Raw genomic sequence first — 57,671 nt, 5'->3', positions numbered from 1 at the left:
CGCATCTATAATATCGTGAGCTGCCCGCGATCTGGTTGCAGAAGTCGAACGCAGTCGGAGCATACCCGCTGTTAACCCGCGTCGGTATATTCTGATCGACATGGAGACAGCATCCCCGGTCACCGCTCGCGCACAACGTTACAACGTGTTCCTCACGGCCACGTCGGAGAGGTTTGGTGAGCAACAAGTCACGCGGCATCGCATGCGAAACCTTTCGGCTGAGGGAGCCTGCATCGACACCGCTGACATGTTTCGGCCCAATGAAACACTGCTCGTCGGCATTGGAACGCTCGCTGAAGTTATTGCTCAGGTTCGGTGGGTCAGGGCAGGTCTTGCCGGCTTGAAGTTCACTCACACGATCGACATCAACCGGGCGCTCGGTAAAGCTGCGATACCACCCAAACGTCACCTTGAGTAGCCTGATCAAGGATATCTAGTTGATGGAAGTTATCTGAAGATTGCGCGCACGTCACGTCTAGGCATGGGCGGCTTCTTTGACGATTCGGTACGGCGCAGTCAGGACATGATCAACTTGATCCGTGCCACCGCCGATCTGAGCGCATTCCAGATTGTTCAACATAACTTCATCGCCTCGCCGAAGCCGGGATCGCGCCCTCGGTTGGCAGCGTGGGCGACAGCTATGACAATGCTTTGGCCGAGACGATCAACGGCCTTTACAAAGCCGAGGTGATCCACCGGCGCGGACCGTGGCGCAGCTTCGAAGCAGTCGAGTACGCCACGCTGGAATGGATCGACTGGTTCAACCATCGCCGACTGCTGGAGCCCATCGGCAACATCCCGCCTGCCGAAGCCGAAGATCAATATCATGCTGCCGCAAACAACATCGATATGGCAGCGTGACTCACAACTCGATGCCTCCGGCAGACCCGGGGCGGTTCAGATTGCCAGGAGACGCGCGCAGCGACAATGTGGATTAGTCGGCGTTACATGATATTGGGGCGCGGTCGAAAATCGCAGCGGGCCGATTAATTGAAGGGCAAAGTATTGGGCCGGCAGATGCCTAGTCAGGCCGCGTCATCGCGACCGGTCTCATTCGGTATGCTTGCCGGGTATTTTCGCTGCATCGCGGATCAACAGGTCAGGCGACGTATCGGCGCAAGATTTCGCGTCGGAGGCCTTATTTTGGTCATGCTGCCCGGCTGCACGATCGACAAGCGATTGTTCGTTACGCAGAGCAAACTGGAGATAGCGTTTTTTTGAATGCTGGCGGTTAAGGTTGGCTCCAAGCGCGCGTTGGAGCTCGCAGATTCTCCGGTCCGCTGCCACAGCTTTCCTGTTGGCGTTGGCTACAGCCCGGAGAGCGGTTTCACGCGTGAGTTTACTCGTCGCGCTCTGCGCTTCTTCCAGCTGCTTGGTGGCTTCGGCGCGAGCCTCGGCAGCAGCGCTCCCTTCTTCAATGATGGCGGCGCGCAAGGATGCGGCATCTTCGATTAGCTGCGATATTTCGCGGCGGTACTGATCCGACATCATTGGTCCACGGTACTCTTGTAGCTGCCCTTCCTCAATCGGCGGATCGAGTCTCAGCCTGTCTACGTGTGCTAACGTTGGGCATGTCCGGCGCTGTAGCCTCATGATCTCGGTATGGAGGCGACGCCGGGCCTGTCACGGTCTCGGCGTTGATCCACGCAAAAAGCGATGCCGGCGATCTCCAGGATCGCCATTTCGGCACAAGGCTTGGTGAACGGTTCGATGAATGCCCATGGTTGCGCTGCGCGTTGGCCGTCAGATGACTTCGCTCAAGATTGCGGCGCTCGTTTGCTGACTACGCTTCACCATTGCTGCCGGTATTGATCGGATTAGCTCGAAAAAGGCGTTCAACGGCGTTTGACGCTGGCCTAATGCGCTGCGATCGCTTCGGGGGACGCTCTGAAATACCACCAATAACACTGGATCGACGGCGCAGCGAAGAACTAGACGCCTGGCCTGCTGCCGGTTTGGCGGACACCGAGATAAGCTAAATCAGGCTACACCAGCCTCCATCTCGAAGTCGATGGGGCTGAGGTAACCCAGGGTCGAGTGCCGCCGGGTCGGGTTGTAGAAGCATTCGATGTAATCGAACACGTCTGCCTTTGCCTGGGCTCTCGTTCGGTAGACCTTCTTCCCGATCCGCTCGGTTTTGAGCGAGGAGAAGAAGCTTTCCATCGCGGCGTTATCCCAGACGTTGCCGGATCTGCTCATTGAGCAGGTGACGCCATTGTCGGCCATGAGCCGCTGGAACTGCTCGCTGGTATATTGGGCGGACTCAACCGGTCGTCGCAACACGGTGTTTGTTGATCTCCGCCAGGCATTGGTCAAGCGCTTCAGCGGGCGTTTTCCAACCCAGCGTCTTGCGGGGCCGGGCATTGAGCGTGGCCGCCACGGCGGCGAGTGCATCGGAATCGTGCGCGCAGAGGTCTGTGCCTTTCGGGAAGTACTGTCTTAGCAGCCCGTTGGTGTTCTTGTTGGTGCCACGCTGCCATGGGCTTTGCGGGTCGCAGAAGTAGACCTGCACGCCGGTATCGATCTTGAGACGGGCATGCTGTGCCATCTCGGTGCCTTGATCCCAAGTAAGCGAGCGTCGCAGTTCTTCGGGCAAGGTGGTGATGGTACGCGTGATCGCGTCACGCACCGCCTCGGCGCCGTGTCCCGCCAGCGCCGGTCCGTTCTTGATGCTGGGCCCGGCGCCGTGACCTTCCATGCGCGGCAGGTGCAGCAGCATCGTGAAGCGCGTCGCGCGCTCAACTAGCGTGCCGATCGCCGAGCTGCCGAGACCCAGGATCAAGTCAGCACGTTCTCGTGCACATCCAGATCACGTGCCGCCTGCGCAACCGCCACGCCGCGATCGCGGACCATCCTTACCGCCTCAAGCTTGAACTCGCGGGCAAACTTCCTTCGTTGCATTGATGCTCTCCGATCGGTGAAAACACCTTATCTTGGTGTCCACCAAACCGGCAGCAGGCCAGGCTGACGTAACAGGGAGCGTGTCCTACCGTACCGACACTGATCGCTACGTGTGACCTATCGCGGCACAACGAGCGGGGGCAGTTTTGTGAGGAAGCGGGGCGCGCTCCATTCTCTTGAACTCCAGCCCCGGTGGACAAGCGACGTTCAAGCGATGCCGTACAGGCATGAGCGAGGCCGAAGAAAGCCCGCCACGATGTTCGCGGCGGCATCAGCGATCTGTAATGACGTGGCTCAACGACCACATCATTGCACACCTATGCCGGTGCAGGGGTCGTCCACATGGGGTAATCGTGGGAAGCGAGTCGGCCCTGGTCAGCTAGACATGGAAGGGGGTGGCTGTTCCCCGATAAGATGGAAGTACGGGCTCACGACGCGATGCCGGGCCCAAGCATCTGATGGAGAACAGCCATGGGAGAATATATCGGCCTCGACGTGTCGATGAAAGATACTGCGATCTCGGTTCGGCGCGACGGCAAGCGGGTCTGGCGAGGCAAGTGCGCGTCGGATCCGGAGGCCATTGCCCGCACCGTCCGGAAGCATGCGCGAGAACCAGAGCGAGTTATCTTCGAAACCGGTCCCTTATCGGTCTGGTTTTACCACGCCCTGCAGGCTGAGGGACTGCCAGCTATTTGCGTCGATGCGCGCCACGCCAAAGCGGCGTTGGACATGGCCGCCAACAAGACCGACGCCAACGACGCAGACGGCTTGGCACATTTGGCCGAGGTCGGCTTATACCGCGAGGTTCGGGTGAAGGGCTTCGACAGCATGCTGGCCCGCACGCTCGTGGCAGCTCGCACCAAGCTGGTCAGGATCAAAACCGAGATATCTAACCAGATCCGCGGTCTGATGAAGACGTTTGGTCTCGTCGTGCCTGCAGGCAAGGGCAGTACGTTCGACGCAAACGTATGCGCAAAGCTTAACGAGAGTTCGGACCTGGCCGGCATCATCTTGCCGCTGCTCGAAGCTTGGCGCGCCGTGCGTGCGCGCGCCGCCGAACTTACGCAACGCCTGATCGGCGAGGCGCGTCAGAGCGAGGCATGCCAGCTACTTATGTCTATCCCAGGCGTCGGTGTCGTTACCGCGACCGCCTTTGCGACGGCCGTGGAAGATCCAGCCAACTTCCGAACGTCGCGATCCGTCGGCGCCTGGCTCGGCCTGACCACGCGACGATACCAATCAGGTCAAGTGGACTACAACGGGCACATCTCCAGGCGCGGCGATCACCAGGTGCGAAACCTTCTGTACGAAGCGGCCTGCGTCATCCTGACCCGCAGCTCGGCTGAGAGTACGTTGCGAGACTGGGGTCTCAAGCTTCGGGAGCGCATCGGCTTCAAGCGCGCCGCAGTTGCGGTGGCGCGGAAGCTCTCGGTCGTGATGCATGCCATGCTTAAATCGGGCGAGCTGTTCGACAAGACCGCAGGCGCACCAGCGTAGCAACTTCGCCGGCAGGCAGCCGGCGAGCGGATCCGTCCCTGCCGGGACGTGGGCTGAACCATTCCGCTTGATGGGATGCACCGGCTTCTGCCGAGTGCGCCGTCCACATAGGAAGGTTCCGTCCGCCGAAGACCCACCGTGCGGCGGCCTATTGCCGACCGCGAAGACGACCCTCAACCCGGCATACGGTCAGCTCAAAATCTGCTTGCAACAGGGGCTGCGATTAGACGACCCCATCACGTCAGTGACCTCATTTCTTCGCTCGTCCAGTGCTGCTCCGCGGCCATTCGAACCACGAAGGTTCTGAGGCTGAGGTCGATGTCAGGGGCTTCAAAAATATGATCAATGGCCGCATGGCTGCACCGACAAACCGGCGAGGCCGATACGATCGCCGGCGTGTTCCGCTGATCGCCTAGACTCATATCGGACTCATATTTGCCTTATTGTGTCGGCATTGAGGCACTTGATGCGGGTTGCCTTACCATTTCTTTTGATCGCCACCCCTGTCGGTGCGCAAGTTCAGGCCATTCCTGCGCAGCCGACGAACGAGCGCGAGGCACTGCGCGGAGTCAGCGTGATCCTGTTCAACGAAGGCGATACACCCGTCCCGGCCCAGGGTCCTCGCCAGATCGAAGTCACCGCCGACGACGGCACACGGCTCGTCCTGGAACGCCTGCCCACGGCCGAGTTTACCCTTCGGCCCGGAGGTTTCGCCAAGGTGCGATACGTTCCCGTCGCCTATGCCGCGCGTCCGGCGGCGCCGGCCAAGCCTGGCAAGCGCAGCGCCCCGTCCACCGTCGGCAGGGCCTATATGGGTGACCCGCCTCCTCCGCCGACCGCAGCAGCGGAGGCAGAGACGCTTGCGTCGCGTGGCAGCTCGAGCAGGTTCCTTGAGCGTTTCTCGCCGCATGAGCCGACCTATAGCGCGTTCGGCCTGCGGGATGCCGGCGCGAAGCTACAGGTCAGCCTTGCCTTTCAACCGGTCGGCGGCGAGAGCGCGATTAGCCATCTCAGGTTCGCCTATACGCAAACGATGTTCTGGCGGCTCGATCTGCCGTCAGGCCCCATCGCTCACACCACTTACTCCCCCGAGCTGTTCGCCGACGTTCCCATAGATCCAACCGCAACGCTCGGCCTGGGCTGGCGTCATGATTCGAATGGCGAGGGACCGGCGACCTCGATCGACTCCAACCGCATCTTCGGACGCTTCACCAAGACGTTCGATCTGGGCGGCAGCTGGCGCGCCGAAGTAACGCCGCAAGCGTGGTTCTATGTCGGAAGACAGGGGGGCGCGCCCGATCTCGACCGCTATTGGGGCAATGCGTCGCTTGGCCTCACCCTGATCAAGCCCGATAGCCTCAAGCTCAATCTCATCGCGCGCGGCAATCCGGAGACCGGTCGCGGCGCCGCCGAACTGTTCGTGTCCTATCCGTTCGCGGCGATCGATCGCGACATCGGCTTCTATCTGTTCGGCCAAGCGTTCACCGGACATGGCGAGGCGCTCGACGATTATCGCCGCCGCGACACGCATGCACGGATCGGCATCGCGCTGACCCGTTGATGCGCCTACGGTAGCGCTGTGAAGCCGGCGTGCTGGACGATGGCTGGACAGGCGCAGATCGAACTTGGGCATGGAAAGTAATTCCAGTTCGTGGTGGTCATGATGACGTTTTTATTGCTTATTGCCTCGCTAGCACCGGCCCAAATAAGTCTCGCTCCGGCGAGCTTGCCGGTTCCGCCAGCCATTTTCGCTGCGCGCGACAAGGGAGGGTTCCGAACTGCTGCTGATCTGCTGAAGACGGAGCTGACCAATTGCGAACGGGCATTCAGGCCAGGAAGCGTTCAATGTTTCGAGGTGATTTTAGAGCTCGCCTATATGCAGGCTCACGTCGATCGGCACCCGATTATCCCGTGCAGATCGATGAGCCGGTGCGGTAGACTTTGGCGGCACTGGTGGACCGCGGTTTATCACCGATGCGACGGCTCATTGTGGGTGGCAAGCTGTCATCAATCGTTGCGCATAACGCGGATGCAACGTCGCCCACCGGATTGCCATTCGTGCGGATTAGCGCTCACATAGCCCATGGCTAACTCCGAAGGCGATCTAGTAATCCGGTCGCGGCATGGGCTGCTGCGCGACGCTATCCCTATCTACAGCCTCCCTCAACTAATCCCCAATCTAGCGGCGGTCGGCGTCGTCTTGTGGCTAAGCGACTGGCGGTGGCCGGTGCATCCCATCCTCCTGATGCTCGTTATGCTGGGCTGGGTTTTTCAGTTTTCATCACGTCCTTCCGTGATGGCTGTATCATACGGGCAGGCAAAATGGCTGGAAGCCCTGCTGGAAGCGCAGGGCTTCTACTGCAAATCGGACACGGACGGGCATTGGAGTCTAATCGGCGCGAAATGGTGGAGACGCTTTCCACATCAATGCATAAAGTTCGATACGACCGACCATGTGACAGTCGTCGCGCCGCGCGATGCTATGGAGGCGCTTCGCGCCAGCATCGAGCTTATTGAGGAGCATGGCGAGCTTGTTTTTTCCTCCGAGAACCAGCCATTTTCCTTCGAGCCGCCTGGACCCGAGGTTGCGTTACCTTGGCAAGCTCAAGTTCCCGGTGCTGTCCTCGGCGCAAGTTGCGTGCTGGCGTTCATTTGGTCGTTGTTCGCCGATCACGTAGCGACGCGGGCTGAATGGGGCCTTTCGGCCGCCGCGCTGTCGCAAGGACGTTTTGAAACAGTCTTCCTGCACATGTTTGCGCACGGCGGTGTGATGCATCTGATGATGAATATGATCGCGCTGGCAGCAATCGGGGCGACGCTTACGTCACGTCTAGGGGTCTTCCCACTGAATTGGCTGCGCCTTTGGTTGGTATTTGCCCTGAGCGCCCTCGCTGGTGCGGCACTTTTCCTCGCGCTGCATCCCACAGGGGCCGTGCCTATGGTTGGCGCTTCCGGTGGGCTTTACGGCCTGATCGGCTTGCTGATCCGCTTGCCAGCAGACGGAGAGCCTCTGTTGGCGGTATGGTCCCGCGACATTCGCCGGGTCGCATGGGATTTAGTGAAACAGAACGCTTTCCTCTTTGCATTGCTTGCGCTCATGTCATGGTCCAGCGGCAATACCGGTGGATTAGCGTGGGAAGCGCATCTGGGCGGGTTCCTGTTTGGCATGTTCCTCGGGCCGAAATTTCTGCCACGCGCGTCAATGCCGCCTGCCCCAAACGCACCGAGCGGTTCAAAATTCGCACCTGCCGATTGACGGTGTCCGCATTGGGGTCGTTTGCCGCCGGACCGCCGTTGAGACAGAGCGATGAGGGCGGAAGCGTCGGAGGTGGATGTGAAGCAGCCTCGCAAAATAACAAAGCGCCGCCAGCCTCCCAACTGGCAGCGTTTATCGGTGCAATCAGGCAAAATTGTGGCTCACTGTATTGGTTGCCGCTCTGCGGCGGCGGACAGCAAATCCGATCGAGCCGAAACCGAGCAACATCATGATCCAGGTCGCAGGCTCGGGCACAGCAGAAACCGCGGTATTGAACGTTATGTTATCCACCAATTCGATCAGGTTAGTGGGCGCGCCATTCGCCTTGGCGTACGAAAACTCGAAGCGGTCGAAAGTAAGACCCCCACCAATCTGGTCAGATGAAACTGACTGATCTAGTATATCGTTCCGATTAAGACCTACGAAATTTGACCCTACAAGTTCACTACCAAGGAAGAGTTTGAGAATCGCTATGTCCCCTGGTTGGCTGCAGCAGGCGTCATCGTTACCAAAAATCAAATTCATGAAATCTACTGTCGTAGCGAACGACCCGATCAAATAATTCCCGGTGTCCGGGAGGACGCCTAGCCCGTTGCCAGATGTTTGCGGAGTGAAGTTCCCAACTTGCAGGGCGCTTCCCGATGCCGACCTAAACGTCAACTCCGGTGCGCCTGTCGCAGAGAAGCCCTCTACATGGCCCGCCCTGGTCGGCAGAAGCTAGATGACACCCAGCCGGGTGGTCCAGGAACGGCTAGCAGCTCAGCGTCGATCGTTAGAGGTCGATTTGAATGGCAAACAGAAGTAACTTCCATGGCTAAGCCGGTGATCAAATCGCAGGGCGAAGGGGAACCTAGTGCCGTCCGTCAAAATTACTGCATTTCCGTCGGTATTTGATGGTAGGGAATGCCATAAAATATTGATTAAAAACATAATTCTTGTATATTTTGGCTTCTCCCCGGGCACCACGGACGCCTCAGATCATTTTGATTCCAGGCTCTGCGCGACTGCGCATTTGCGCGCTGATTATCTTGCGCTGAGCATTCGCCGAAGCGTCAGAGGCGTCCTTGGCCGCCCGATTGGCGGTTGCTCGCGGCCGATATCTGTCGGGGCCATGTCGGAAGCCGATTTAGCTGACGAGAAGATGACGGGACTCGTCGGGCGTGCATCAGCCCAGTGAGACTAGAGCTCATACATCGACATCGACTCGAAGGAATTTGTCATGCGTATCCCGTTCCCGTCCGCGCTGCGCCGGCCGCTCGCCGCGATTGCCCTGCTGCTCGCGCTCGCCGCGCCTGCGATCGCTGCTCAACCGACCGACAACCTTGTCCACAAGGTGCGGGCCGAGGCCGCCTGGAAAGGCGTTGAGACAAGCCGGATCGTTCGGCACGGCCAGATGCTCGAGGTGCTGGGGCATGACCGCAGCGGACGTGAGGTAACGTTGCGCCTGTCATGCGCCGAACTCGGCTTCGTCTGCGAGGGCCGGGCAGGTGGCGGGTTTGCCGCGCGCCCGCTGTGACATCCTGAATACGCGTCTGCCGCCGCTCGAAAGGCGCGGCGGCACGACGCGCCGGCCTTTGGTTGTCAGCGTGATGACAGCATTGTGCCTTAGATCGACTCAAGGAGAAGATGCATGAAGTTGCGCCAAACGCTCCTGCTGGCGGCGTTGATCCCGTTGCTCGCTAGCGCGCCCGCCGTGGCGTGGCAGGGCGGCAAGAAGGAAACGAAAGAAGTCCGCAAGCAACGCGACCATGATCTGGCGCGGCAGGCGGTGCTGCGCCGCGAGGTGCTGCCGCTTACACGCATCCTCGCGCTCGCTGCGCGCTATCAGCCCGGCGAGGTCATCGAAATCGAGGTGAAGGCGCGGCAGGGCACGATCTTCTATGACGTGCATGTGCTCATTCCGAGCGGGGTGGTGCACGAACTGTTCATCGACGCCAAGTCCGGGCGGCTGATCGTCAATCAGGTGAAAAGGGACTGAGAAGTATGCGGGCACTGGTGGCGGAAGACGATCCCGATGTGGGTCCCGATCTGGTTCGGGCGCTGACAGCCGCCGGATTCGTCGCGGACCTTGCCACCAATGGCGAGGATGCCTGGTATCGCGGCGACGTCGAGGATTACGACCTTGCCATCCTCGACCTCGGCCTGCCGCGGATCGACGGTCTGTCGGTGTTGCGGCGCTGGCGGCAGGCCGGGCGCGACATGCCGGTCCTGATCCTCTCGGCGCGTGGCGACTGGACCGAAAAGGTCGAGGGGATCGAGGCGGGCGCCGACGATTATGTCGCCAAGCCGTTCGAGATGGGCGAGCTGCTGACCCGCGCCCGCGCGCTGGTGCGCCGCGCCGCCGGACATGCCCATGCGATGCTGACGGTGGGCGACCTGCGCATCGACACGCGTCACCGCACGCTGACGAAAGGCGGTGCACCGGTGTCGCTGACGTTGCTCGAATTCCGCCTGCTCAACTATCTCGCGCACCATCTCGACAGTCCGGCTTCGGCGGGCGAGCTGGGCGAACATCTCTATGGCGCCGACGAACCGGGCGACAGCAATGCGATCGAGGCCCTGATCCTGCGGCTGCGGCGCAAGATCGGCGCGGATGCGATCGAGACGCGCCGGGGCTTTGGCTACAAGCTGGTCGCGAAGCAGCAGGCGTGAAGCGCCGCTCGCTCCGGCTACGGCTGCTCGGCAGCGCGGCGGTCGCGATCTTCGGGGCGCTGGCGCTGGCTTGGCTCGGGTTGACCTTCCTGTTCGCGCGCCATGTCGAACGGCGCGCCGCTGACGATCTGACCGAAGAGGCGACCGCGATCGTCGCTGGGCTGAGCGTTGCCGCGAATGGCGAGATCATCCTGGCGAACCCGCCCGCCGATCCGCGCTTCGGCACGCCGGCGAGCGGCCTCTATTGGCAGGCGAGCAACGGCGGCGAGCTCGAGCGTTCGCGCTCGTTATGGGATCAGGAGCTCGACCGGCGCGTCGAGGCACGCGCCGATCGCTGGACGCGGCGGATGGCGACGGGCGCGTTCGAGCGGCGCGTGCTGATCGTCGAACGCCGGGTGCAGGTGAGCGCGGGGAGCGCGCCGCTGCTGGTGCAGGTCGCGCGCGATGCCAAGGGCCTTTACATCGCGCGCGCCGAATTCGGCCGCGAGCTCGCCCTGTCGCTCGCATTGCTGTGGCTCGTGCTGAGCCTCGCGGCGTGGGTGCAGGTCAATGCCGGACTGCGGCCGTTGCGGCGCCTGCGCACCGAGGTTCTGGGGTTGAAGCGCAAGTCCGATGCGAGGCTTGCGGACGAGTATCCGAGCGAGGTCGATCCATTGATCGAATCGATCAACGCGCTCGCCGCAGCGCGCGAGGCCGATGTCCGCCGCGCCCGCCAGCGCGCGGCCGACCTCGCCCATGCAATGAAGACGCCGATCGCGGCGTTGTCGGCACAAAGCCGTCAACTTGCGGCGGGTGGCGCCAGCACCGAGGGCATCGACCGTGCGATCGCCAGTGTCGCCGCGACGGTCGAAACTGAACTGGCGCGCGCTCGCGCCGCCGCTAGTCGCCAACAGGCGCGTGCGGCGGTCGCCAGCCCGGCGCAAGTCGCCCGGCGGCTGGTGGCGGTGCTCGAGCGGACCGAGAAGGGCGGCCTGACCGATTTCGAGGTCGCTCTGCCCGACGATTATCGCCTGCGGCTGGACGAAAGCGATTTGACCGAGATCCTCGGCGCGTTGCTGGAAAATGCGTGCCGCTATGCCCGCCGCAGCGTTCGCGTGAGCGGGCGGCCGGAAGCGGAAGGTGGCTCGATCGTGATCGACGACGATGGGCCGGGCATGACCGCCGCCCAGATCGCACAGGTCACCGCCCGCGGCTCGCGCCTCGACGAGCGCGAGGGCGGGCACGGGCTCGGCATTTCGATCGCCAGCGAGCTGACCGACGCGACCGAGGGGACGCTGACCATGTCGGCGTCCCCGGCGGGCGGGCTGCGGGTCGAGCTTCGCTGGATCGATTGAGCGGCTCGTCGCGTTGCTAGCCGGGGCCGCGGTTGCATCGGGCGCGGCCGTCGGCTGACGCCGTCAGCGGGGGCTGGCCGGCTTGTAGGTCAGGACGACGAAGCTGTTGGCGTGGAACTCCGGCACCGACGCGCCCTTGGCGTCGGGTGCCGGGAAGGTGGCGTCGGCGGTCACGGTGAACACGCGGCCGTCCTTTTCATCGACCTGCATGACGCGCGCCTGCGGGCGGGTCTGCACGTTGCCGAGCAGGCGATAGCTGTCGGGGCCGTCCTGCTGGATCACGGTCATCGACGAATCGCCGCCATTGGTGGTGATGATGCGGCCGCGCGCTTCGTCCACGCCCATGCCGTCGATGCCCTTGCCGATCGGCAGGCGGGCGACTTCCTTGCCGGCCTTGGGATCGAACGCGATGAACACCGGCTTGTCGCCGCGGCAGCCGATCAGGATGCGGTCGGTCTTGTGGTGATATTCGACAGCGACGACCTGCTCGCAATCGATGTTCCAGCGCTGCTGCTCGGCCAGCGTCTGCGAATCGAGCTGCATCAGGATCTTGTCGTAGCGCGCCGGGGCGAACAGATGGCCTTTGCCGTCGGGCGAGGGGTCGTCCATCTTCTTGAACGGGAACACCTTCGACGACAGCAGTTTGCCGGTCACGGCGTCGAGCGTGAACCAGCCGGATTCGGCGGGACGCGAGCCGACCACGGCGTGAATGCGCCTGGTCGCGGCGTCATAGACCACGCCGTTGAGGCCGCCGTCCTTCGCCAGCGGGATGCGCGCGATCACCTTGAGCGACTTCAATTCGAAGCTGAGCAGCGAGCCGTCGGTCATCGCGACATAGCCGCGGTTGAATTCGGGCAGCAGCAGCGGGCCGTTGGCGCCGATCGAATTGGCGACCTGGCCGACGACCTTGTGCGTCTTCACGTCATAGACGGTGAGGCCGTCCTTGCGCCGCGCGATGAACAGCCGCGTGCCGTGCGGCTCGAGCTTGATATAGTCCCAGTCGCTGTCGGTGCTCGGCAGCACGACGGCCTTCTCGATCGTGTAGAGCGGGTCCGCCGCCGCGACGGTCGCGGTCGCGACGCCGGCGAGCGCGATGAATTTGAGCATGGCACGCATGTTGTCAGCCTCTCCTGTTGTCTTGCGAGCGCTCTAGGCGGCGAGGCCTGTCATACTGCTGTCAGACCGTATCAGCCTTACGTCAGCGAAACGCGATCAGCGCCGCCTGGACGAGAAAACCGATGCCGATGACGGTGACGATCCAGCGCCGGCCGGCCTGGAACTGCGCATCGCTCAGCCGGTCGAGCACGCGGCTGCCGACCATGATGCCCGCCATCGATGCGGTGATGGCGAGCGCCGTGACACCGAGCGGGATGCTGGCGCGGGCGCTCTCGCTCAGCAGCACGCCGCCATAGACGATGACTTTCGATGCATGGCCGATCGCCTGCATCACCGCCTTGGTCGCGACGACCTCATGCCGGTTGAGGCGCGTGCGCACGAACAGCAGGTCGGTGACCGGTCCCGACACGCCCGACACCAGCGACAGGCCGGTCGACACGAAGCCGCCGCACAGCGAATGCCACGGGTTCGACGCGTCGAGCCGCAGCCAGCGCTCGGGCAGCCACACCAGGATCGGCATCAGTCCCAGACCGAGGAAGACGTATAGCTTGGCCGGCTCGAAGGTGATCAATGCGAACAACCCCATCGCCGCGGCCGCGCCGACGCCGAAGGTCACCAGTACGCGCCACGCGACATGCCCGCGGTGAAGGATCACGCGCCACAGGTTCGAGGCGAACTGGATGATGCCATGCAAGGCCAGCGCGGTGGTGATCGGCAGCAGCCAGGCGAGCAGGCCCATCAGGATGAGGCCGCCGGCCATCCCGAACACGCCCGACAGAATCGAGGTGAGGAACGAGCAGATGATGATCAGCGATGCGATCATCTGCCCGCGGTTCGATGGTTAGCGGCCATGATGCCGCATAAGCAGACTGGCTGTCATATTGCTATCGGCCCCGCCGGATCGCGGGGCCGATGCAGGTCGATTTCGTCTAGAAGTTCACCAGCAGGTTCAGCCGCAACCGGTCGACCCACTCGCTGGCGCTGAACGCGGTGGTGAACAGCGGCGACTTCGCCTGATAGCGGTAATAGGTCGCATTCAGGAGCACGTTGGGCACGACCACATAGTCGACCAGCAGCGTATGCTGGCGATAATTGGTCGCGAGGTTGGTGTTGTCGTGGCTGAACGCCGCCAGCACTGCATCGACCCCGGTCTCGGCATAGCCATAGCCGAAGCGCCAGTCATGGACCTTGCTGCCGCGGCCGACCAGGAAATCGACGCCGAAGCCGCTGTCCTGATCGGTCGTCGCGCCGAAATTATGGACATAGTCGCCGATGATCCGCACCGGCCAATGCTCGCCCAGCCCGTTGAACTGCACCGCGCCGACGACGTCGAGCAGGTTGTAGTCCGACAAATAACCGCCAGCAGCGAAGCGGTTGGTGCGGAAGTCGCCAGTGTCGCCACCTGCCAGGCTAGACAGGCGATAGTCGTAATAGCCGGCCGCCAGCTCGAGCTTGATCGGCGCCGATGCCGCGGTCTCGAACTGCAGCTGGCCACCGATCATGCGGCTGTCCGCGCCGCCGGTGGCTTCGTCGACGAGGAAATAGAGGCCGCTCGCCTTGACCGAGGCGCCGCCGCCGAGCGGCAGCTTGTAGGCCGCCGACAGCCCCTGCGGATTGACGTCGCCGTCCCATACCAGCTCGGTCCGCACGAAGGGCTGCGGGATCTTGCCCGCGACCAGCGTCAGATTGCCGAACGTGCCGCGCATATAGGCCTGATCGAGGCTGACCGTCAGGTCGTCGACGAAATTGCCGAGCGTCTGGTCGGTCGAGTTGGGATCGTCATTGTCGCCGGTGCCGATCTGGCCGCCGATGGTGAGCCAGGGGTTGACGGCATAGGCGGCGCGCAACCGCGCGCGGATCACGCCGCGGTCGCGGCCGCGCGCGGCGGGATCGCCGAAGTTCGACTCATAGCGCACGCGAAGGTCGCCATTGACCGTCAGCTTCGACGGCACCGATGCCGGCAGCGGGCCGGGCGCCGAGCCGCCGGCGGGATTGACCGGCGCGGCGGCGCCGGGCGTGTATTGCGCGGTCTGGAACATGACCGGCGCGTTCGAGGGTGCCGATGCGGCCTGCATCGCCGCGGGCGCGCTGGATGCCGATACCACCGGCTGCGCAGCGACGGGCTGTACGGCGACCTGCGCCTCCAGCTGGGCGATTCGCGCTGCCGCGCGCTGCTGTTCGGCCTTCAGTTCGGCGATCTGCTGGCGCATCGCGGCAAGGTCGTCGGCGGTCTGCGCCAGTACCGGCGTGGCGGCGAAGATCGTCGCGGGTGCGGCGGTTGCGAGAAGAATTCGAGCGATACGCGATGCCATGTCGGCGCCTCCCTAAAGCGGTGCGCTGGGGCACCATGTGGGGCCGATAGGCGAGGTTCGCTGACAACAAACTGTCAGCGCGCGACAGTCCGGCGACAGCTTGATGTGCTCCCTGTTGCGCGATCCTGCGAGTGGCAGGTGCGGCCAGTTCGATTTCCCCGGGTTCGCCCGTGGTCGGGCGGGCGGCGCGCGCGAAAATAGATGGAGAGGAATGACGAGATGCAGAGATTGAATCGACGTAGCGTGATGGCGGCCGGCACGTTCATGGGGGCCAAGGATTCGCTGCGCAAGGACATCTCCAGCACGCTCGCGCTGCCGACCGAGGTCAAATAACTTCCCGCTGACGCTGCGCCGACCCAAGCCGGCGCAGCGTCCTTTTTGGCGCAATCACCAATAAGCGGCCAGGCGCCTATTCCCGCCAAGATGGGCATTACCCCTTTGCGAGGTTGATGACCCGTCCCGCCGCCGCGAACATCGCTCAATCGATGTGAACGGCCAGGGACCTGATATGCGTGACCCCAATTTCGACCGGCGCGGCTTCCTCGCCGCCGCCACGACCGCGACGATACTGGCGTCGGCGAGCGAAGCCGGCGCCCAGCGGCGGCGGCGCGGCGGCGGGTATGACGTGGTGGTGGTCGGCGCGGGCGTGTTCGGCGCGTGGACCGCGTGGCAGCTCCAGCAAAAGGGCGCGCGCGTGCTGCTCACCGATGCCTGGGGGCCGGCGCATTCGCGCGCCTCGTCGGGCGGCGAGACGCGGCTGATCCGCACCGAATATCGCGGCGACCCGATCTACACGCGCTGGTCGAAGGATTCGCTGGTCGAGTGGAAATTGCTCGCAGAGCGCACAAGGCTGCCGTTGTTCCGTGAGACCGGGGCGCTCTACATTTTCCCGGAGATCGATGAAAAGATCGAGAAGAGTGCCGTGCTGCACCGTCAGCTCGGCATCCCCTATGAGCAGATCTCGCCTGCCGACCTCGCGCGGCGCTGGCCGCAGATCGACTTTACCGGCATCGCGATCGGGGTGATGCAGCCGACGATGGGCGCGTTGATGGCGTATCAGTCGGTGCAGGCGCTGACCGAGCTGTTCGTCGCGCGCGGCGGGACCTACCGCCAGGTGGAGATCGTCCCGCCGCGCATCGCCGGCGACCGGCTCGGCGAAGTGCTGACGACCAAAGGCGAGCGGATCGCCGCGGACAAGTTCGTCTTCGCCTGCGGGCCGTGGCTGCCCAAACTCTTCCCCGAGGCCGTTGGCGCGCGGATCGTTCCGAGCCGGCAGGACGTGTTCTTCTTCGCGCCCGAAGGCGGCGACACGCGCTTCATGTCACCCGCGATGCCGGCCTGGGTCGATGTCAGCAGCCCCGACCTGCATTACGGCTTCCCCGACCTCGAATCGCGCGGCTTCAAGATCGCGCTCGACAAGCATGGTCCGGCCTATGACCCCGACAGCATCGACCGCCGCGTGCGCGACCGCGCGGTCGCCGACGTGCGCGCCTATCTGCGCAAGCGCTTCCCCGCGCTCGCCAACCGGCCGCTCGCTGAGTCGCGCGTCTGCCAATATGAGAACAGCCACAACGGCAACCTGCTGCTCGACCGGCATCCTTCCGCCGCGAATGTGTGGATCGCGGGCGGCGGCAGCGGGCATGGCTTCAAGCATGGTCCGGCAGTGGGGCGCTATGTCGCTGGACTGCTCGACGGCAGCAGCAAGGTCGAGCAGCGCTTCCTGTTCGCGACCCATCGCGAGCACGGCTAACCCGCGTCGGAATGCCCCACTTCATCCCCGGCGTTGAACTGCGTCGCTTGCGTCTGATGCGGCGGATGCGGGTCGCCGCGCAGCAGCTCGACCGCCGCCGCCGCGACTGGCGACAGCCCGGCCGCATCCGCGAACACATTCGCCTTCATCCGCGGGTCCCAGAACATCGCGATATGATCGGCGGTCGCGGCGGCGGCACCCATATCGGCCATCGTGCCGAAATTCCGCGCGATCTGGTTCGCCATATAGACCAGGTGATCGCGCTGGTTCATTCGGCCGCCTCCGCCTCAATTCGGCGCGAGCGGCGCGACCGTTCGTCATAGCTTTCCTGCCAGTCGCTCGGCCCGTTCGACGCGGTCACCTGCACCGCCGTCACCTTGTATTCGGGGCAATTGGTCGCCCAGTCCGAATAATCGGTGGTGATGACGTTGGCCTGCGTCGCCGGGTGGTGGAAGGTCGTATAGACGACGCCCGGCGCGACGCGGTCGGTGACCTGAACGCGCAACGTCGTCTCGCCCGCCCGCGACGCCAGCCACGTCCAGTCGCCGTCCTTGAGCCCGCGGTCCTCGGCATCGGCCGGATGCATTTCGAGCAAATCCTCGGGATGCCACACGACATTGTCGGTGCGCCGCGTCTGCGCGCCGACATTATAGTGGCTGAGGATACGCCCAGTGGTCAGCAGCAGCGGGAAGCGGGGGCCGGTCTTCTCGTCGGTCGGGATATAGTCGGTGACGACGAACTTGCCCTTGCCGCGCACGAAGCCGTCGATGTGCATCACCGGCGTGCCGTCGGGCGCTGCTTCGTTCGCCGGCCACTGGATCGAACCGAGCGCATCGAGCCGCTCGAAGCTGACCCCCGCGAAGCTCGGCGTCAGCCGCGCGATTTCGTCCATGATCTCGCTTGGATGCGAATAATTCCAGTCGAGCCCCAGCGCGTTCGCCAGCCCCTGCGTCACTTCCCAGTCGGCGAGGCCATTCAACGGCGTCATCACCTTGCGCACCGGCTGGATACGGCGTTCGGCATTGGTGAAGGTCCCGTCCTTCTCGAGAAAGGTCGATCCGGGCAGGAAGACATGCGCGTAGTTGGCCGTTTCGTTCAAAAACAGGTCGTGGACGATCACGCATTCCATCGCCGCCAGACCTGCCGAGACATGCTTCGTGTTCGGATCGGATTGAAGGATGTCCTCGCCCTGCACGTACAGCGCCTTGAACGTCCCCTCCACCGCCGCGTCGAGCATGTTGGGGATGCGCAGCCCCGGCTCGGGATCGATCGCGACGCCCCAATCCGCCTCGAACAGCGCGCGGGCGGCGGCATCGGAGACATGGCGATAGCCTGACAGCTCGTGCGGGAAGCTCCCCATGTCGCACGCGCCCTGGACGTTGTTTTGCCCACGCAGCGGGTTCACGCCGACGCCTTCGCGCCCGACATTGCCGGTCGCCATGGCGAGATTGGCGATCGCCATCACGGTCGAGCTGCCCTGCGAATGCTCGGTCACGCCCAGCCCGTAATAGATCGCGCCGTTGCCGCCGGTCGCGTAGAGCCGCGCCGCGTCGCGCAGATCGGCGGGATCGACCGTGGTCACCGGTTCCAGCGCCTCGGGCGAGTTGCGCGATTGCGCCACGAACTCGGCCCAATGCGCGTACTCATCCCAGTCGCAGCGGTCGCGCACGAACGCCTCGTCGGCCAGCCCCTCGGTGACGATGACATGCGCCATCGCGGTCAGCACCGCGACGTTGGTGCCGGGCCGCAGCGGCAGATGATGCGCCGCCTCGATATGCGGCGAGCGGACGATATCGGTGCGGCGCGGATCGATGACGATCAGCTTCGCGCCTTGGCGCAGCCGCCGCTTCATCCGGCTGGCGAAGACCGGGTGCCCGTCGGTGGGATTAGCGCCGATGATCAGGATCACATCCGACTGCATCACGCTGTCGAAATCCTGCGTTCCGGCGCTGGTCCCGAACGTCGTTTTCAGTCCGTAACCGGTCGGCGAGTGGCAGACGCGTGCGCAGGTATCGACATTGTTGTTGCGAAAGCCTGCGCGGATCAGCTTCTGGACGAGGAAGGTCTCCTCGTTGGTGCAGCGGCTCGACGTGATCCCGCCGACCGACTCCTTGCCATATTTCGCCTGAATGCGGCGGATTTCGCTGGCTGCGTGCGCGAACGCCTCATCCCACGACACCTCGCGCCACGGCTGGTCAATCGACTCGCGGATCATCGGATTGAGGATACGTTCCTGATGGTTGGCATAGCCCCACGCGAAGCGACCCTTGACGCAGCTATGCCCACGATTGGCCTTGCCGTCCTTCCACGGCACCATCCGCACCAACTGCTCGCCGCGCATCTCGGCGCGGAAGGTGCAGCCGACGCCGCAATAGGCGCATGTGGTGACTACGCTGCGGTCGGGCGTGCCAATCTCGACCACCTTGCGCTCCTGCAAGGTCGAGGTCGGGCAGGCCTGCACGCACGCCCCGCACGACACGCATTCGGAAGAGAGGAAATCGTCCGCCGCCGTGCCCGCCGAGATTTTCGACTCGAACCCGCGCCCGTCCATCGTCAGCGCGAACGACCCCTGCACCTCGTCGCACGCGCGGATGCAGCGCGAGCAGGCGATGCATTTACTCGGATCGAAATCGAAATAGGGGTTGGACAGGTCCTTGGCGCTGTCGAGGTGGTTCTCACCCTCGTATCCGTAACGCACCTCGCGCAATCCGACTGCGCCCGCCTGGTCCTGCAACTCGCAATCGCCGTTCGCGGGGCAGGTCAGGCAATCGAGCGGATGGTCGGAGATGTATAGCTCCATCACCCCCTTGCGCAGCTTGTGCAGCGCCGGCGTCTGCGTCCGCACCACCATCCCCGGCTCGACCGGCGTGGTGCAGCTCGCCGGCGTCCCGCGCCGCCCGTCGATCTCGACCAGGCACAGCCGGCATGATCCGAACTGTTTGAGGCTGTCGGTGGCGCACAATTTGGGGATGTTATTCCCCAACTCCGCCGCCGCGCGCATCACCGTGGTTCCGGCGGGGACGGTGGTCTCGCGCCCGTCAATGGTCAGCGTGATGCTGTCCGCCGCATCCGATGCGGGGGTGCCGAAATCGGCCTGGGGTTCATAGCCCATCTTGCTGCTCCAGCCGCGCCAGATCGTCGCGCGTGTTCACATTGGCGAGGGGGAGGTGAAGATCGACGCCGCGCGCGCCGATCTCGTCGGCAAAGGCGCGCATCGAATGGCTGCCCGGTCCCGCCAGCCGCTCGGCCAGCGAGGGCAGGGCCTCGACTGGCCACAGCCCGATCACTGGCTGGCTGACGACATAGGCCGGTGCGAGACTGAGCCGCTCGACCAGATCGCCGGGGAGTCCGACACTATCCACGCCGCACGTCAGGACCAGATGATGCCCGTTTGCCTCGGCATGGCGCAGCGCCCCTGCGACGCCGCCGAGCGGCCCGAGCCCCGGCGTGGGCCAATCCGGCACACCGCCGCCGCGCCCGATCACCACGACCTCTTCGCACTGTCCTGCCAGCGCCGCCCGCGCGAGATCGATCAGCCGCTCGCCGTGCAGGGTCGCCACCGCCTTGTCCGAACCGAAGCGCGACGATTGCCCGCCCGCGAGAATGGCGCCGAGCACGGTCATACGATGCTCCCATGCGGATCGCTCAGCACCAGCGCATTGTCCGCACGCGCCAGCGCCACCAGCGTCAGCCCCGCCGCCGCCGCGCGCTCGACCGCAAGGCTGGTCGGCGCCGAGATCGTCACCAGCATCGGGCAGCCGGCGCGGACGGTCTTCTCGACCAGCTCATAGCTGCACCGCGCCGACAAGAGGATGAACCCGCCCGCCGGGTCGATGCCATCCAGCGCCAGCGCCCCGATCAGCTTGTCCAGCGCATTGTGCCGCCCGACATCCTCGCGCGCCGCGACGATCCGTCCGTCCGGCGTGCAGAAGGCGGCGGCGTGAACCGCGCCGGTCGCCGCCGACAAGGGCTGGTGATCGGACAGCGCCGCCAGCGCCTTGGCGATCGCCGCCCGGCTCGTCGCGATTCGCGCGGTTACTGGCGGCAATGGCCGAAGCACCTGCTCGATGCTCTCGATCCCGCAGAGGCCACAGCTGCTTTCCGACACGCGCGTCCGCGCACGTTCGATCACCGTTTCGAGCCGCTCGGGCGGCAACGTCACGCGCACGATCCAGCCACCCTCGATCGGGTGGACGCCGATATCCTCGATCTCATCGGCTCGCGCGATGCCCTCGGCGAGCGTCAGTCCGACGGCATAGGCCTCCAGATCGGCCGGCGTTGCCATCATCACCGCATAGCCGATGCCGTTATATTCGATCGCGACCGGCGCCTCGATCGGGATCCGCCGCAGCAGATCCGCATCACCCGGCTCGCCGAGCCCCAGCTGTTGTGCGGCCACTGGCCGGTCGAGCATGCCGCTCATGCCGCTGCCTCCTGCGTGCGCGGCCCGAAATCCTCGGGAAAATGGGTGATCGCGCTCATCACCGGATAGGGGGTAAACCCGCCGAGCGCGCAGAGCGAGCCGAACTTCATCGTCTCGCACAGGTCGGCGACCAGTTCGAGGTTCGACGCCGCGGATTCCCCCGCGATCACCTTGTCCAGCGTCTCGCGCCCCCGCACCGCGCCGATCCGGCACGGCGTGCATTTGCCGCAGCTCTCCGCCGCGCAGAAGTCGAACGCGAAGCGCGCCTGTTTCGCCATATCGACGCTGTCGTCGAACACCGTGATCCCGCCATGGCCGATCAGGCCGTCCACCGCCGCGAACGCCTCGTAATCGAACGGCGTGTCGAACAGGGCAGGCGGGAAGTACGCGCCGAGCGGCCCGCCGACCTGCACGGCGCGCACGGGCCGCCCGCTGTCGGTGCCGCCGCCGATCTTCTCGACCAGCTCGCCCAACGTGATGCCGAACGCGGTCTCGAACAGCCCGCCATATTTCACATTGCCGGCAAGCTGCACCGGCATCGTCCCGCGCGAGCGGCCCATGCCGTAATCGGCATAGGCCTGCGCGCCCTGCGCCAGCACGAACGGCACCGCCGCCAGCGTCAGCACATTGTTGATGACGGTGGGACAGCCGAACAAACCTTCGTGCGCGGGCAGCGGTGGTTTCGCCCGCACCTCGCCACGCTTGCCCTCGAGCGAATTGAGCAGCGACGTCTCCTCGCCGCACACATAGGCGCCCGCGCCGACGCGAATCTCGACCTCGAACGGCGCGATCAGCGGCGCGGCAAGCCGGACGGCGGCTTCCATCTTGCGGATCGCGTGGGGATATTCGGAGCGGATATAGACGAAACCCTTGCTGGCGCCCACTGCCAGCCCGGCGATCGCCATGCCTTCGATCAGCATGAAGGGATCGCCCTCCATCACCATGCGGTCGGCAAAGGTGCCGCTGTCACCTTCGTCGGCGTTGCATACGATATATTTGCGCTCACCCGGCGCAAGGCGGACCGTGTTCCACTTGATCCCGGCGGGGAAGCCAGCGCCGCCGCGCCCGCGCAGGCCGGAAGCGGTGACCTCGGCGACAATCGCTGCCGCGCCCAGATCGTGAGCGCGTTCAAGACCAACCCAGCCGCCCGTCGCGGCATAATCGTCGAGGCTCAGCGGCTGCGTCTTGCCCGCCCGCGCGAAGGTCAGCCGCGTCTGCGCTGCAATGAACGGGTGATCCGCCACCACGCCGATCGCCAGCTGCTTGCCGCGCCCGTCGAGGATCGCCTCGACATCGCTCGCAGCGACGGGACCATATCCGCGGCCGTCGATCTCCACGAGCGGTTCGAGCCAGTGCATCCCCCAGCTCGAAACGCGCACCACTTCATGCCCCAGCGCCGCGAACCGCGCTGCCACCGCATCGGCCCCGCACGCCACCGCCAGCGCGTCGTCTGAAATCCGGACCCGCATCACATCGCCCCGATCAGTGCCGCGACCTTGGCGCCGTCGAGCCGCGCATGGAGGTCCTCGCCGATCATCGCGTTCGGCCCGACCGAACACAGGCCGAGGCAATAGACCGTCTCGACCCGCACCCGGGAGCCAGCGGAGCGTTCGGCCTCGGCGGCCAGCGCCTCGCTCCCGCGCGCCTGGCAGCTTTCGGCGCGGCACAATTTGATCGCGGTGCGCGGATCGGGCGTGCGGCGAAAGTCGTGGTAGAAACTCACCACGCCAGACACCTCGGCACGGCTCAGGTTCAGATGCAGCGCGATGGCACGGATCGCTTCCTCGGAGACATGGCCGAACGCGGCCTGCACGTCGTGCAGGATCGGCAGCAGCGGTCCCTCGCGCCCGTCATGCGCGGCCAGAATGTGGTAAAGGTCAGCCATGGTCGCCGTCGAGCCTGCGCCGCCTTGCGCGCAAAAACAAATCAATCCCGCCGATAATTGATCGTCATTCTCTATCAGAGGCGCGCAGCAGCTGCGCGGTCATCAGCGCCGCGCGCGCCACCGGCGCCATCGGCTCGGGCGCCGCGACCAGCAGCCCGACGCTGTTGGTCTCGGGCAGGTCGGCGATCGGGATCAGCCGCACGCCGGTCTCGGGCGCGATATAATCGGCGTGGCTGTCGGTGACGATGCTGTTGAGCCCGCCGCGCGCCACCATCGAAAGCAGCGCCAGATAGGAATCGGTCGTCGCCACTGCGCTCACCTGAACCTGCCGCCGCGCGAAATGCGTGTCGAGGATGCGGCGGTTCTGCATGCCCTGATGCAGCAGGCACAAGGGCTCGGTCACCGCCTGCGCCAGCGTCACTTCGTGATGCACCGCAAGGGGGCTGCCCGGATGCACCGCGAGGCAATAGCGCTCGCTGTACAGCGCCACCGCGACCATGTTCCCCAGCGGATCGCCGTCGAGATAGGTGAGCCCGGCATCGAGCTCGAACCCGGCCAGCCCGCGCACGATGAAGTCCGAGGTCAACTGGCGGATCGCGACGCGCAGCTCGGGATAGGCGCGGGCGAGCGCGCCGACGAAGCGCCCGGCATAGGGCATTGCCGCCGGGATGCAGCCCAGCCGCATCTCGCCGCGCAGCGATCCGGCGGCGTTGATCGCGAGCCGCATCTCGTCATGCCCGGCGACCAGCCGGCGCGCATGCGGGAGGATCGCCTCGCCCTCCGCGGTCAGCCCGACGAAACGGCGGTCGCGCTGCACCAGCCTTTTGCCGAGCCGCGCCTCGAGATTGGCGATTCCGGCGGACAATGTCGGCTGAGTCACATGACATCGCGTCGCGGCGCGCGCGAAATGGCGCTCCTCGGCCAGCGCGATGAAATATTCGAGGAAGCGGAACTGCATCGCAGCGTTTATTGCACGTCGTTGAGCGCGCATCTATTGCGGGCGATGAAGTATCAAATGAGACCATTCGGGAGAGCGGAATGACCGCCAGCGCGCCGCCTACCGCCGGCTATATGCCCGGCTTCGGCAACGACTTCGAGACCGAGGCGCTGCCCGGCGCGCTGCCGCAGGGGCAGAATTCGCCGCAGCGCTGCCCCTATGGGCTCTATGCCGAACAGCTGTCCGGCACCGCCTTCACCGCGCCGCGCGGGCGCAACGAGCGCAGCTGGTGCTATCGCATCCGACCGAGCGTGCGCCATGTCGGCCGCTTCGAACCGATCGAGGTGCCGCACTGGAAGTCGGCGCCCAACGTCATCCCCGGCGTCGCCAGCCTTGGCCAATATCGCTGGAACCCAATGCCGCATGAAGACGCCGAGCTGAGCTGGATCACGGGCATGCGCACCGTCACCACCGCGGGCGACGTCAACACCCAGACCGGCATGGCGGCGCACATCTACCTCGTCACCGCGTCGATGGTGGACGACTATTTCTACTCGGCCGACGGCGAGCTGCTGGTGGTGCCGCAGCAAGGCCGGCTGCGCTTCTGTACCGAGCTAGGCACGATCGAGATCGGGCCGAAGGAGATCGCCATCCTGCCGCGCGGGCTGGTCTATCGCGTCGAGGTGATCGAGGGGCCGTGCCGCGGCTTCGTCTGCGAGAATTACGGCCAGCAGTTCGATCTGCCCGACCGCGGCCCGATCGGCGCCAATTGCATGGCCAATCCGCGCGACTTCAAGACGCCAGTGGCGGCGTTCGAGGACCGCGACGCGCCGTCCACCGTCACGCTCAAATGGTGCGGTCAGTTCCACCGCACATCGATCGGCCACAGCCCGCTCGACGTGGTGGCGTGGCACGGCAATTACGCGCCGTACAAATATGATCTGACGACCTACAGCCCGGTCGGCGCGATCCTGTTCGACCACCCTGATCCGTCGATCTTCACCGTGCTGACCGCGCGCTCGGAGGTCGAGGGAACCGCCAATATCGACTTCGTGCTGTTCCGCGAGCGCTGGCTGGTCGCCGAGCACAGCTTCCGCCCGCCCTGGTATCACAAGAATGTGATGAGCGAGCTGATGGGCAACATCTATGGCGAGTATGACGCCAAGCCCGACGGCTTTGCGCCGGGTGCGATGAGCCTGCACAATTGCATGCTGCCGCATGGGCCGGACCAGAATGCATTCGACCGAGCGAGCGCGGCGGATCTCAAGCCCGAAAAGCTCGACCAGACGATGAGCTTCATGTTCGAGACGCGTTTCCCCCAGCATCTCACGCTATGGGCCGCACGCGAGGCGCCGATGCAGTTCGATTATGCCGATTGCTGGAACGGCATCGAAAAGAAGTTCGACGGCACATTCGACCCGGATTGACGCCCATCTGACCGGCGGGCAGCTCTTCTCCATATGCAGGAGAGGGTGGTTTGAAACGCTGGGTCAAACGCGTGGCCGTGACGGTGCTGGCAGTGCTCCTTGCCGTCGGCGGCTATGGCGCGTGGCGGCTCGGCCATCCCGCCATGCCCGAAGGCACGCAGACGCTGCCCGCCGCATCGCGCGTGCCGGACGGCCTCACCGCACAATATTTCGGCACGACCACGCTCGTCTTCCGCCAGGGCCGCGACGCCGTGATGATCGATGCGCTGCTCTCGCGGCCCGGCCTCGGCAACGTCCTGTTCGGCAAGCTCGCGAGCGACTCCGCGCGGATCGAGGCGATCCTGCGCCGCGCCGGATTGTCGAGGCTCGGCCTGCTGCTGGTCTCGCACACCCATTACGACCATTCGCTCGACCTCGCTGCCATCGCCGCGCGCGCCGGCGCGACCGTCGCCGGATCGACCTCGACCGGTTTCGTCGCGCAGGGCGGCGGCATCCCGAGCTCGCGCATCCGCACGATCAGGGGCGGCGAGACGCTGAACGCCGGCGCGATCAGGGTCACCGTCATTCGCTCGCTTCATTCGCTGGATGATCGAATCCCCGGCGTCGTCACCGCGCCGCTGCGCCAACCCGCCGGCGTCGCCGACTACAAGGAAGGCGGCAGCTTCGCCTTTCTGATCGAGCATCGCGGCACGCGCATCCTCGTCCACCCCAGCGCCAATTTCGTCCCCGGCATGTATCGCGGGATCAGGGCCGACGCGGTGTTCCTCGCCACCGGCGGGCTGTCGGCGCACCCGCCCGAGTTCACGCAACGCTATTGGCGCGAGACGGTGACCGCGACCGGTGCGAAGCTGGTCATGCCGATCCACTGGGACGATTTCCTCGAGCCGCTGGACCGGCCGCTCCAGCCGCTGCGCCGCTTCATGGACGACATCCCGCTGACCATGACGCGCATCGCCCCGCTCGCCGCGCGCGATGGCGTGCCCGTCGCCTATATGCCGGTGATCGCGCCGGTCGACATCGCCTCCCTCGCCAAAGGACTCACGCCATGACGCCGATCCTCTATGTCGCCGCCGCCTTCGCCGCGCAGGGGGTGACCGACAATCCCTGCCCGACGCCGGTCGTGATGCCGCCCGAAGTCGTGGCGTGGCGCAAGCAGATGTACGCGGCCGGCAACCGCGCGATGCTGCCTCCGCCGCCCGAGGCCGTGAGCTATCGCACGGCCTATATCGAGGCGCGCAAGACCGACTGGGCCGACCTCTGCCAGTATCGCGCCGACAATGAGCGCGTCCGCGCGCTGCCGCAGGCCGACCGCGCCGTCGTGTTCATGGGCGATTCGATCACCCAGGCCTGGCCGATGGCCGATCCCGCGCTGTTCACGCGCGGCCGCATCAACCGCGGGATCAGCGGCCAGACGACGCACCAGATGCTGCTGCGCTTCCCCGCCGACGTGCTCGCGCTCAAGCCGCGCGTCGTCCACATCATGGCCGGCACCAACGACGTTGCCGGCAATACCGGCCCGACCACGCTCGACACGATCACCGGCAACATCCATGCGATGGTGGTGCTGGCCAAGGCGGCGAAGATCCGCGTCGTGCTCGCCGCGACGCCGCCCTCGGCCGGGTTCAACTGGGCGACCACCGTCAAGCCGGTCCCGGTCCTGGCCGAACTCAACCGCCGCCTGCGCGAGATGGCGGCGCGCGAGAAGGTGACGTTCGTCGATTATGGCAGCGTGCTGCGCACTCCCGACGGCGCGCTCAAGCCCGAGTTCACCTTCGACGGCACGCACCCCAATGCCGACGGCTATGCCGCGATCCGCGCCATCGCGAACAGGGCCGTGGCCGCCAAACGCTAAGGCACAGCCAAACGACCGAACGGCAAAGCTTCGCCCGCTTAACGCCGGGATCGTTCCGGCGCAGCCTGTGTTGACAACGTTGACCGGCTGGAGCCGGCGCGGAAGACGGGAGAGGTGCGATGAAGCGACTTGGCTTGCTGGCGGTGGCGCTTGCCGGTTCGGCGGCGGCGTTCGGGTTGATCGGCACGACGAGCGAGCCGGCGCCGGGCACGATCACCACGCTGCTCGGCGGGCTGCTGCCGCCGCCGACAACGACCGATGAAGCACCCGACGCCGCGACCGCGGCCAGCCGCGTCACGCTGCCCGACCTGATCTATTATGGCACCTGTTGGTGGCAGCTGCAGGAGGCACCGCGCACCGACCCCGCGATCCTGCTCGGCAACGGCTATCGCAATCCGCATGTCGAATATGACGCGGCGGGCGATTATTTCGCCGGCACGGTCGAGAAGGTCGGGGCCAATGGCCGCGTCACCGACGTCATCCTCGCCTTCGCCGCCGCCAAGACCGCCGAAGGACTCAATGCGCTGAGCGACGTCACCGACAATGGCGGTCTGACTTATGGCCTGAGCTCGCCGCAGGCCGATGAGGCCGCCGCGATCTACACGCGGCTGATGAGCGATCCGCGCTACGCCGATGCGCGCATCCATGTCACCGGCCTCTCGCTCGGCGCGGCATTCACGCAATATGTGCTCGGCTATTCGATCGCCACCTATGGCAAGACGGTGACCGCGGCGCGCGCCAGCTTCGTCCAGTTCGGCATGCCCGGCTACAGCCAGGGCGTGGCGACGCGCTTCGGGCTGACGGTCGACGATTTCGACGGACTGATCACCGGCTATGTGCCCAAGAACGACGCTACTCCGAACAACACGCCGCCAGGCGGCATCCAGCATGGCCAGCGCGATCTCAACGCCCGGCTGATGGGCACGATTCACTGGATGGCCGACTATCAGCCCCATGGGCCGCTGTCGATCTTCGGGTTGTTCAACAGCCTCGCGGCGCATGAATCCTTCGCCTATATCGGCGCCTATGGCCTGCCCGGCTGGATAAGCGCGGCGCAGAAGCAGCAGACCATTACCGATGTCTTCGCCAACGCGCCGCCGACGAGCAAGATCGATCCCAATTACGGCCTGTCGGGCAGCGTGTCGCAGAGCATCATCGGCGACGGCGCCAATGGTCGCCACATCGGCATGGCCAGCGACGACACGCTGCAGGGCAAGGGCGGCAGCGATATCCTGACCGGGGGCGGCGGGCGCGACAGCTTCATCTATGCCGCAGCGACGGACAGCTTGCCGGCCGCGCCCGACCGCATCACCGATTTCGGCGGGAGCGATGTGATCGACCTGTCGGGGCTGCGGCGGCCCGGCGGCTTCAGCTTCGTCGGCACGGCAAGCCCCACTGGCGCGGGCACGGTCGGCTACCGCATCTCGGGCAACGACACGCTGGTCGAGGTCAATGTGAATGGCGGCGCGTTACCCGACATGGTGATCCGCCTGACCGGCCGCCCGGCGCTGACCGCGGCGAACTTCGCGCTCGGCGGCAGCCTCAGCGACGCCGCGGCCTATCTGGTATTCCTCGCCAGCAACACCACCGGCCACCCGTTCCTCGACCATGTCCTGCTCGGCCCGGCGCTGGAGGATTTGCTGGCGGGGTTATAGCGCCGCCAGATAGTCGTGATTGCTCTTGAGCACGTCGAACACGGGGCGCAGATGCGGCGCTTCCTGTTCGACGAAGAAGCGGGTGATCCCCGCTTCGCGCGACGCCGCCATCACGTCGCGCCAGTCGATGATCCCCTTGCCGACCTCGGCATGGTCCATGCGCAGCTCGAAATTGGGCACGTTGCTTTTAACGACGTCCTTGATGTGCAGCGCGCTCACCCGGCCTTTATGCCTGCGGATGAATGCGGCGGGATCGGTGCCGGTGCCTGCGGCCCAGCCACAATCGAGCTGGAAGCTGACCAGCGCCGGATCGGTCTCCGCGATCAGCAGCTCCATGATCGAGCGGTTGCCGACCGGCCCGAACTCGTTGCCGTGATTGTGGAAGCCGAATTTGAGGCCGTGCTTGCTCAGACCGGCGGCCTTGCGGTTCATATAGTCGGCGCACCACTTCCAGCCATCCTCGCCCATCTTCGCCACGATCGCGGTGACCACCTTCTTGACGTCGTCGCCGGGGTTGAGCCGGATCGGCAGATGCGGCGGGGTCACGAATAGCGGCATGATCACCGTATCGAAGCCGAGGATGCGCGCTTCTTCCGCCAACAGGCCGGGATCGTCGTCGAGCGTGCGCGGGGCAGGGCGGAACGGCAGGCCCGGCACGTGCGCGCTGGTGCATTTGAGGCCCGCGCGGTCGAGCGCCGCGCGCAGTTCCGTGGGCGTGCGTCCGATATAGCCCGCCAGCTCGACCGTGCGGTAGCCGATCGCCGCCAGCTTGCCGAGCGTGCCGTCGAGATCGGCGGCGGCTTCCGGCCCGACCGAATAGAGCTGGACCCCGATCGCCGGGCCGGACGGCGGGAAGAAACCGCTCGCTTCGCGCGGTGCGCAGGCGGCGGTCATCGCGGCGAGCCCGCCGGCCAGAAACCCCCGGCGGCTCGGCCGCATGCCGCCGAACAGATCGAAACCACGCTCGCCCATGACACCCTCTCAAAGTCTCCCCGTTCTTGAGAACGGGCTTGTAATCCATTACATTCAATCATCATCTTGTCCACCCTATTCGGCTGGATCGCCCCTGCGAAGCAGGGCCTGCGAGCGCCATATCGGCTGGCTGTCTAGCCGCCGCCACGCGCCGCCGCCAGCCGTTCGATGGGGCCATCCGCAGGCCAAGACGGCGCGCCGCCGATTTCACGGCCGCCCGTTCGGCAAAGCGCGCGATCCGATCGGCAAAGCCGTTGGCCCAATCGCGACTTGCTGTCTGATAGGTCACTGTTATCGTTTACATTGACGCGGCGTTCAGCCGGAGGTGGAGAGGCATGTCAGGGGTTCATCGCATTAGCTGCCCAGGATTTTCGGACGCTTGCGCCGCAACCCCCGCGCGCGTCTCCGCGCAAGCAGCCGGCTGAGCCATGGCCGCCGAGCCCTTCGACGTTCTCATCGTGGGATCGGGCGCCGGCGGCGGCATGGCGGCCTATGAGCTGACGCGCCGCGGACTCAAGGTGCTGCTGCTCGAAGCCGGGCGCGATTACGATCCCGCCGACGAAACCCCGATGTTCAACCTGCCTGCCGAAGCCCCGCTGCGCGGCGAGCCGACGCCGGACAAGCCGATGGGCTATTACGACGCGACGGTCGGTGGCGGGTGGGACATTCCCGACGAGCCCTACACCGTCGCCGAGGGGTCGGAGCCGTTCAAATGGTGGCGCCCGCGCATGCTCGGCGGTCGCACCAACCATTGGGGCCGCGTGTCGCTGCGCTTCGGCCCCTATGACTTCAAGCCGCACAGCCGCGATGGGCTCGGTTTCGACTGGCCGGTGACCTATGACGAGATTGCGCCGTGGTACGACAAGGTCGAAAAGCTGATCGGCGTGTCCGGCGGCCCCGCTCAGGGCTTCGAAAACACACCGGATTCGCCCGAAGGCTGCCTCCAGCCCGCGCCGCCGCCCAAGCCCTATGAGCTGCTCGTCGGCCGCGCCTTCGCCAGCATGGGCATCCCGACCGCACCGACCCGCGCCGCGATCCTGACGCAGCCGCTGGGCGAGCGGCAGGCCTGCTTCTACGCGACGCCGTGCATCCGCGGCTGCTCGATCGGCGCGGCGTTCCAGAGCACCACCGGTCTGCTCCCGCAGGCGCGTGCGACCGGCAACCTCACCATCCGCACCGACGCGATGGTCTATCAGGTCGATCTGGACAGCGCGGGCAAGGCGAGCGGGGTCAGCTTCATCGACCGCAGCACCCGCCAGCATCACAATGCGAAAGCCAAGGCGGTGGTGCTGTCGGCGGGCGCGGGCGAGACCGCGCGCATCCTGATGAACTCGCGCGGCGGCGGCTTCCGCAACGGCATCGGCAACGATTACGGGCTGGTCGGCCGCTATCTGATGGACACGGTCGGCACCAAGGTGACCGGCCAGATCCCCGCGCTCGAAGGGCTGCCGGTCACCAATGACGACGGCATGTCGATCATGCACACCTATGTCCCCTGGTGGGGCTATCAGGCGCAGGCGCGTGGCGAGCTGAATTTCCCGCGCGGCTATCATGTCGAGATGAACGGCGGGCGGCTGATGCCGTCGATGAACCTGATCGACTGGCTCGACGACGGCAAGGGACTGGTCGGCCCCGAACTGCGCGCGTCGATGCGCCAGCGCTATGGCAGCACCATCCGGCTCGGCTCGCGCGGCGAGATGATCCCGAACGACGATTGCTATTGCGATCTCGACCCCAAGGTGAAGGACAAATGGGGCGTGCCGGTGCTGCGCTTCCACTGGAAATGGGGCGAGCCGGAGATTGCCCAGGCGACGCACGCGATGGCGACCTTCCTCGAAGTGATCGACCGCATGGGCGGCACGCCCGTGCCCCCGTTCGAGCGCGACGGCCGCAAGGCGATCAGCAAGGGCGGCGAGATCATCCACGAAGTCGGCACCGCGCGGATGGGCGCCGATGCGAAGACCTCGGTCGTGGACTCGTTCGGCCGTAGCTGGGCAGTGCGCAATCTGTTCGTCGCCGACGGCGCGGTGATGGTGTCGAGCCCGGACAAGAACCCGACGCTCTCGATCCTCGCGCTCTCGTGGCGCACCGCCTCGCACCTCGCCGACCTAGCGCAGCGGGGTGAGCTGTGAGCGAGACCGTCAATCTCGACACGCCTAAACTGGACCGGCGCGCGGTGCTGGTCTGGGCCGGCGCGCTCGCGACCGCGCTCGGTGCCGGCTATTATTTCGATCTCGGCATCACCGGCGCCAAGCCGGCCAAGGCCGCCGGCTATGGCCGCGACCCGAACCTGCTCCAGCCGAGCGTGCCCTGGCCGCGCGTACTGACCGCGGCGCAGCTCGCGTCGGTCAAGGTCATCGCCGACTACATCTTCCCGCGCGAAGGCAAGACGCCCTCGGCGAGCGATGTCGGTGTCCACCAGCTGATCGATGAATGGGTCAGCGCGCCCTATCCGGAATTCGAGGCCGACCGCGAGCTGATCACCGCCGGGCTTCACCATCTCGACCTGTTTGCCAGGCTGACCGGCCACGCGCGCGACTTCGCCACCGCCAATGCCGGCGTCCAGCGCGAGGTTCTGACCAAGGTCGGCGACGTCGCATCCGCGCTCCCCACCGCGCCGTTCTGGAAGCGGCTGCGGCGGCTGATCCTTGGCGGCTATTACACCACCGAGGCTGGCTTCGCCGACATTGGCTATATCGGCAACGTCGCGCTCAAGAGCTTCCCCGCGCCCACGCCCGAGATCGTCGCGGCGGTCGAGCGCGCTGCCCAGCAACTCGGACTCAACGATCGTATCGGAAGCCGCGCATGAGCGCCCGGCTTTCCAGCCATCAGGGCGAAGGCGCCCATTACAAGGGAGGAAAACATGTCTTCAATCGATAAAAGGATCGGCGTCATCGGCTGCGGTGCCAGCCTTGCCGCATTGCTCGCGGCGACCCCTGCGCTGGCGCAGGAAACGCCTGCACCGGCTGCGGCAACGCAGGATGACAACGCTATCATCGTGACCGGCACGCGCGTCGTCCGCTCGGGCTTCACTGCGCCGACGCCCGAGACGTCGCTCGGCGAAGAGGAGCTGGAGACTCGCGCGCCGGCGAACATCGCCAACGCGATCAACGACCTGCCGCAGCTCACGCCGACGCTGAACCCCTCGACCAGCGGCGTCGGTGTCGGCGGCGGCACGGGCGGCGCGAATTTCCTCAACCTGCGCGGCCTCGGCATCAACCGCACGCTGACCCTGCTCAACGGCAACCGCGTCGTGTCGTCGACCACCACCGGCGGCGTCGATGTCAACCTCGTGCCACAGGGTCTTGTCAGCCGGGTCGACGTGGTCACCGGCGGCGCCTCGGCCGCCTGGGGCTCGGACGCGGTCGCGGGCGTGGTCAACTTCGTCCTCAATACCAAATATGAGGGGCTCAAAGCCCATCTTTCCGCAGGCAGCTCGTTCGAGGGCGACGCCGGCACGTATAACGGCAACCTGACGTTCGGCACGAGCTTCGCCGATGGCCGCGGGCATTTGCTGGTCGATGTCGGCGGCGCGGTGCAGAACGGCGTCGATCATTTCACCGACCGCGACTGGTACAAGGGGTGGAAGGTCGTCAACAACCCGGCCTACACCGCGACCAACGGCCAGCCGCGCCAGCTCGTTTCGACCGGCGATTTTCTGGTCGCTTCGGGCGGCGGCGTGATCATCTCGGGCGCGCGTGCGCTCAACACGGCGTTCGACGCCAACGGCAATCCGTTCGCCTACAACCCCGGCACGCCGACCTCGCCCTACAAGATTGGCGGCACGCCGAACGATATCGGCGCGGGCTATCCGCTGGTCGTGCCGGTCAAATATGGCAACGTCTTCGGCCGGCTGTCCTATGATCTGCTCGACAGCCTGACCGCCTATGTCGAGGTCGGCTATTCGGCCTCGAGCACGGTCAACAAGACCGCCTCCTATGTCTCGCTCGGCAACGTCACGATCCAGGCGGACAACGCCTATCTGCCGGCGGGTTTCACCGGGGCGCCGTTCGTGCTGGGCAAGGTCTTCGAATCGCTCGGTACGCCGCAGCCGCGCAACGACCGCACAGTGATGCGCATCGTCGGCGGACTCGAGGGCAAGCTCGGCGGGTCGTGGAGCTGGAAGGCTTATTACCAGTACGGCGAGAGCCGCGTGCTCAACGAGGTGTCGAAAAACCCGATCGTCCCCAACGTCGTGCGCGCGACCGACGCGATCCGCAACGCCGCGGGTCAGATCGTGTGCCGTTCGGCCGCCACCAACCCGGACTGCGTCCCGTTCAACCCGTTCGGCACCACGCTGGCGAGCGCGGCGGCACGGGGCTATGCCACCGGCACTGCCGCCCAGAACATCGTGATCAAGCAGCAAGTCGCCGCCGCGACGGTCAATGGCGAGCCCTTCTCGCTCTGGGCCGGCCCGGTCTCGTTCGCGGCAGGCGCCGAATACCGCACCGAATCCTACGCCGCCGATGCCGACCCGCTGTCGGTCACCAGTTCCTACTGGGTCGGCAACTACAAGCCGGGCAGCGGCAGGTATAATGTGAAGGAGGCCTTTGCCGAAGTCGTCGTGCCGCTGGCGCGCGACATCACGCTGCTCAAGTCGCTCGACTTGAACCTTGCCGGCCGCATCACCGACTACAGCACCAGCGGCACGGTCAAGACCTACAAGGCCGGTGCGATCTGGGACGTGATCGACGGCCTGCGCCTGCGCGGCACGCACTCGCGCGACATCCGCGCGCCCAATCTGAGCGAGCTGTTCCTCGGCGGTCAGGCCAACACGCTGATCGTCAACGATCCGCAGAATGGCGGCGCGTCCTACGGCGTCGTTCAGGTGCTCCAGGGCAATGCGTCGCTGAAGCCGGAAATCGCCACCACTAACACGTTCGGCGTGGTGCTGCGGCCTTCGTTCGTGCCGGGGTTGAGCGCGTCGGTCGATTATTACCGCACTCGGATCACCGACGCGATCACCAATCTGGGCGGCCAGCAGATCGTCGATAACTGCGCGCTTGGGCAGACGGTGTTCTGCGCGGCGGTGATCCGCAATGGCGGCACCCCGAACCTGATCACGCGCGTCAACATCTCGGGCTTCAACGCCAGCGTCGAGAAGGTGAGCGGCATCGACTATGAGCTGAGCTACACGACCGCGCTCTCGGCGCTGTCGCCCGATCTGCCCGGCAGTTTCACGCTGCGGATGCTGGCGTCGAACACGCGCGAGCGGACGATCACCGCGCTGGGCGTCACGACCAACTATCTCGGCATGGTCGGCCAGCTGGGCGCGGGCGGCCCGCCCAAATGGCGCTGGATGGGCAGCGCGACCTATGACAGCGATTTCATGCGCACCCAGCTGACGATGCGCCACATCGGCAGCGGCGTGCTCGACAACCGCAACATCGAGTGCACCACGGGATGCCCGGCATCGACCACGGCCAGGCCGACGATCGACAACAACCAGGTCAAGAGCGCGACCTATTTCGATCTGTCGCAGACCTTCAAGATCAAGACCGGCGGCAAGGACGCCGAGTTTTACGTGGTGGTCGAGAATCTGTTCGACAGGGACCCGCCGGTGATCGCGCTCGCCTCCTTCCTCGCGGCGGGTGCGGGCGGCGTCTATCACGACCTGATCGGCCGCCGGTTCCGGGTCGGTTTCCGCTTCGAATATTGACGGGCAACGCGGGTCCGGCGCGGCATACAGGCTGCGCCGGGCCCGTCTCCCCGCTGGCCCGGCGTTCGCACGCCGGGCCTTTTTTTGTGGGGCTATTCCGCTTCATCCCGCGCACCATGGCGAATGCGCAGGATCACCACCCGGTCGTGCTCGACCCGATAGCGCAACACATAGGGCCACACCGTAGTCATTTCGCGCCGGCCTTCGGCGGCATCGCGCCCGCGTTCCGCAAACACGGCCAGGCTGTCGGCGACTGCGATCAGTTTGCCGCCGAGCCGCTCCGCCGCTGCCGGATTGAATGCCGAGATATACGCGACGATCGCCTCGAGATGCCCGATCGCTTCGTCGGTCCAGACGATGTGCCGCAATCAGTCCCCGATCTGGGGCCGTGGCAAAGGCTTGTCGCTGCCCCAGGACTCGATCCAGCGCTTCACGGCCTCGTGGGTGACGAGGCGGCCTGCCTTCACATCGGCATCGGCGCGGGCATCCGCCGCGGCTTCCGCAGCAGGGTCGTTATGATCGAATAGGGATCGTTCGGAACTCATGCGGCAAGGCTACACCGCGTGCCCGATGCGCGCAACGGCCCGGCCAGCCCCAGCTATTCGCGCCTCACCGCCGCCGCGCATCCAGCGTCGTCAGCAGCCCCGCGGCCAACAGCCCGCCGCCCAGCGCGACCATGCCCGCGGCATAGCTGCCGGTCGCATCGTGCAGCCAGCCCACCGCGAACGGCCCGATATAACCGCCGAGATTGCCGATCGAGTTGATCAGCGCGATCCCGCCCGCCGCTGCGGCCCCCGTCAGCAAGGCTGCGGGGCGGCCCCAGAACACCGGCAGCGCCGCGTTGATGCCGATCGCCGCGACCACGAACAGCGCGAAGGTGATTGCCGGATCGGGCGAAAAGGCCGCCGCGAAGAAGGCCAAAGCCGCCAGCACCGCCGGCGCGACGAGGAACCAGGCGCTCCCGCCCTTGCGGTCCGACCGGCCGCCCCAATAGCGCATCGCCGCCGCGCCCAGCGCGAAGGGCGCGATCGACAGCAGCCCGACCTGAACATTGCTGAGGCCGCTCAGCGACTTGATCATCTGCGGCGCCCAGAAGCTGAAGCCATAGAGCCCTGCCACCAGCCCCAGATACACCATCGCGTAACGCCACACGGTCGGGCTCGCGAGCCCGGCCTTGAGCGAGCTGTGCGACGCCTCGCCTTGCTCGCGCTCGAGCACGGCGAGCAGGGTCGCGCGTTCGTCCGCGCTCAGGAACTTGGCGTCCCTCGGGCCATCGGGCAGCAGGAACAGCACCGCGATGCCGAGGATCAGCGCCGGCACCGCCTCGATCAGGAACATGCTCTGCCAGCCCTTCATGCCGAAGATGCTGGTGCCGAGCAGCCAGGTCGACAGCGGCGCGCCGAGCGCGCTCGACAGCGGCACCGCGATCAGGAAGCCCGCCATCACCCGCCCGCGCACTTCCTTGGGGAACCAGAAGGTCAGATAGAGGATCATGCCGGGGAAGAACCCCGCCTCGGCGATGCCGAGCAGGAAGCGCACGATCCAGAAGCTGGCCGGCCCGGTGACGAAGGCGGTGCAGGCCGAGAGGATGCCCCAGCTGATCATGATCCGCGCGATCCACACTCGCGCGCCGACCTTCTTCATGATCAGGTTGGACGGAATCTCGAACAGGAAATAGCCGATGAAGAAGATACCCGCGCCGAACCCATAGGCGCTCGCCGACAGGCCGATATCCTTGTTCATCGTCAGCGCCGCGAAGCCGACATTCACGCGGTCGAGGAACGAGATGAAATAGAGCAGCGCCATGAACGGGATCAGGCGCTTGGCCGCCCGATTGACGATCGCGCGTTCGGCCGGGGTGAGGGTGCTGGTCATTTCTTCCATGCCTCGAAACGGGCGGCCTGCGCCAATATGCATTCGCTGTGGATGCCCATCACCCGCGCGAAGCCGTCCTTGCCCAGATTGAACGGGTTGCGCGCCGCTTGGGGCTTGCGCTCGAACCGCCCGAAGCTGTCGTCGACAAAGCCGTGCGTGCTGATCTCGCCCTCCGCGCCGGCCTCGGCGCCCGCGCGCCACAGCTTGAGTAGCGAGGCATGCATCGTTCGCACGCCGGCGACATCGTCGGGCATCGCGGTGCCGCCCCAAAGGGTCAGGTTGCGCGTCACGCCGCCGTCCTTGACCGACAGCACCAGCGACAGCGTGCCCTCGGTATGGCCGGGCGTCGTCACGAAGCGGATCGTCTCGCCGCCGAACTTCAGCACGCCGCCATCCGCCGCAATCTGGCCGCGCCTGGGCGGCGCGACGCCCTTGGCCAGCGGGTGCGGATCGGCCACGATCACCTTCCAGTCCGCTGCCGTCGCCCACACCTTGGCGCGATACGCATCCTGAAAATGCTTCGCTCCGCCATAATGATCGACATGGCCATGCGTGACGATGACGTGCCGGATCTGCGCCGGGTCGAGCCCGAGCTTGCGCATGTCCGGCTCGATCACCTCGCGCGCGTCCTTTTCGTTCCACATCGCGTCGATCAGCACAAGCCCGGCCGGGGTCTTGAGCACCCAGGCGCCCACGAACTTCGCGCCGACATAATAGAGATTGTCGAACGCCGCCGCGGGCGTCGGCCGGTCCTTGGCCATGACGAACGGCGCCAGATAGGTCTTCCCCTGCTCGGGCGACTTGCAGAGATAGCCCCCGGCGATCGCCGCCATCTCGTCGCCCGCCAGTGCCCGCGCCGCCGCGACGTGGCGCCTTGCCGCTTCCGGCTCGGGCAGTTCGGCGGCAAAGGCTGCCGGAATCGACGCGAACAGGACGCTGCCGGCCAGCAAGGTGGCGATGCGCATCGGGACTCTCCTAACTTATCGGTCAGGGCCTAGAGCGATGGCACGTCACCGCATAGCTTCGCCGCTATGCCGCGCGGATGCGATGCATGACTTCGCCGCTTCAGCCGGCGCGCGTCGGCCCAAAGCTGGCGACGAGGTCGAAGTCCGAGCCGCTGAGCAGCTGGCGTACCCAGGTGATGCCGTCCGCGCCGCGCCACGTCCGCCGCTCGACCGCGAGGCAGGCGGTGCCGGCCGGGCGGTCGAGCCGGGCGGCGGCCTCGCCCTCGGCGGCGACCGCGGCGACGCGCAGCTCGGCCTCGGTCCATGGCACATGGCCGAGCAGCCACGCACCGGGCGAGATGAGGCCAAAGTCCACCGCGCGGATTTCCGGTACGGCGGCGAGGCTGATCAGCCGGTCCTCGACCGCCAGCGGCCGGTCGTCGGCATGATGCACGCCCTCGATGCGCAGCAATTCGCCCGTTCCGGCAAGCGCCGCCTCCACCGGCGATGCCGGATCGGCGGCGCGGACCGTGCGATGCAGCAGTTCGTAGCGATAACGCTGCCCGCGCCGTTCGACCTCCACCGCAAGGTCGGGGATGTCGAGCACCATCGAATGCACCTTGGGCCGCGCGACGAAGCTGCCCGCGCGCTTGCGCCGATCGACAAGGCCCGCGGTGGCAAGCGCCGACAGTGCCTTGCTCACCGTCATCCGCGCGCAGCCATGGCGCGCCATCAATTCGAGTTCGGTCGGCAGCCGCGCGCCGGGCGGCAGCGTCCCGGCGAGGATATCCGCCTCGATCTCGCGGCGGATCCGTTCGTGAAGCGGGAGGCTCATGCGAGGAGCGCCGTCAGTGTCCCGCGATACCGCGCGGCAATGGCGTCGCGTGCGCGGTGTCGCCCCTGGCTGACGAGCTTCTGGCCGCGCCGCCACACGCAATCGACCGCGCCGCGTCTGGACGCGAAGATCAGCGAGTCGAGCAACGCGTCCGGTCCGCGCCCGGCCAGCGAGGGGTGGCCGGGCGAAAGGCTGAACAAGTCCGCGGCGTTGCCGACGGCCAAGCCACTCTCAAACCCCATCGCCTGCGCGCCGCCTGCGACCGCCGCCTCGAACAGGTCCTGTCCGGTCGACCGGCCCGGCTCGCGCGCCAGCAGGTTGCGCTCGCGCCGCGCCAGCCGCTGGCCATATTCGAGCAGGCGCAGCTCCTCGGTCATGTCGATCAGCACGTTGGAATCCGAGCCCACGCCGAAGCGCCCGCCCGCCGTCAGGAAAGGCTCGGCGGGGAAGATGCCATCGCCCAGATTGGCCTCTGTGATCGGACACAGCCCCGCCACCGCGCCGCTGCGCGCCATCGCTGCGGCCTCGGCATCGGTCATGTGAGTTGCATGGACAAGGCACCAGCGTGCATCGACCGCGGCGTTATCGAGCAGCCATTCGACCGGGCGCGCGCCGCTCCAGGCGATACAGTCCTCGACCTCCTTCACTTGCTCGGCGATGTGGATGTGAATGGGGCCGTCACCGGCCAGCGGCAGGATCGCGCGCAGTTCGTCCGGCGTCACCGCGCGCAGGCTGTGCGGCGCGACCGCGACGATTGCGTCGGGCAGCTGCGCGGCCGCCGCACGAGTGGCGTCGACCAGCCGGGCATAGCCATCGATGTCGTGAACGAAGCGCCGCTGCGCCTTGCCCGGCGCGCTGCCGCCGAACCCGCCATGCGCGTAGAAGACGGGCAGGTGCGTAAGGCCGATGCCGCTCTCCGCCGCAGCCGCGAAGATCGCCTGCGACATCTCGGCCGGATCGGCAAACGCCCCGCCGCCCGCCGCGTGGTGGAGATAGTGAAACTCGCCGACGCGGGTGAAGCCGCTCTCCAGCATCTCGACATAAGCGAGCGCGGCGAGGGCCTGAAGCTCGTCCGGCCCGATCCGCTCGACAAAGCGGTACATCGTCTCGCGCCAGGTCCAGAAGCTGTCGCCTGCCGGCCCGCGCCGTTCGGCCAGCCCGGCCATGCCGCGCTGAAAGGCGTGGCTGTGGAGGTTGCCGACGCCGGGCAGCGCGACCGCGTGCCGCTGGTCTTCGACATGCGGTGCCGTGCAGGTCTCGACGCCCGCGATCAGTCCTTCGCGGATCGTAAGGCGCACATCGGCGGCCCAGCCGGCGGGCAGCAGCGCGTTCGCGAAATGAAGATTGGTCGCGGACCTGCCCACGGCGCCTCCTGAACTAATGTCTATACATTATGGCGATGCGATGCAATCATCCGCCCATGGGAGACTCGGATGCAGTGTGACCGCCTGTGGACCGGTGCGCGTCTCGCGACGCTGTCGGGTCCGGGCCTTGCCGTGGTCGAGCGTGGCGTCGTCGCAGCGCGTGACGGGCGCATCGTCTATGCCGGTCCGGCGGACGGCGCGCCGGGATTCCAGACGCGCGAGACGATCGACTGCGAAGGCCGTTGGATCACGCCTGGGCTGATCGATTGCCACACGCATCTGGTTCATGGTGGCGACCGCGCGCATGAGTTCGAGCTGCGGCTGGCGGGCGCTTCTTACGAAGAGATTGCGCGCGCGGGTGGCGGGATCGTCTCGACGATGCGCGCGACGCGCCACGCGAGCGAGGCTGAACTGGTCGCGTCTGCGCTGCCGCGGCTCGACGCGCTGATCGCCGAGGGGGCGAGTACCGTCGAGATCAAGTCCGGCTACGGCCTCGACCTGGAGACCGAGCTGCGCATGTTGCGCGCTGCGCGCCGGCTGGGCGAGATCAGGCCGGTGCGGATCGTGACGACCTTTCTCGGCGCGCATGCCCTGCCGCCGGAGTTCGAAGGACGGCCGGACGGCTATATCGATCATGTCTGCAGGACGATGATCCCGGCGGTCGCGGCGGCGGGCCTTGCCGATGCGGTGGATTGCTTTTGCGAAGGAATCGGTTTCACGCCGGAACAGACCGGGCGGGTGTTCGCCGCCGCCACCGCGCACGGTTTGCGCGTCAAGCTCCATGCCGAGCAATTGTCGAACCGGGGCGGCGCCGCGCTGGCCGCGCGGCATGGCGCGCTGTCGGCGGACCATCTCGAATATCTCGACGCCGAGGGCATCGACGCAATGGCGCGCGCAGGCACCATTGCGACGCTGCTGCCCGGCGCTTTCTACTTCGTGCGCGAGACGAAGCTGCCGCCGGTGCAGGCATTGCGCGAGGCGGGCGTGCCGATCGCGCTCGCCACCGATTGCAACCCCGGCACCTCGCCGCTGACCTCGCTGCTGCTGACGATGAACATGGCGGCGACCTTGTTCCGGCTGACCATCGAGGAATGCCTGACGGGTGTCACGCGCAATGCCGCGCGCGCGCTGGGGATCGAGGCCGAGACCGGCTCGCTCGAAGCGGGCAAGTCGTGCGACCTTGCCATCTGGGACATCGAGCGGCCGGCCGAGCTCGTCTATCGCATGGGGTTCAATCCCCTCCATTCGCGCGTCTGGAAGGACCAGTGACCGAAATCCTCCTCATCCCCGGCGACGTGCCGCTCCGCGACTGGCGCGCGATCTATCGCGGCGCGTCGCTGCGGCTCGATCCGGCGAGCGCGCGCGCCATCGCCGAGAGCGCCGCAGCGGTCGAACGCATCCTCGCGCGGCACGAGCCGGTCTATGGCATCAACACTGGCTTCGGAAAGCTGGCGAGCGTGAAGATCGGCGACGACGATCTCGCGACGCTTCAACGCAACATCGTGCTGAGCCATGCCGCGGGCGTCGGCGCGCCGTCGCCGACCGCGATCGTGCGACTGATGATGGCGCTCAAGCTCGCCAGCCTCGCACAGGGCGCGTCCGGCGTGCGGCCTGCGACGGTCGCACTGCTCGAAACGATGCTGGCGAAAGGCCTGACGCCGGTGGTGCCGTGTCAGGGCTCGGTCGGCGCGAGTGGCGACCTCGCGCCGCTGGCGCATATGGCCGCGGCGATGATCGGCGTGGGCGAGATCAAACTGGACGGCGCGCGGTTGCCTGCGACAGAGGCTTTGGCTCGTGTCGGGCTCGCGCCGCTCGAACTCGGTCCCAAGGAAGGGCTGGCGCTGCTCAACGGCACGCAATTCTCGACCGCCAATGCGCTCGCCGGGCTGTTCGAGACCGAGTTGCTGTTCCAGTCGGCGCTGGTCACCGGCGCGCTGGCGACCGAGGCGGCAAAGGGCTCCGATACACCGTTCGACCCGCGTATCCACGCGCTGCGCCGTCATGCCGGGCAGATCGAGACCGCGGCGGCGCTGCGTGAACTGATGGCGGGTTCCGCGATCCGCGCCTCGCATCTGCTGGGCGATGCGCGCGTGCAGGACCCCTATTGCCTGCGCTGCCAGCCGCAGGTGATGGGCGCGGTGCTCGACCTGTTGCGCCAGGCGGCGGCGACGCTGGCGACCGAAGCCAATGGCGTGTCCGACAATCCGCTGATCTTTCCCGACACCGACGAAGCGCTCTCCGGCGGCAACTTCCACGCCGAGCCGGTCGCGTTCGCGGCGGACATGATCGCGCTCGCCATCTGCGAGATCGGATCGATCACCGAACGTCGCATCGCGATGCTGGTCGATCCGGCGTTGTCGGGGCTGCCCGCGTTCCTGACGCCCAAGCCGGGGCTCAATTCGGGCTTCATGATCCCGCAGGTTACGGCGGCCGCTTTGGTGTCGGAGAACAAGCAGCGCGCCACGCCCGCCAGCGTCGATTCGATCCCGACCTCGGCCAATCAGGAGGATCATGTCTCGATGGCGGCGCATGGCGCCCGCCGCCTGCTCGACATGGCGGCGAACGCGATGAATGTCGTCGGCATCGAATTGCTGGCGGCAGGGCAGGGGTGCGACTTTCACGCGCCGCTGGCTTCCAGCCCCGCGCTCGAAGCCGTGCGGCAGCGGCTGCGCGACGTGGTGCCGATGCTCGACGACGACCGTCACTTCCATCCCGAGCTGCTGGCCGCAGCCGATCTCGTGCGCAGCGGGGCGATCGTCGCGGCGGCGGGGCTCGGCCTGCCGGGGCTGGCATGAGCTGGCTGGAAATCCATCGCGGCGATGCGCCGCTGGTCGTCGCTTTCCCGCACACGGGCACCGAGCTGCCGCCCGAGCTGGCCGACGCGTTCGTCTCGCCCTGGCTGGCGCGCAAGGACGCGGACTGGTGGGTCGACCGGCTCTATGGCTTCGCGCGCGAGTTGGGCGCGACGACGGTGCGGACACGGCTGTCGCGCAGCGTGATCGACTGCAACCGCGATCCTTCGGGTATGTCGCTCTATCCCGGCCAGACGACCACCGGCCTGTGCCCGACCGAGACGTTCGACGGCGAGCCGCTCTATCCCGGCGAGACGCCCGATCAGGCCGAGATCGACCGCCGCCGCGCCGCCTATTTCGACCCCTATCACGCCGCGCTCGATGCCGAACTCTACCAGTTGCGCGAAGCGAATCCGCGCGTCGTCCTCTACGACGCACACTCGATCCGCAGCCATGTGCCGCGACTGTTCGATGGCGAGCTGCCGCAGTTCAACATCGGCACCAATGGCGGGCAAACTTGCGATCCCGCCCTGACCGAAGCGGTGACCGCGATCTGCGCTGCCAGCGGCATGAGCCATGTGCTCGACGGGCGGTTTCGCGGCGGCTGGACGACGCGGCATTATGGCCGCCCGGCGGACGGCATCCATGCGATCCAGATGGAGCTGGCGATGCGCGGCTATCTCACCGAACCGGAACGGCCCGGCCTCGATAACTGGCCGACGCCGCCCGATCCCGATCCCGCCATCCTGCCCACGCTCCGCTGCGTGCTCGACGCCTGCCTCGCCTTTGCCAAGGACCCGCAATGACCCGCCTCGACAACAGCCGCGTGATCCGTCCCGCGACCGGTACCACGCTGTCGGCGAAGAGCTGGCTGACCGAAGCGCCGCTGCGCATGCTGATGAACAACCTGCATCCCGACGTCGCCGAGCGGCCCGAGGAGCTGGTCGTCTATGGCGGCATCGGCCGCGCCGCGCGCGATTGGGAAAGCTATGACAAGATCGTCGAGACGCTCCGGCGGCTCGAAGATGACCAGACGCTGCTGATCCAGTCGGGCAAGCCGGTCGGGGTGTTCCGCACCCATGCCGATGCGCCGCGCGTGCTGATCGCCAATTCCAACCTCGTGCCCAAATGGGCCGACTGGGCGCATTTCAACGAACTCGACCGCAAGGGGCTGGCGATGTACGGCCAGATGACCGCGGGGTCGTGGATCTATATCGGCACGCAGGGCATCGTGCAGGGTACGTACGAGACGTTCGTCGAGATGGGCCGCCAGCATTATGGCGGCGACCTTTCTGGCAAGTGGTTGCTGACCGCCGGCCTCGGCGGGATGGGCGGCGCACAGCCGCTCGCTGCGGTAATGGCGGGCGCGTCGTGCCTCGCGATCGAATGCCAGCCGAGCCGGATCGAGATGCGGCTGCGCACCGGCTATCTCAACCGCGCGACCGACAGCATCGACGAGGCGGTCGAGATCATGATCACGGCGAAAGCGCCGGTCTCGGTCGGGCTGCTCGGCAATGCCGCCGAAATCCTGCCCGAGCTGTTCCGGCGCGGCGTGCGGCCCGATCTGCTGACCGACCAGACGAGCGCGCACGATCCGGTCAACGGCTATCTCCCGGCGGGCTGGACCGTGGCGGAATGGGTCGAGCGCCGCGAGCGCGAACCCGAGGCGGTCGCCGCTGCCGCCAAGGCGTCGATGGCGGTGCATGTCCGTGCGATGCTCGATTTCCAGGCGGCCGGCGTCCCCACGGTCGATTATGGCAACAACATCCGTCAGGTGGCGAAGGACGAAGGCGTCGCCAACGCGTTCGACTTTCCGGGCTTCGTCCCCGCCTATATCCGCCCGCTCTTCTGCCGCGGTATCGGGCCGTTCCGCTGGGCGGCGCTGTCGGGCGACCCTGAGGATATCTACAAGACCGACGCCAGGGTGAAGGAATTGCTGCCCGACGACGCGCATCTCCACCGCTGGCTCGACATGGCGCGCGAGCGGATCCGCTTTCAGGGGCTGCCCGCGCGGATCTGCTGGGTCGGGCTCGGCGATCGCCACCGGCTCGGCCTGGCGTTTAATGAAATGGTGGCCAGCGGCGAACTCAAGGCGCCGGTGGTGATCGGCCGCGATCATCTTGATTCGGGTTCGGTCGCTTCGCCCAACCGCGAGACCGAGGCGATGCGGGACGGGTCGGACGCGGTCAGCGACTGGCCGCTGCTCAATGCGCTGCTCAACACCGCATCGGGCGCGACATGGGTGTCGCTGCATCATGGCGGCGGGGTCGGAATGGGCTATTCGCAGCATGCCGGTATGGTCATCGTGGCAGACGGCACGCCCGAAGCGGCGCGGCGGCTCGAACGCGTGCTGTGGAACGACCCCGCGACCGGCGTGATGCGCCATGCCGATGCCGGCTATGACATCGCGCTCGATTGCGCGCGCGACAAGGGACTGGACCTGCCCGCGATCCTCGATTGACCTCACTTACTCGGCAAAGCGCTTGACTCAGGCCGGGTATAAGGCGGAACATATAGCGAACATATGTCCGTCGAGTCGTTGCCTTTGCTCAAGCGTCATCTGGCGCGGATCGAGCGCCGCCACAAGCCGGCGAGTGTGGCATTGCGCCATGCACCGACCGGGCATGACGAGCTCGATCATGCCCTTGGCGGCGGGTTGCTGCGCGGGCGCGTGCATGAATTGCAGGTCGCCGATGCAGGCGAGTCGGGCAGCGGCGCGGGTTTTGCCGGGGTGCTCGCGCAGCGGCTCGGCGGCGAGTTGCTGTGGCTGCGCGAGGAAGCGGCCGAGCGCGGCATGGGGCGGCTGCACGCGGCGGGGCTGGCCGAGATCGGTTTCGATCCGGCGCGGCTGATCCTCGGCGTGCTGCCCGATGCGGCCGCGGTGCTGCGAGCCGCAGCGGACGCAGTCCGCTGTCCGGCGCTGGGCGCGGTGGTGATCGAATTATGGGGCGATCCGCGGCCGCTCGACCTCACCGCGACGCGGCGGCTGGCGCTGGCGGCGGAAGGGTCCGGGGTGACGGCGCTGCTGCTTCGCGTCGCCGGGCATGAGGCGCCGAGCGCCGCGCAGACGCGGATCGGCGTGGCGCCCACGCGTTCGACTGCGCTCGCGGCGAACGCGCCCGGCCATCCGGCCTGGCGGATCGAATTGTTGCGCCAGCGCGGCCGGCCCGATGGCGGCGTATGGCGAGTCGAATGGGATCGGGCGAACGGGGTGTTACGGGATCAGGAACATGACGGCGAGACGGTATCTGGCGCTGTGGTTCCCGTTTCTGGCGACCGACCGGCTGGCGCGGTGCTCGCCGGCTAGCGTCAGGCGGGCGGACGGCCCGCTTGGCCTGACCGAGCGGCACAAGGGCGCGGTGCGGCTGACGGCGTGCGATCCGGCGGCGGTGGCGCTGGGTCTGGCAGCGGGGATGACGCTGGCCGATGCGCGGGCGCGCGTCCCCGAGCTGGCGGCGATCGAGGCCGATCCCGCCGCCGACATGGCGTGGCTCGAACGCATCGCCGATGCCTGCGACCGCTTCACCCCCGGCGTGATGACCGAGCCGCCCGACGGCATCGCGCTCGACATCACCGGCTGCGCGCATCTGTTCGGCGGCGAATATGGCCTGCTGGCGGAGGTCGAGGCGCGGATGCGGCGCTGGACCGGGCATTTGCGTCATGCGCTGGCCGACACGCCGGAGGGCGCGCGGGCGCTGGCGCGGTTCCAGACCGCGCCGTCGTCGAGCGAGGCGGCGGCACTGCGGCGGCTGCCGGTTGCGGCGCTGGAGCTGGACGCGGAGGCGGAGCGCTCGCTGCGGCGGGCGGGATTGAAGACCTTCGGCGATCTCGCCGACCGGCCGGCCGAGCCGCTCGCCGCTCGCTTCGGGATCGAGCTGCCCGACCGGCTGGACCGCGTGCTCGGCCGCACCGGCAGCCGCATCACCCCGCGCCGCGCGCCGCCCGCCTTGCTGTTCGAGTGCCGCTTTGCCGAACCGATCGCGCGTGCCGACGATGCGGTCGCGGTGATCGGCGAGCTGGCGCAGCAGGCCGGGGCCGAGATGGAGGAACAGCGCAAGGGTGGTCGCCGCTTCGTCGCGCGGCTGTTCCGCAGCGACGGGCATGTCGTCGATCTCGCGGTCGAATGCGGCGCGCCGTTGCGTGATCCCGCGCGGATCATGCGGCTGTTCACCGAGCGGGTGGCGGCGCTGTCCGATCCGATCGATCCGGGCTTCGGCTTCGACATGATCCGGCTGGCGGTGCCGCGGGTCGAGCCGCTCGCCGCCGCGCAGCTCCAGCTCGAAGGCGGATCGGACCGCGCCGAGGAGGCAATCGGCGAGCTGGTCGATCGGCTCAGCATGCGTGCGGGCGCGCGTCGCATCCGCCGCTTCGTGGCGCGCGATACGCATATCCCCGAACAGGCCGTGCTGGCCTTGCCGGCGATCGAGGCGTCCGCGCCTATGCTCTGGGCGACCTCCGATCCCGGCGAACCGCCGCACCGCCCGATCCATCTGTTCGACCCGCCGCAGCCGGTCGAGGTGATCGCCGAGTTGCCCGACGGCCCGCCGCGCCGCTTCCGCTGGCGGCGCAATCTGCACGAGGTATCGCGCTTCGAAGGCCCCGAGCGCATCGCCGCCGAATGGTGGCGCCGCGCGCCGGGCGATCCCGGGCTGACGCGCGACTATTACCGCGTCGAGGATGTGCGCGGCCGCCGCTTCTGGCTGTTCCGCCACGGGCTGTACGACGAGAAGCCGGCACCGCGCTGGTATGTCCATGGACTGTTCGCGTGAGCGAGAAGGACCCATCAAAAGCGCCTGTTCGCGTGAGCGAGAAGGACCAGCAAGGGGCACCTGTTCGCGTGAGCGGCTATGCCGAATTGGTTGCGGCGACGCATTTTTCGTTCCTGCGCGGGGCGTCGCATCCGGCGGACTTGGTTTCCCGGGCGGTAGCGTTGGGATTGTCAGGCCTTGGTATCGCCGATCGCAATACCGTCGCGGGCGTGGTGCGCGCCATGAGCGCCTTGAAAGATGGGAAGCAGAAAGCGGAAGAGGCGGGACAGCCTTATCCCGACCTCAAGCTCGTCTCGGGGGCGCGGCTGGTGTTCGAAGACGGTACGCCGGACATCGTCGCCTATCCCGCCAATCGCCGCGGTTGGGGCAATCTCACCAAGCTGCTGACGCAAGGCAATCTGCGCGCGGAAAAGGGCGATTGCATCCTCAGGCTGACCGACCTGCTCGCTTATCATGACGAGTTGCTGCTGATCGTCCTGTCGGACTCGACCGCCACCCCGCAGCGTCCGCGGCGCAAGCTCGTAGACTATCACAGCGACGCGGTGCAGCCGCAACTCACATTGGTCCAACCACCGGGGCTCGAATCGCTTCTCGCACGCCTTGCGCGGATCGCGCCGGGCCGGGTCTGGCTGGGCGCGAGCATGATGCGACAGGGACAGGACGATCGCCGTCTCGCCGAACTGCAAACGACGGCTCTCCATTCCGCGGTGCCATTGATCGCCGTCGGCGACACGCTCTACGCCGAGCCGGAAAATCGCCCTTTGCAGGATGTCCTCACCTGCATCCGCGAAGGTGTGACGATCATGGACGCCGGCCAGCGGCTGGGGGCCAATGCCGAGCGCCATCTGAAAGCGCCCGAAGAAATGGCGAGGCTGTTTCAAAGTTATCCCGACGCGATCGCACAGACGCAAAAGCTGCTCGATCGGATCGAATTCCATCTCGGCCAGCTCAAATACGAATACCCGCACGAGCCTGTGCCGGCAGGGTGGGAGCCGCAGGCGTGGCTGGCGCACATCACCACCAAGGCGGCGCATGAATATTATTCGGAAGACAAGCTCGATGAGGCACTGGAGCTGCTCGCCACGGAGCTCGAACTGATCGGCAAGCGCAACTACGCCTATTATTTCCTGACCGTCCACGACCTCGTCAAATTCGCCCGCAGCCAGCAGCCGCCGATTCTGTGCCAGGGGCGGGGCAGCGCGGCCAATTCGATCGTCTGCTTCCTGCTCGAGGTCACCTCGGTCGATCCGGTGAAGTACAATCTGCTCTTCTCGCGCTTCGTGTCCGAGGAGCGCGACGAGCCGCCCGACATCGATGTCGATTTCGAGCACGAGCGGCGCGAGGAAGTGATGCAATATGTCTATCGCCGCTATGGCCGCCATCGCGCGGGCATCGCCGCGACCGTCATCCATTACCGTCCGCGCAGCGCGGTACGCGAGGTCGGCAAGGCGCTGGGGCTGACCGAGGACATCACGGCACGCATCGTCAGCACGGTGTGGGGCAGCTTCAGCAACGACTTGCCCGAACATCGCGTCGCGGAAGCCGGGTTCGATATCGATGCGCCCGATATCCGCCGCCTGATCGATCTTGCCGGACAGTTGCTCAAGGCGCAGTTCCCGCGTCATCTCTCGCAGCATGTCGGTGGCTTCGTGCTGACTCAGGATCGGCTCGACGAGACGGTGCCGCTGCACAATGCGGCGATGGACGACCGCACCTTTATCGAATGGGACAAGGACGATATCGACGCAATCGGCCTGATGAAGGTCGATGTGCTGGCACTCGGCATGCTCACCTGCATCCGCAAGGGCTTCGATTTGATGAAGCAGCATGATCTGGGTGAGAAGGACCTGCGCGTCGATCTCGATTCGAGCGATCCTGCGGTCTATGAAATGCTGACTAGAGGCGACAGCATTGGCGTATTCCAGGTGGAAAGCCGGGCGCAGATCAACATGCTGCCACGGCTCAAGCCTGAAAATCTCTACGACCTCACCGTGCAGGTCGCGATCGTTCGGCCCGGCCCGATCGAAGGCGACATGGTGCATCCCTATCTGCGGCGGCGGTGCAAGGAAGAGAAGGTTGAATACCCTTCACCAGGTCCGCCTCACGATCCCAACGAGTTAGAGATTCTTCTAGGTAAGACCTACGGCGTGCCGATCTTCCAAGAGCAGGCGATGAAACTCGCCATTACCGCTGCCGGCTTCGAGCCTTCAGAGGCGAACGAGCTACGCCGCGCGATGGCGACGTTCCGTAACGCGGGGACGATCCAGAATTTTCGCGAGAAGATGATCAAGGGCATGACCGGACGCGGCTATGCCGCCGATTTCGCCGAGCGCTGCTTCAAGCAGATCGAGGGCTTCGGCTCCTATGGCTTCCCTGAGAGCCATGCGCTGTCCTTTGCGCGGCTGGTCTATGTCTCGGCGTGGATCAAATGCCACCATCCCGCGGTGTTTGCGTGCGCGTTGCTCAATTCGCAGCCGATGGGTTTCTATGCCCCCGCGCAGATCGTGCGCGACGCGCGCGAGCATGATGTCGAGGTGCGGCCGATCGATGTGAACCACAGCCAGTGGGACAACAGCCTCGAACCGGCCGGGCATGGCGGGCTCGCGCTGCGGCTGGGGCTCCGCCAGATTGACGGGTTTAGGGAGGATTGGGGCCATTCGCTCGCTGCCGAACGGGGGGCGGGATTGTTCGACGGGGTCGAGCCACTCGCACGCCGCGCGAACCTGCCCGCTCGCGCGCTGCGGCTGCTCGCCGATGCCGACGCGTTCGGTTCGCTCGGCCTGTCGCGCCGCGAGGGTCTGTGGGAGGCGCGACGGACGCCGTCGGGCGCGCTGCCGCTGTTCGCTGCCGCGCGTGCCCGCGAGCTGGGCGAGGAGCCTGCGATCGCGCTGCCCGCAATGCCGCTGAACGAGGAAGTCGCGGCGGACTATCAGACCACGCGGCTATCGCTGAAGGACCATCCGATGACGTTCCTGCGCGAGACGCTGCGCGGGGAGGGCGTGCTGAGCTGCGCCGAGACCAGCGCGGCCAAGGCCGGCCGCCGCGTGCGCACCGGCGGGGTGGTGCTGATCCGCCAGCGGCCGGGCAAGGGCAATGCGATCTTCATCACGCTGGAGGACGAGACCGGCATCACCAACGTGCTGCTGTGGGCGCGCGACTTCGAGCGGCAGCGGCGCGCGGTGATGGCGTCGCGGCTGATGGTGGTCGAAGGCGTGGTCCAGCGCAGCAAGGAAGGCGTCGTCCATCTGATGGCGAGCCAGGTGGTCGACCGTACCGGGCTGCTGCGCCAGCTGTCGGACGAACCGGTGCCGACGCCGCTCTGCCACCCGGACGAGGTCGCCAAGTCCTCCGGCAGCCGCCACCCGCGCGATGTGCGCATCCTGCCGCGCTCGCGCGATTTTCATTAGAATTTGATCCAGCTACGCTGGATTGCGGCACCAGCCCGCTCCCCCACCCGGCCACCCACTTCAGCGTATCTTTGATGGGTGGCCGGGTGGGGGAGCGGGCTGGTGCCGCCACCGGTTCAACTTGTTGAACCACAATTTCCACCGGTTGCCCTTTGCCGCCGCGCGCGGCATGGGGAGCGCGTAGGTCAGCACGAATTTCGAGGACGCGATGAAGGACAGGCTGGTGACGTTGATCGGCGGCGGCGGGTTCGCCGGACGCTATGTCGCGCAGGCGCTGCTCAAGGCCGGTGCACGCGTCCGCATCGCCCAGCGCGATCCGCGCGGCGCATGGTTCCTCAAGCCGCTCGGCGGACTCGGCCAGACCCAGTTCGTCGCTGCGGATGTCCGCCGCCCCGATACGCTCGCGCGCGCCGTGGCGGGCGCCGATGCGGTGGTGAACCTCGCTGGCGTGTTCGGCAGCGCGATGGACGACGTCAACGCCGATGGCGCGGGCAATGCCGCCCGCGCCGCCGCGGCGGCGGGCGCGCAGGCGTTCGTCCAGATCTCGGCGATCGGCGCCGATCCCGAATCCCCCTCGGCTTATGGCCGCTCGAAGGGCGAGGGCGAGGCGCAGGTGCGCGCCGCCTTCCCCAACGCGACGGTCTTGCGTCCCTCGCTGATGTTCGGGCAGGAAGATGCGTTCGTGAACCGCTTTGCCGCGATCGCCGCGCGCGCGCCGGTCGTACCCGTGCTCAAGGGCGGCACGCGCATCCAGCCGGTCTTCGTCGCCGATGTCGCCGCCGCGATCGTCAGGGCGCTGGCCGCGCCGCAGACCTTCGGCGGACAGACGCTGGAGCTGGGCGGGCCGGAAGTGCTGAGCTTCACCCAGTTCAACCGCTGGCTGGTCGAGGCGATCGGCAGCAGCAAGCCGGTGGCCGAGCTGCCCGATTTCGTCGGCGCGGGACTCGCCACGCTCGGTTTTCTGCCCGGCGCGCCGATCACCTGGGACCAGTGGCTGATGCTGCAACAGGACAATGTCGCGGCGAGTGACGGACTCGGCGCGCTGGGCGTTACGCCGACCCCGCTAGGGGCGGTCGCACCCGCCTGGCTGGTGCGCTTTCGCAAGCATGGCCGTTTCTCAGGTTCGCGTCAGGCGGCCTGATCCAATCCTTGCCACCGCCGGCCCGGTGATGCGCATGGCATTGCCGATCCTGCTTGTGTCCGCCGACCGGAGTTCTTGCCGTGAGTGATCTGATTACCGCGATCCTGCTGGGCATCGTCGAGGGCATCACCGAATTCCTGCCGGTCTCCTCGACCGGCCACCTCATCCTCGCCACCGAATTGCTGGGCTATGCCGCCGAAAAATGGTCGGTGTTCAACATCGCGATCCAGCCGGGTGCGATCCTCGCGATCGTGCTGCTCTATTGGCGGACCTTCTGGAATGCGTTCACCGGCCTGTTCCGCCGGGATCCCGAATCGGTGGCGTTCGTGCGCAACCTGCTGATCGCGTTCATTCCCGCCGTGGTGCTGGGATTGGCGTTCGGCGATCAGATCGAAATGCTGCTCGAAAATGCCGTGGTGGTCGCCTGGGCGCTGATCGTCGGCGGCGTCGCGATCCTAGTGGTCGAGAAGTTCGCAAAGACCAGCGATGCAGGCGGGGTCGCCAATGTCAGCCTGAGGACGTCGGTCGGGATCGGCCTCGTTCAGTGCCTCGCGATGATCCCCGGCGTCAGCCGCTCCGGCGCGACCATTCTCGGCGCGATGTCGATGGGCGTGGATCGCAAGACCGCGGCCGAGTTCAGCTTCTTCCTCGCGCTGCCGACGCTGACCGGTGCGACGGTGCTGCAGCTGTTCAAGCACCGCGCCGAACTGACGTCCGATGATTTCGGGCTGATCGGGGTCGGCATGCTGGTGTCGTTCGTGGTGGCGTGGATCGTCGTCAAGGCGTTCCTCGCGGTCGTGACGCGCTACGGCTTCGCGCCCTTCGCCTGGTATCGCATCGTCGCGGGCGTGGCGGCGCTCGTCTGGCTCGGCACGAGATAGGTCCGTAGCGGCCATTATTCTGTGAAATAAAGTTTCACCCGGCGGTTTTGTCTCAACGTGGAACTTAATTAGGTCAGTATGACTTCCCTATCACGCGATTTTAGCGTGACTCGATCACCGAATCCTGTCATGGGCGCGCCATGGCAAAGGAAGTCATGCTCCAATTCGTTGACCGCGCGCAGGCGTTTCCGCCCAAGCGCCAGGCCCCACTGCGTGCGCAGGATTTCCGTGAAATCGCGGAACGCTATGCGCCACCTGCTGCCGAGGAACAGGCCGGACGCTGCTCGCAATGCGGCGTGCCCTATTGTTCGGTGCACTGCCCGCTGCACAACCATATCCCGGACTGGCTGCGCCTGACCGCGGAAGGGCGGTTGCGCGAAGCCTATGAGCTGAGCAACAGCACCTCGACCATGCCCGAGATTTGCGGCCGGATCTGCCCGCAGGACCGGCTGTGCGAGGGCAATTGCGTCATCGAATTCTCGCAGCACGGCTCGGTCACGATCGGATCGGTCGAAAAGTTCATCACCGACACCGCCTGGGATCAGGGCTGGGTCGAGCCGCTCCAGCCGGGCCGCGCACGCGGCCAGTCGGTGGGCGTAATCGGCGCGGGTCCGGCGGGGCTGACCGCTGCCGAATATCTGCGCGTGCTCGGCTATGACGTGCACGTCTATGACCGCCACGACCGGCCCGGCGGGCTGCTGACCTATGGCATCCCCGGCTTCAAGCTGGAAAAGCCTGTCGTCCTGCGCCGCACCGACCGGCTCGCGGCGGGCGGCATCGTCTTCCATCAGGGATTCGAAGTCGGCCGCGACGCGACCCTCGACCAGCTGCGTGACAAGCATGACGCGATCCTGATCGCGACCGGCGTGTACAAGGCGCGCGCGATCAAGGCGCCGGGCGTGGGCCTTTCCGGCGTGGTCGAGGCGCTCGACTATCTGATCGCATCGAACCGCAAGAGCTTCGGCGACGCCGTGCCCGCATTCGACGACGGCAGCCTCGACGCCGCCGGCAAGAATGTCGTGGTGATCGGCGGCGGCGACACCGCGATGGACTGTGTGCGCACCGCGATCCGGCAGGGCGCGGCGAGCGTCAAGTGCCTCTATCGCCGTGACCGCGCCAACATGCCGGGCAGCCAGCGTGAGACGGCCAATGCCGAGGAAGAAGGCGTCGAGTTCGTCTGGCTCTCCGCACCCGAGGCGTTCGACACCAAAGGCAATGGCGGCGGCGACAAGGTCGGCACGGTCAAGGCCACCGGCATGCGGCTCGGCGCGCCCGACGCCAGCGGCCGCCGTGCGCCCGAGCCCGATCCGGGCGCGGCGTTCGACGTCCCAGCCGATCTGGTGATCAAGGCGCTCGGCTTCGATGCCGAGGACCTGCCCACCTTGTTCGATGCGCCCGAGCTCGGCGTCACGCGCTGGGGGACGATCCGCACCGACGCGCGCACGATGATGTCGAACCTCGACGGCGTGTTCGCCGCGGGCGACATCGTCAAGGGCGCGAGCCTGGTCGTGCAGGCGATCCGCGACGGCCGCGACGTCAGCGAGCGCATGCACGCCTGGCTCAAGACGCAGGCCAAGGCCCCCGTCGCCCGGGAAATGGTGGCGGCATGATCCGTCGCGCGCTCAGCGTGGCCGCGCTCGCCTGCGCCGCCCCGGCGCTCGCCCAGGCTCAGCCTGACTCGGCGACGCTGGCGGCGGCCGAGCGCTTCGTCGAGGTTACGCAAGTCGTCCAGCAGCTCGAGCAGACTTTCGTCGTGATGGCGCCGGTGATGGCCCAGCAGGCGATGGCGCAACTCGGCTCACAGCAGACCACGCGCGCGATGTTCGAGGAACTCACCAAGAACGATTATGCCCGAAAGCAGAAGCTCCAGGCGATCTTCGCCGAGGAGTTCCTGGCGGCGATGCGCACGCAAATGCCGCGCTACAAGCGCGAATATGCGCGCGAATATGCGGCCAGCTTCACCAAGGCCGAACTCGACAGCCTGAACGCCTTTTTCGGTGAAGGCGCGGGCGCCAAATATATCGCGCAGACCCCGGCGGTGCAGACCCGCCTGATCGCGGTGGGCCAGCGCATCGGCATGGAAGTGGGCATGGTCGCGCTGCCCAAGGCGATGCAGCGCGCCAAGACCGAACTGGACGCGGAGACGACGAAGTGACTTACGAGACCGCCCCTTATTCCAGCGAGCGCGCCCCGCGTGCGATCGCACGCGAGTCGGAACGGGAACGCCTTGCCCGTGAGGGCATGTATCGCCCCGAGTTCGAGGGCGACGCGTGCGGCGTCGGAATGGTCGCGGCGATCGACGGCCAGCCTTCGCGCCGCGTGGTGCAGAGCGCGATCGATGCGCTGAAGGCGGTGTGGCACCGCGGCGCGGTCGATGCCGATGGCAAGACCGGCGACGGCGCCGGCATCCATGTCGATCTGCCGCTGCGCTTCTTCGACGACGCCGTGCTCGCCTCGGGCCATCGCGTGCTGCCCAACCGGCTCGCGGTCGGCATGATCTTCATGCCGCGCGTCGATCTGGGCGCGCAGGAGGAATGCCGCACGATCGTCGAGAGCGCGATCATCGAGGCCGGCTACACCATCTATGGCTGGCGGCAGGTCCCGGTCGATGTGTCGGTGATCGGCATGAAGGCGCAGGCGACGCGCCCCGAGATCGAGCAGATCATGATCGCCGGGCCGTTGCCCGACGAACAGTCCGCCGCCGAGTTCGAGAAGAACCTCTATCTCGTCCGCCGCCGGATCGAGAAGCGCATCATCGCGGCGCAGATCAGCGGCTTCTACATCTGCTCGCTAAGCTGCCGCTCGATCATCTACAAGGGGCTGTTCCTCGCGGAATCGCTCTCGGAATTCTATCCCGACCTCAAGGACGAGCGCTTCGTCAGCCGCGTCGCGATCTTCCACCAGCGCTATTCGACCAACACCTTCCCGCAATGGTGGCTGGCGCAGCCGTTCCGCTGCCTCGCGCATAATGGCGAGATCAATACGATCCGCGGCAACAAGAACTGGATGCTCAGCCACGAGATCAAGATGGCGAGCCTCGCGTTCGGCGAGCATTCGGAGGACATCAAGCCGGTGATCCCGGCAGGCGCGAGCGATACCGCCGCGCTCGATGCAGTGTTCGAGGCGATCTGCCGCTCGGGCCGCGACGCGCCGACCGCCAAGCTGATGCTGGTGCCCGAGGCGTGGCAGCTGGTCGACGGGATGCCGCAAAAGCATCTCGACATGTACAAGTATCTCGCCTCGGTCATGGAGCCGTGGGACGGCCCCGCCGCGCTGGCGATGACCGACGGCCGCTGGGCGGTGGCCGGTGTCGACCGCAACGCGCTGCGTCCGTTGCGCTACACCCGGACGGCGGACGGCCTGCTGGTGGTCGGCTCCGAAACCGGCATGGTCCAGATCTCCGAATCGACCGTGGTGGCGAAGGGGCGGCTCGGGCCGGGCCAGATGATCGCGGTCGATCTCGACAGCGGCGTCTTCTACGAGGACCGCGCGGTCAAGGACCGGATCGCGGGCGAATATGACTATGCCGGGATGATCGGCGAGTTCATCGACATCGAGGGCCTGCCGCCGGTCGACGGGGCCGGCCCGACCTTCGACCGCGCCGAGCTGACGCGCCGCCAGGTCGCGGCCGGGCAGACGCTCGAGGACATGGAGCTGATTCTCTCGCCTATGGCGATGGACGGCAAGGAAGCTGTCGGCTCGATGGGCGACGACACGCCGCTCGCGGTGATCAGCGACAAGCCGCGGCTGATCAGCCAGTTCTTCCGCCAGAATTTCAGCCAGGTCACCAATCCGCCGATCGATTCCTTGCGCGAGCGGCACGTGATGTCGCTCAAGACGCGGTTCGGCAACCTCGCCAACATCCTCGATATCGGCGAGACCGCGAACAAGGTGCTGGTGCTCGAAAGCCCGGTGCTGACCAACAATGACTGGGCGCGGCTCAAGGCGCATTTCGCCGATGCCGCGGCCGAGATCGACTGCACTTTCCCCGCCGGCGGCGGGCCGGAGACGCTGCGCGCGGCGATTGCCGACATC

The 57,671-nt window shown here is 66.4% G+C and carries 47 protein-coding genes and 4 pseudogenes (1 of these 51 running past the window's edge); 29 read left to right on the top strand and 22 right to left on the bottom strand.

Features of this window, described 5'->3' with window-relative positions; all coding sequences use genetic code 11:
- The first annotated feature begins 100 nt into the window (after positions 1-100).
- Together M9978_RS23330 and M9978_RS11430 are read left to right on the top strand one after the other, a co-directional pair.
- Positions 101-418, top strand: coding sequence for a PilZ domain-containing protein (locus M9978_RS23330; protein ID WP_367305076.1), 318 nt, complete (start codon positions 101-103; stop codon positions 416-418).
- Between the two features lie 170 nt (positions 419-588).
- Positions 589-861, top strand: a pseudogene (locus tag M9978_RS11430) (integrase core domain-containing protein); the annotation flags it as partial.
- Between the two features lie 189 nt (positions 862-1,050).
- Here M9978_RS11430 and M9978_RS11425 read toward each other — a convergent pair.
- The 4 genes and pseudogenes from M9978_RS11425 to M9978_RS23535 all read right to left on the bottom strand — a co-directional run bounded on the left by M9978_RS11425 (position 1,051) and on the right by M9978_RS23535 (position 2,853).
- Positions 1,051-1,491, bottom strand: a complete 441-nt coding sequence (locus M9978_RS11425) for a hypothetical protein (RefSeq protein ID WP_254293229.1) — start codon at positions 1,489-1,491, stop codon at positions 1,051-1,053.
- A 489-nt stretch (positions 1,492-1,980) separates the two neighbouring features.
- A pseudogene (locus M9978_RS11420) lies at positions 1,981-2,304 on the bottom strand (IS3 family transposase); the annotation flags it as partial.
- Positions 2,264-2,785: pseudogene (locus M9978_RS11415) on the bottom strand (IS30 family transposase); the annotation flags it as partial. The pseudogenes M9978_RS11415 and M9978_RS11420, both read right to left, overlap by 41 nt.
- On the bottom strand, positions 2,779-2,853 hold the full coding sequence (locus tag M9978_RS23535) for a hypothetical protein (RefSeq protein ID WP_436977185.1): 75 nt from the start codon (positions 2,851-2,853) through the stop codon (positions 2,779-2,781). The pseudogene M9978_RS11415 and the gene M9978_RS23535, both read right to left, overlap by 7 nt.
- A gap of 519 nt (positions 2,854-3,372) precedes the next feature.
- Between M9978_RS23535 and M9978_RS11405 the strand changes: the two genes are divergently transcribed.
- The 3 genes from M9978_RS11405 (at position 3,373) to M9978_RS11395 (ending at position 7,654) form a co-directional block, all read left to right on the top strand.
- Positions 3,373-4,398, top strand: coding sequence for an IS110 family RNA-guided transposase (locus tag M9978_RS11405; RefSeq protein WP_254293227.1), 1,026 nt, complete (start codon positions 3,373-3,375; stop codon positions 4,396-4,398).
- A 490-nt stretch (positions 4,399-4,888) separates the two neighbouring features.
- Complete coding sequence (locus tag M9978_RS11400; RefSeq protein ID WP_254293225.1) at positions 4,889-5,959, top strand: phospholipase A; 1,071 nt, start codon at positions 4,889-4,891, stop codon at positions 5,957-5,959.
- 522 nt (positions 5,960-6,481) lie between these two features.
- Positions 6,482-7,654: a rhomboid family intramembrane serine protease gene (locus M9978_RS11395; RefSeq protein WP_254293223.1), complete on the top strand. Its 1,173-nt coding sequence runs from the start codon at positions 6,482-6,484 to the stop codon at positions 7,652-7,654.
- Between the two features lie 144 nt (positions 7,655-7,798).
- On the opposite strand, the pseudogene M9978_RS23530 reads toward M9978_RS11395, so the two are convergent.
- Positions 7,799-7,927 (bottom strand): annotated as a pseudogene (locus M9978_RS23530) (PEPxxWA-CTERM sorting domain-containing protein); the annotation flags it as partial.
- Positions 7,928-8,873: 946 nt separating this feature from the next.
- Here M9978_RS23530 and M9978_RS11385 point away from each other — a divergent pair.
- From M9978_RS11385 to M9978_RS23325, 4 genes are all read left to right on the top strand, one after another.
- The gene (locus M9978_RS11385) at positions 8,874-9,170 is read left to right on the top strand and encodes a hypothetical protein (RefSeq protein WP_254293219.1); all 297 of its coding nucleotides are present in this window, start codon (positions 8,874-8,876) and stop codon (positions 9,168-9,170) included.
- Between the two features lie 114 nt (positions 9,171-9,284).
- Positions 9,285-9,632 carry a PepSY domain-containing protein gene (locus M9978_RS11380; protein ID WP_254293217.1) on the top strand — a complete coding sequence of 116 codons (348 nt, stop codon included), beginning with the start codon at positions 9,285-9,287 and terminating at the stop codon, positions 9,630-9,632.
- A gap of 5 nt (positions 9,633-9,637) precedes the next feature.
- Positions 9,638-10,306, top strand: coding sequence for a response regulator transcription factor (locus M9978_RS11375; RefSeq protein ID WP_254293215.1), 669 nt, complete (start codon positions 9,638-9,640; stop codon positions 10,304-10,306).
- Complete coding sequence (locus tag M9978_RS23325; protein ID WP_254293213.1) at positions 10,303-11,640, top strand: ATP-binding protein; 1,338 nt, start codon at positions 10,303-10,305, stop codon at positions 11,638-11,640. Before M9978_RS11375 ends, M9978_RS23325 begins: the two co-directional genes overlap by 4 nt.
- Positions 11,641-11,703: 63 nt before the next feature.
- On the opposite strand, the gene M9978_RS11365 is transcribed toward M9978_RS23325, so the two are convergent.
- The 3 genes from M9978_RS11365 to M9978_RS11355 all read right to left on the bottom strand — a co-directional run bounded on the left by M9978_RS11365 (position 11,704) and on the right by M9978_RS11355 (position 15,068).
- Positions 11,704-12,756: a YncE family protein gene (locus M9978_RS11365; RefSeq protein WP_254293212.1), complete on the bottom strand. Its 1,053-nt coding sequence runs from the start codon at positions 12,754-12,756 to the stop codon at positions 11,704-11,706.
- Positions 12,757-12,838: 82 nt separating this feature from the next.
- Entirely contained in the window at positions 12,839-13,579 is a 741-nt protein-coding gene (locus M9978_RS11360; RefSeq protein ID WP_254293210.1) for a sulfite exporter TauE/SafE family protein, read from the bottom strand.
- A gap of 106 nt (positions 13,580-13,685) precedes the next feature.
- Positions 13,686-15,068 carry a putative porin gene (locus M9978_RS11355; RefSeq protein ID WP_254293208.1) on the bottom strand — a complete coding sequence of 461 codons (1,383 nt, stop codon included), beginning with the start codon at positions 15,066-15,068 and terminating at the stop codon, positions 13,686-13,688.
- A gap of 508 nt (positions 15,069-15,576) precedes the next feature.
- On the opposite strand from M9978_RS11355, the gene M9978_RS11350 reads away from it, so the two are divergent.
- Positions 15,577-16,818, top strand: a complete 1,242-nt coding sequence (locus tag M9978_RS11350; protein ID WP_254293207.1) for an FAD-dependent oxidoreductase — start codon at positions 15,577-15,579, stop codon at positions 16,816-16,818.
- On the opposite strand, the gene M9978_RS11345 is transcribed toward M9978_RS11350, so the two are convergent.
- The 7 genes from M9978_RS11345 to M9978_RS11315 all read right to left on the bottom strand — a co-directional run bounded on the left by M9978_RS11345 (position 16,815) and on the right by M9978_RS11315 (position 24,084).
- A complete protein-coding gene (locus M9978_RS11345) occupies positions 16,815-17,090 on the bottom strand; it encodes a formate dehydrogenase subunit delta (RefSeq protein ID WP_254293205.1) in 276 nt (91 codons plus the stop codon). The two genes, M9978_RS11350 and M9978_RS11345, sit on opposite strands and share 4 nt — an antisense overlap.
- Positions 17,087-19,930 (bottom strand): formate dehydrogenase subunit alpha, encoded by a 2,844-nt coding sequence (fdhF, locus tag M9978_RS11340; protein ID WP_254293203.1) that lies wholly within the window; start codon positions 19,928-19,930, stop codon positions 17,087-17,089. Before fdhF ends, M9978_RS11345 begins: the two co-directional genes overlap by 4 nt.
- Entirely contained in the window at positions 19,920-20,441 is a 522-nt protein-coding gene (gene mobA / locus M9978_RS11335; RefSeq protein ID WP_254293201.1) for a molybdenum cofactor guanylyltransferase, read from the bottom strand. Before mobA ends, fdhF begins: the two co-directional genes overlap by 11 nt.
- The gene (gene fdhD / locus M9978_RS11330) at positions 20,438-21,241 is read right to left on the bottom strand and encodes a formate dehydrogenase accessory sulfurtransferase FdhD (RefSeq protein WP_254293199.1); all 804 of its coding nucleotides are present in this window, start codon (positions 21,239-21,241) and stop codon (positions 20,438-20,440) included. The genes mobA and fdhD overlap by 4 nt, the downstream gene beginning before the upstream one ends.
- Entirely contained in the window at positions 21,238-22,710 is a 1,473-nt protein-coding gene (locus M9978_RS11325) for an NADH-ubiquinone oxidoreductase-F iron-sulfur binding region domain-containing protein (RefSeq protein ID WP_302053934.1), read from the bottom strand. The genes fdhD and M9978_RS11325 overlap by 4 nt, the downstream gene beginning before the upstream one ends.
- Positions 22,710-23,126 carry an NAD(P)H-dependent oxidoreductase subunit E gene (locus tag M9978_RS11320; RefSeq protein ID WP_254293195.1) on the bottom strand — a complete coding sequence of 139 codons (417 nt, stop codon included), beginning with the start codon at positions 23,124-23,126 and terminating at the stop codon, positions 22,710-22,712. The genes M9978_RS11325 and M9978_RS11320 overlap by 1 nt, the downstream gene beginning before the upstream one ends.
- A 64-nt stretch (positions 23,127-23,190) precedes the next feature.
- Positions 23,191-24,084: a LysR family transcriptional regulator gene (locus tag M9978_RS11315; protein ID WP_254293193.1), complete on the bottom strand. Its 894-nt coding sequence runs from the start codon at positions 24,082-24,084 to the stop codon at positions 23,191-23,193.
- Positions 24,085-24,164: 80 nt separating this feature from the next.
- On the opposite strand from M9978_RS11315, the gene hmgA reads away from it, so the two are divergent.
- From hmgA to M9978_RS11295, 4 genes are all read left to right on the top strand, one after another.
- Complete coding sequence (gene hmgA / locus M9978_RS11310) at positions 24,165-25,490, top strand: homogentisate 1,2-dioxygenase (RefSeq protein ID WP_254293191.1); 1,326 nt, start codon at positions 24,165-24,167, stop codon at positions 25,488-25,490.
- A gap of 50 nt (positions 25,491-25,540) precedes the next feature.
- Entirely contained in the window at positions 25,541-26,539 is a 999-nt protein-coding gene (locus M9978_RS11305) for an MBL fold metallo-hydrolase (protein ID WP_254293189.1), read from the top strand.
- Entirely contained in the window at positions 26,536-27,342 is an 807-nt protein-coding gene (locus M9978_RS11300; RefSeq protein WP_254293187.1) for a GDSL-type esterase/lipase family protein, read from the top strand. Before M9978_RS11305 ends, M9978_RS11300 begins: the two co-directional genes overlap by 4 nt.
- A 119-nt stretch (positions 27,343-27,461) precedes the next feature.
- Positions 27,462-28,997: a M10 family metallopeptidase C-terminal domain-containing protein gene (locus M9978_RS11295; RefSeq protein ID WP_254293185.1), complete on the top strand. Its 1,536-nt coding sequence runs from the start codon at positions 27,462-27,464 to the stop codon at positions 28,995-28,997.
- Here the strand turns inward: M9978_RS11295 and M9978_RS11290 are convergent.
- Entirely contained in the window at positions 28,992-29,969 is a 978-nt protein-coding gene (locus M9978_RS11290) for a sugar phosphate isomerase/epimerase family protein (RefSeq protein ID WP_254293183.1), read from the bottom strand. The two genes, M9978_RS11295 and M9978_RS11290, sit on opposite strands and share 6 nt — an antisense overlap.
- Positions 29,970-30,397: 428 nt before the next feature.
- Between M9978_RS11290 and M9978_RS11285 the strand changes: the two genes are divergently transcribed.
- The 3 genes from M9978_RS11285 to M9978_RS11275 are packed head-to-tail and all read left to right on the top strand — an operon-like array spanning position 30,398 to position 35,628.
- Complete coding sequence (locus tag M9978_RS11285) at positions 30,398-32,101, top strand: GMC family oxidoreductase (RefSeq protein ID WP_254293181.1); 1,704 nt, start codon at positions 30,398-30,400, stop codon at positions 32,099-32,101.
- Positions 32,098-32,778 carry a gluconate 2-dehydrogenase subunit 3 family protein gene (locus M9978_RS11280; protein WP_254293179.1) on the top strand — a complete coding sequence of 227 codons (681 nt, stop codon included), beginning with the start codon at positions 32,098-32,100 and terminating at the stop codon, positions 32,776-32,778. The genes M9978_RS11285 and M9978_RS11280 overlap by 4 nt, the downstream gene beginning before the upstream one ends.
- A gap of 54 nt (positions 32,779-32,832) precedes the next feature.
- Positions 32,833-35,628, top strand: a complete 2,796-nt coding sequence (locus M9978_RS11275; RefSeq protein WP_254293177.1) for a TonB-dependent receptor domain-containing protein — start codon at positions 32,833-32,835, stop codon at positions 35,626-35,628.
- Between the two features lie 92 nt (positions 35,629-35,720).
- Here the strand turns inward: M9978_RS11275 and M9978_RS11270 are convergent, their stop codons facing one another.
- The 6 genes from M9978_RS11270 to M9978_RS11245 all read right to left on the bottom strand — a co-directional run bounded on the left by M9978_RS11270 (position 35,721) and on the right by M9978_RS11245 (position 40,646).
- Positions 35,721-35,996, bottom strand: a complete 276-nt coding sequence (locus M9978_RS11270; protein WP_254293175.1) for a type II toxin-antitoxin system RelE/ParE family toxin — start codon at positions 35,994-35,996, stop codon at positions 35,721-35,723.
- Positions 35,997-36,173, bottom strand: a complete 177-nt coding sequence (locus tag M9978_RS11265; protein WP_254293173.1) for a hypothetical protein — start codon at positions 36,171-36,173, stop codon at positions 35,997-35,999.
- Between the two features lie 64 nt (positions 36,174-36,237).
- On the bottom strand, positions 36,238-37,503 hold the full coding sequence (locus M9978_RS11260; protein ID WP_254293171.1) for an MFS transporter: 1,266 nt from the start codon (positions 37,501-37,503) through the stop codon (positions 36,238-36,240).
- A complete protein-coding gene (locus M9978_RS11255) occupies positions 37,500-38,468 on the bottom strand; it encodes an MBL fold metallo-hydrolase (protein WP_254293169.1) in 969 nt (322 codons plus the stop codon). The genes M9978_RS11260 and M9978_RS11255 overlap by 4 nt, the downstream gene beginning before the upstream one ends.
- Positions 38,469-38,568: 100 nt before the next feature.
- Positions 38,569-39,282, bottom strand: coding sequence for a histidine utilization transcriptional repressor HutC (gene hutC / locus M9978_RS11250; RefSeq protein WP_254293167.1), 714 nt, complete (start codon positions 39,280-39,282; stop codon positions 38,569-38,571).
- Positions 39,279-40,646 (bottom strand): formimidoylglutamate deiminase, encoded by a 1,368-nt coding sequence (locus M9978_RS11245; protein WP_254293165.1) that lies wholly within the window; start codon positions 40,644-40,646, stop codon positions 39,279-39,281. The genes hutC and M9978_RS11245 overlap by 4 nt, the downstream gene beginning before the upstream one ends.
- 69 nt (positions 40,647-40,715) lie before the next feature.
- On the opposite strand from M9978_RS11245, the gene hutI reads away from it, so the two are divergent.
- From hutI to gltB, 12 genes are all read left to right on the top strand, one after another.
- Positions 40,716-41,915, top strand: coding sequence for an imidazolonepropionase (hutI, locus tag M9978_RS11240; protein ID WP_254293164.1), 1,200 nt, complete (start codon positions 40,716-40,718; stop codon positions 41,913-41,915).
- Complete coding sequence (hutH, locus tag M9978_RS11235; RefSeq protein WP_254293162.1) at positions 41,912-43,441, top strand: histidine ammonia-lyase; 1,530 nt, start codon at positions 41,912-41,914, stop codon at positions 43,439-43,441. The genes hutI and hutH overlap by 4 nt, the downstream gene beginning before the upstream one ends.
- Positions 43,438-44,244 (top strand): N-formylglutamate deformylase, encoded by an 807-nt coding sequence (gene hutG / locus M9978_RS11230; protein WP_254293160.1) that lies wholly within the window; start codon positions 43,438-43,440, stop codon positions 44,242-44,244. The genes hutH and hutG overlap by 4 nt, the downstream gene beginning before the upstream one ends.
- A complete protein-coding gene (gene hutU / locus M9978_RS11225) occupies positions 44,241-45,899 on the top strand; it encodes a urocanate hydratase (RefSeq protein ID WP_254293158.1) in 1,659 nt (552 codons plus the stop codon). Before hutG ends, hutU begins: the two co-directional genes overlap by 4 nt.
- Before the next feature lie 63 nt (positions 45,900-45,962).
- Positions 45,963-46,745 carry an ImuA family protein gene (locus M9978_RS11220; protein ID WP_254293156.1) on the top strand — a complete coding sequence of 261 codons (783 nt, stop codon included), beginning with the start codon at positions 45,963-45,965 and terminating at the stop codon, positions 46,743-46,745.
- Entirely contained in the window at positions 46,669-48,207 is a 1,539-nt protein-coding gene (locus M9978_RS11215) for a Y-family DNA polymerase (RefSeq protein ID WP_254293154.1), read from the top strand. The genes M9978_RS11220 and M9978_RS11215 overlap by 77 nt, the downstream gene beginning before the upstream one ends.
- Positions 48,204-51,614: an error-prone DNA polymerase gene (locus tag M9978_RS11210; protein ID WP_436977184.1), complete on the top strand. Its 3,411-nt coding sequence runs from the start codon at positions 48,204-48,206 to the stop codon at positions 51,612-51,614. Before M9978_RS11215 ends, M9978_RS11210 begins: the two co-directional genes overlap by 4 nt.
- Before the next feature lie 208 nt (positions 51,615-51,822).
- A complete protein-coding gene (locus M9978_RS11205) occupies positions 51,823-52,755 on the top strand; it encodes a complex I NDUFA9 subunit family protein (protein WP_254293152.1) in 933 nt (310 codons plus the stop codon).
- Positions 52,756-52,835: 80 nt separating this feature from the next.
- Positions 52,836-53,636, top strand: coding sequence for an undecaprenyl-diphosphate phosphatase (locus tag M9978_RS11200; RefSeq protein ID WP_254293150.1), 801 nt, complete (start codon positions 52,836-52,838; stop codon positions 53,634-53,636).
- A gap of 140 nt (positions 53,637-53,776) precedes the next feature.
- Positions 53,777-55,246 (top strand): NAD(P)-dependent oxidoreductase, encoded by a 1,470-nt coding sequence (locus tag M9978_RS11195; RefSeq protein WP_254293148.1) that lies wholly within the window; start codon positions 53,777-53,779, stop codon positions 55,244-55,246.
- Positions 55,243-55,791 (top strand): DUF2059 domain-containing protein, encoded by a 549-nt coding sequence (locus M9978_RS11190; RefSeq protein ID WP_254293146.1) that lies wholly within the window; start codon positions 55,243-55,245, stop codon positions 55,789-55,791. The genes M9978_RS11195 and M9978_RS11190 overlap by 4 nt, the downstream gene beginning before the upstream one ends.
- A gap of 86 nt (positions 55,792-55,877) precedes the next feature.
- Positions 55,878-57,671: the beginning of a glutamate synthase large subunit gene (gene gltB, locus M9978_RS11185; RefSeq protein ID WP_254293241.1), read on the top strand. It continues 2,679 nt past the right edge of the window; only the first 1,794 of its 4,473 coding nucleotides appear in the window; its start codon is at positions 55,878-55,880; the stop codon falls past the right edge of the window.

This window comes from Sphingomonas tagetis (genome assembly GCF_024211275.1).
Classification (GTDB): Bacteria; Pseudomonadota; Alphaproteobacteria; order Sphingomonadales; family Sphingomonadaceae; genus Sphingomonas; species Sphingomonas tagetis.
The sequence above is the reverse complement of the archived record's forward strand: the minus strand, read 5'-3'. Positions and strand labels throughout refer to the sequence as shown.

Bases quoted from the DNA above. Each gene is read 5' to 3' on its own strand.
- M9978_RS11215 (WP_254293154.1), top strand. From the start codon at position 46,669: ATGACGGCGAGACGGTATCTGGCGCTGTGGTTCCCGTTTCTGGCGACC.
- M9978_RS11285 (WP_254293181.1), top strand. From the start codon at position 30,398: ATGGCCGCCGAGCCCTTCGACGTTCTCATCGTGGGATCGGGCGCCGGC.
- M9978_RS11395 (WP_254293223.1), top strand. From the start codon at position 6,482: ATGGCTAACTCCGAAGGCGATCTAGTAATCCGGTCGCGGCATGGGCTG.
- hutG (WP_254293160.1), top strand. From the start codon at position 43,438: ATGAGCTGGCTGGAAATCCATCGCGGCGATGCGCCGCTGGTCGTCGCT.
- M9978_RS11345 (WP_254293205.1), bottom strand. From the start codon at position 17,090: ATGAACCAGCGCGATCACCTGGTCTATATGGCGAACCAGATCGCGCGG.
- M9978_RS11205 (WP_254293152.1), top strand. From the start codon at position 51,823: ATGAAGGACAGGCTGGTGACGTTGATCGGCGGCGGCGGGTTCGCCGGA.
- M9978_RS11190 (WP_254293146.1), top strand. From the start codon at position 55,243: ATGATCCGTCGCGCGCTCAGCGTGGCCGCGCTCGCCTGCGCCGCCCCG.
- M9978_RS11195 (WP_254293148.1), top strand. From the start codon at position 53,777: ATGGCAAAGGAAGTCATGCTCCAATTCGTTGACCGCGCGCAGGCGTTT.
- fdhF (WP_254293203.1), bottom strand. From the start codon at position 19,930: ATGGGCTATGAACCCCAGGCCGATTTCGGCACCCCCGCATCGGATGCG.
- M9978_RS11295 (WP_254293185.1), top strand. From the start codon at position 27,462: ATGAAGCGACTTGGCTTGCTGGCGGTGGCGCTTGCCGGTTCGGCGGCG.
- M9978_RS11425 (WP_254293229.1), bottom strand. From the start codon at position 1,491: ATGATGTCGGATCAGTACCGCCGCGAAATATCGCAGCTAATCGAAGAT.
- hutI (WP_254293164.1), top strand. From the start codon at position 40,716: ATGCAGTGTGACCGCCTGTGGACCGGTGCGCGTCTCGCGACGCTGTCG.
- fdhD (WP_254293199.1), bottom strand. From the start codon at position 21,241: ATGAGCGGCATGCTCGACCGGCCAGTGGCCGCACAACAGCTGGGGCTC.
- hutC (WP_254293167.1), bottom strand. From the start codon at position 39,282: ATGAGCCTCCCGCTTCACGAACGGATCCGCCGCGAGATCGAGGCGGAT.
- M9978_RS11220 (WP_254293156.1), top strand. From the start codon at position 45,963: ATGTCCGTCGAGTCGTTGCCTTTGCTCAAGCGTCATCTGGCGCGGATC.
- hmgA (WP_254293191.1), top strand. From the start codon at position 24,165: ATGACCGCCAGCGCGCCGCCTACCGCCGGCTATATGCCCGGCTTCGGC.
- M9978_RS11325 (WP_302053934.1), bottom strand. From the start codon at position 22,710: ATGCGGGTCCGGATTTCAGACGACGCGCTGGCGGTGGCGTGCGGGGCC.
- M9978_RS23330 (WP_367305076.1), top strand. From the start codon at position 101: ATGGAGACAGCATCCCCGGTCACCGCTCGCGCACAACGTTACAACGTG.
- M9978_RS11360 (WP_254293210.1), bottom strand. From the start codon at position 13,579: ATGATCGCATCGCTGATCATCATCTGCTCGTTCCTCACCTCGATTCTG.
- M9978_RS11385 (WP_254293219.1), top strand. From the start codon at position 8,874: ATGCGTATCCCGTTCCCGTCCGCGCTGCGCCGGCCGCTCGCCGCGATT.
- M9978_RS11260 (WP_254293171.1), bottom strand. From the start codon at position 37,503: ATGACCAGCACCCTCACCCCGGCCGAACGCGCGATCGTCAATCGGGCG.
- hutU (WP_254293158.1), top strand. From the start codon at position 44,241: ATGACCCGCCTCGACAACAGCCGCGTGATCCGTCCCGCGACCGGTACC.
- M9978_RS11275 (WP_254293177.1), top strand. From the start codon at position 32,833: ATGTCTTCAATCGATAAAAGGATCGGCGTCATCGGCTGCGGTGCCAGC.
- M9978_RS11405 (WP_254293227.1), top strand. From the start codon at position 3,373: ATGGGAGAATATATCGGCCTCGACGTGTCGATGAAAGATACTGCGATC.
- M9978_RS11255 (WP_254293169.1), bottom strand. From the start codon at position 38,468: ATGCGCATCGCCACCTTGCTGGCCGGCAGCGTCCTGTTCGCGTCGATT.
- M9978_RS11290 (WP_254293183.1), bottom strand. From the start codon at position 29,969: ATGGGCGAGCGTGGTTTCGATCTGTTCGGCGGCATGCGGCCGAGCCGC.
- M9978_RS11365 (WP_254293212.1), bottom strand. From the start codon at position 12,756: ATGCGTGCCATGCTCAAATTCATCGCGCTCGCCGGCGTCGCGACCGCG.
- M9978_RS11300 (WP_254293187.1), top strand. From the start codon at position 26,536: ATGACGCCGATCCTCTATGTCGCCGCCGCCTTCGCCGCGCAGGGGGTG.
- M9978_RS11320 (WP_254293195.1), bottom strand. From the start codon at position 23,126: ATGGCTGACCTTTACCACATTCTGGCCGCGCATGACGGGCGCGAGGGA.
- M9978_RS11375 (WP_254293215.1), top strand. From the start codon at position 9,638: ATGCGGGCACTGGTGGCGGAAGACGATCCCGATGTGGGTCCCGATCTG.
- M9978_RS11315 (WP_254293193.1), bottom strand. From the start codon at position 24,084: ATGCAGTTCCGCTTCCTCGAATATTTCATCGCGCTGGCCGAGGAGCGC.
- M9978_RS11380 (WP_254293217.1), top strand. From the start codon at position 9,285: ATGAAGTTGCGCCAAACGCTCCTGCTGGCGGCGTTGATCCCGTTGCTC.
- M9978_RS11355 (WP_254293208.1), bottom strand. From the start codon at position 15,068: ATGGCATCGCGTATCGCTCGAATTCTTCTCGCAACCGCCGCACCCGCG.
- M9978_RS11350 (WP_254293207.1), top strand. From the start codon at position 15,577: ATGCGTGACCCCAATTTCGACCGGCGCGGCTTCCTCGCCGCCGCCACG.
- M9978_RS11265 (WP_254293173.1), bottom strand. From the start codon at position 36,173: ATGAGTTCCGAACGATCCCTATTCGATCATAACGACCCTGCTGCGGAA.
- mobA (WP_254293201.1), bottom strand. From the start codon at position 20,441: ATGACCGTGCTCGGCGCCATTCTCGCGGGCGGGCAATCGTCGCGCTTC.